Source organism: Mesorhizobium tamadayense (assembly GCF_003863365.1).
Classification (GTDB): domain Bacteria; phylum Pseudomonadota; class Alphaproteobacteria; order Rhizobiales; family Rhizobiaceae; genus Mesorhizobium; species Mesorhizobium tamadayense.
On record NZ_RQXT01000011.1, the window covers coordinates 1 to 55901 of the forward strand.

Annotated in this window: 58 protein-coding genes and 1 pseudogene; 34 read left to right on the forward strand and 25 right to left on the reverse strand. The window is 65.3% G+C overall.

Going from position 1 to position 55901, the window contains the following annotated elements:
* Positions 1–73: 73 nt before the first annotated feature.
* The 6 genes from EH240_RS11330 to EH240_RS11355 form a co-directional block, all read right to left on the reverse strand.
* Positions 74–1021, reverse strand: coding sequence for an ABC transporter permease (locus EH240_RS11330; RefSeq protein ID WP_124998171.1), 948 nt, complete (start codon positions 1019–1021; stop codon positions 74–76).
* 3 nt (positions 1022–1024) lie between these two features.
* Positions 1025–2002: an ABC transporter permease gene (locus EH240_RS11335; RefSeq protein WP_167483995.1), complete on the reverse strand. Its 978-nt coding sequence runs from the start codon at positions 2000–2002 to the stop codon at positions 1025–1027.
* Between the two features lies 1 nt (position 2003).
* A complete protein-coding gene (locus EH240_RS11340) occupies positions 2004–3467 on the reverse strand; it encodes a sugar ABC transporter ATP-binding protein (RefSeq protein WP_124998186.1) in 1464 nt (487 codons plus the stop codon).
* Positions 3468–3513: 46 nt separating this feature from the next.
* Positions 3514–4530: an ABC transporter substrate-binding protein gene (locus EH240_RS11345; protein ID WP_124998188.1), complete on the reverse strand. Its 1017-nt coding sequence runs from the start codon at positions 4528–4530 to the stop codon at positions 3514–3516.
* An 84-nt stretch (positions 4531–4614) separates the two neighbouring features.
* The gene (locus tag EH240_RS11350) at positions 4615–5508 is read right to left on the reverse strand and encodes an SMP-30/gluconolactonase/LRE family protein (protein ID WP_245435943.1); all 894 of its coding nucleotides are present in this window, start codon (positions 5506–5508) and stop codon (positions 4615–4617) included.
* Positions 5505–5699 (reverse strand): tautomerase family protein, encoded by a 195-nt coding sequence (locus EH240_RS11355; protein ID WP_124998190.1) that lies wholly within the window; start codon positions 5697–5699, stop codon positions 5505–5507. Before EH240_RS11355 ends, EH240_RS11350 begins: the two co-directional genes overlap by 4 nt.
* Before the next feature lie 162 nt (positions 5700–5861).
* On the opposite strand from EH240_RS11355, the gene EH240_RS11360 reads away from it, so the two are divergent.
* A complete protein-coding gene (locus EH240_RS11360) occupies positions 5862–6200 on the forward strand; it encodes a putative quinol monooxygenase (RefSeq protein WP_124998192.1) in 339 nt (112 codons plus the stop codon).
* Between the two features lie 31 nt (positions 6201–6231).
* Here the strand turns inward: EH240_RS11360 and EH240_RS11365 are convergent, their stop codons facing one another.
* Both EH240_RS11365 and EH240_RS11370 read right to left on the reverse strand, forming a co-directional pair.
* Positions 6232–6972, reverse strand: a complete 741-nt coding sequence (locus EH240_RS11365; protein WP_124998194.1) for a response regulator transcription factor — start codon at positions 6970–6972, stop codon at positions 6232–6234.
* The gene (locus tag EH240_RS11370) at positions 6972–8249 is read right to left on the reverse strand and encodes a GAF domain-containing sensor histidine kinase (RefSeq protein WP_124998196.1); all 1278 of its coding nucleotides are present in this window, start codon (positions 8247–8249) and stop codon (positions 6972–6974) included. The genes EH240_RS11365 and EH240_RS11370 overlap by 1 nt, the downstream gene beginning before the upstream one ends.
* A 227-nt stretch (positions 8250–8476) precedes the next feature.
* Between EH240_RS11370 and EH240_RS11375 the strand changes: the two genes are divergently transcribed.
* The 7 genes from EH240_RS11375 (at position 8477) to EH240_RS11405 (ending at position 17312) form a co-directional block, all read left to right on the forward strand.
* Positions 8477–10894 (forward strand): glucan 1,4-alpha-glucosidase, encoded by a 2418-nt coding sequence (locus EH240_RS11375; RefSeq protein ID WP_124998198.1) that lies wholly within the window; start codon positions 8477–8479, stop codon positions 10892–10894.
* Between the two features lie 33 nt (positions 10895–10927).
* Positions 10928–11941, forward strand: coding sequence for a phosphogluconate dehydrogenase (NAD(+)-dependent, decarboxylating) (gene gnd, locus EH240_RS11380; RefSeq protein WP_124998200.1), 1014 nt, complete (start codon positions 10928–10930; stop codon positions 11939–11941).
* Positions 11942–11954: 13 nt separating this feature from the next.
* Entirely contained in the window at positions 11955–13331 is a 1377-nt protein-coding gene (zwf, locus tag EH240_RS11385; RefSeq protein ID WP_124998202.1) for a glucose-6-phosphate dehydrogenase, read from the forward strand.
* 16 nt (positions 13332–13347) lie between these two features.
* The gene (locus EH240_RS11390) at positions 13348–14052 is read left to right on the forward strand and encodes an ROK family protein (protein ID WP_124998204.1); all 705 of its coding nucleotides are present in this window, start codon (positions 13348–13350) and stop codon (positions 14050–14052) included.
* Between the two features lie 189 nt (positions 14053–14241).
* Positions 14242–14706 carry a Ros/MucR family transcriptional regulator gene (locus EH240_RS11395; protein ID WP_124998206.1) on the forward strand — a complete coding sequence of 155 codons (465 nt, stop codon included), beginning with the start codon at positions 14242–14244 and terminating at the stop codon, positions 14704–14706.
* Between the two features lie 109 nt (positions 14707–14815).
* Entirely contained in the window at positions 14816–15916 is a 1101-nt protein-coding gene (locus EH240_RS11400) for an aminotransferase class I/II-fold pyridoxal phosphate-dependent enzyme (protein WP_124998208.1), read from the forward strand.
* 157 nt (positions 15917–16073) lie between these two features.
* Positions 16074–17312: an MFS transporter gene (locus EH240_RS11405; protein WP_124998210.1), complete on the forward strand. Its 1239-nt coding sequence runs from the start codon at positions 16074–16076 to the stop codon at positions 17310–17312.
* On the opposite strand, the gene EH240_RS11410 is transcribed toward EH240_RS11405, so the two are convergent.
* The 6 genes from EH240_RS11410 to hemC form a co-directional block, all read right to left on the reverse strand.
* On the reverse strand, positions 17313–18029 hold the full coding sequence (locus EH240_RS11410) for a glutamine amidotransferase (RefSeq protein ID WP_124998212.1): 717 nt from the start codon (positions 18027–18029) through the stop codon (positions 17313–17315).
* Between the two features lie 19 nt (positions 18030–18048).
* Complete coding sequence (locus tag EH240_RS11415; protein WP_124998214.1) at positions 18049–18528, reverse strand: tellurite resistance TerB family protein; 480 nt, start codon at positions 18526–18528, stop codon at positions 18049–18051.
* A gap of 32 nt (positions 18529–18560) precedes the next feature.
* Positions 18561–20138: a heme biosynthesis protein HemY gene (locus EH240_RS11420; RefSeq protein WP_124998216.1), complete on the reverse strand. Its 1578-nt coding sequence runs from the start codon at positions 20136–20138 to the stop codon at positions 18561–18563.
* A 10-nt stretch (positions 20139–20148) separates the two neighbouring features.
* Positions 20149–21615 (reverse strand): COG4223 family protein, encoded by a 1467-nt coding sequence (locus EH240_RS11425; protein ID WP_124998218.1) that lies wholly within the window; start codon positions 21613–21615, stop codon positions 20149–20151.
* Positions 21616–21720: 105 nt separating this feature from the next.
* Complete coding sequence (locus EH240_RS11430; RefSeq protein ID WP_124998220.1) at positions 21721–22434, reverse strand: uroporphyrinogen-III synthase; 714 nt, start codon at positions 22432–22434, stop codon at positions 21721–21723.
* A 1-nt stretch (position 22435) separates the two neighbouring features.
* Positions 22436–23362 carry a hydroxymethylbilane synthase gene (hemC, locus tag EH240_RS11435; protein WP_124998222.1) on the reverse strand — a complete coding sequence of 309 codons (927 nt, stop codon included), beginning with the start codon at positions 23360–23362 and terminating at the stop codon, positions 22436–22438.
* 101 nt (positions 23363–23463) lie between these two features.
* Between hemC and tsaD the strand changes: the two genes are divergently transcribed.
* The 6 genes from tsaD (at position 23464) to EH240_RS11465 (ending at position 27604) form a co-directional block, all read left to right on the forward strand.
* On the forward strand, positions 23464–24549 hold the full coding sequence (gene tsaD, locus EH240_RS11440; protein ID WP_206075253.1) for a tRNA (adenosine(37)-N6)-threonylcarbamoyltransferase complex transferase subunit TsaD: 1086 nt from the start codon (positions 23464–23466) through the stop codon (positions 24547–24549).
* Positions 24546–25571 carry an NAD(P)H-dependent glycerol-3-phosphate dehydrogenase gene (locus EH240_RS11445; RefSeq protein ID WP_124998226.1) on the forward strand — a complete coding sequence of 342 codons (1026 nt, stop codon included), beginning with the start codon at positions 24546–24548 and terminating at the stop codon, positions 25569–25571. The genes tsaD and EH240_RS11445 overlap by 4 nt, the downstream gene beginning before the upstream one ends.
* A gap of 19 nt (positions 25572–25590) precedes the next feature.
* The gene (locus tag EH240_RS11450; protein WP_124998228.1) at positions 25591–25887 is read left to right on the forward strand and encodes a YciI-like protein; all 297 of its coding nucleotides are present in this window, start codon (positions 25591–25593) and stop codon (positions 25885–25887) included.
* A gap of 108 nt (positions 25888–25995) precedes the next feature.
* The gene (locus EH240_RS11455) at positions 25996–26421 is read left to right on the forward strand and encodes an EVE domain-containing protein (RefSeq protein ID WP_124998230.1); all 426 of its coding nucleotides are present in this window, start codon (positions 25996–25998) and stop codon (positions 26419–26421) included.
* A complete protein-coding gene (locus EH240_RS11460) occupies positions 26418–27080 on the forward strand; it encodes a class I SAM-dependent methyltransferase (protein ID WP_124998232.1) in 663 nt (220 codons plus the stop codon). The genes EH240_RS11455 and EH240_RS11460 overlap by 4 nt, the downstream gene beginning before the upstream one ends.
* A gap of 98 nt (positions 27081–27178) precedes the next feature.
* Positions 27179–27604 (forward strand): DUF1761 domain-containing protein, encoded by a 426-nt coding sequence (locus EH240_RS11465; RefSeq protein ID WP_124998234.1) that lies wholly within the window; start codon positions 27179–27181, stop codon positions 27602–27604.
* A 126-nt stretch (positions 27605–27730) separates the two neighbouring features.
* On the opposite strand, the gene gcvA is transcribed toward EH240_RS11465, so the two are convergent.
* A complete protein-coding gene (gene gcvA / locus EH240_RS11470; protein ID WP_124998236.1) occupies positions 27731–28657 on the reverse strand; it encodes a transcriptional regulator GcvA in 927 nt (308 codons plus the stop codon).
* 130 nt (positions 28658–28787) lie between these two features.
* Here gcvA and EH240_RS11475 point away from each other — a divergent pair, with 130 nt between their 5' ends.
* A complete protein-coding gene (locus EH240_RS11475; protein WP_124998238.1) occupies positions 28788–29042 on the forward strand; it encodes a hypothetical protein in 255 nt (84 codons plus the stop codon).
* 153 nt (positions 29043–29195) lie between these two features.
* Here EH240_RS11475 and EH240_RS11480 read toward each other — a convergent pair whose 3' ends face one another.
* On the reverse strand, positions 29196–29729 hold the full coding sequence (locus EH240_RS11480; RefSeq protein WP_425374787.1) for a L,D-transpeptidase family protein: 534 nt from the start codon (positions 29727–29729) through the stop codon (positions 29196–29198).
* Between the two features lie 146 nt (positions 29730–29875).
* On the opposite strand from EH240_RS11480, the gene EH240_RS11485 reads away from it, so the two are divergent.
* Both EH240_RS11485 and EH240_RS11490 read left to right on the forward strand, forming a co-directional pair.
* A complete protein-coding gene (locus tag EH240_RS11485) occupies positions 29876–30559 on the forward strand; it encodes a response regulator transcription factor (protein ID WP_124998242.1) in 684 nt (227 codons plus the stop codon).
* A gap of 221 nt (positions 30560–30780) precedes the next feature.
* Positions 30781–31236 carry a cyclic nucleotide-binding domain-containing protein gene (locus EH240_RS11490; protein WP_124998244.1) on the forward strand — a complete coding sequence of 152 codons (456 nt, stop codon included), beginning with the start codon at positions 30781–30783 and terminating at the stop codon, positions 31234–31236.
* Positions 31237–31401: 165 nt separating this feature from the next.
* Here the strand turns inward: EH240_RS11490 and EH240_RS11495 are convergent, their stop codons facing one another.
* Positions 31402–31569: a hypothetical protein gene (locus EH240_RS11495; RefSeq protein WP_124998246.1), complete on the reverse strand. Its 168-nt coding sequence runs from the start codon at positions 31567–31569 to the stop codon at positions 31402–31404.
* Positions 31570–31921: 352 nt separating this feature from the next.
* On the opposite strand from EH240_RS11495, the gene EH240_RS11500 reads away from it, so the two are divergent.
* The gene (locus EH240_RS11500) at positions 31922–32839 is read left to right on the forward strand and encodes an SMP-30/gluconolactonase/LRE family protein (protein WP_124998248.1); all 918 of its coding nucleotides are present in this window, start codon (positions 31922–31924) and stop codon (positions 32837–32839) included.
* 276 nt (positions 32840–33115) lie between these two features.
* On the opposite strand, the gene EH240_RS11505 is transcribed toward EH240_RS11500, so the two are convergent.
* The 8 genes and pseudogenes from EH240_RS11505 to EH240_RS11540 all read right to left on the reverse strand — a co-directional run bounded on the left by EH240_RS11505 (position 33116) and on the right by EH240_RS11540 (position 40438).
* Positions 33116–33643, reverse strand: a complete 528-nt coding sequence (locus tag EH240_RS11505) for an NADPH-dependent FMN reductase (RefSeq protein ID WP_124998521.1) — start codon at positions 33641–33643, stop codon at positions 33116–33118.
* Between the two features lie 35 nt (positions 33644–33678).
* On the reverse strand, positions 33679–34299 hold the full coding sequence (locus EH240_RS11510; protein WP_124998250.1) for a pyridoxamine 5'-phosphate oxidase family protein: 621 nt from the start codon (positions 34297–34299) through the stop codon (positions 33679–33681).
* Between the two features lie 67 nt (positions 34300–34366).
* Entirely contained in the window at positions 34367–35032 is a 666-nt protein-coding gene (locus EH240_RS11515; protein WP_124998252.1) for a septation protein A, read from the reverse strand.
* A gap of 42 nt (positions 35033–35074) precedes the next feature.
* A complete protein-coding gene (gene ftsY / locus EH240_RS11520; RefSeq protein ID WP_124998254.1) occupies positions 35075–36925 on the reverse strand; it encodes a signal recognition particle-docking protein FtsY in 1851 nt (616 codons plus the stop codon).
* Positions 36926–36938: 13 nt separating this feature from the next.
* Entirely contained in the window at positions 36939–38237 is a 1299-nt protein-coding gene (mtaB, locus tag EH240_RS11525; protein WP_124998256.1) for a tRNA (N(6)-L-threonylcarbamoyladenosine(37)-C(2))-methylthiotransferase MtaB, read from the reverse strand.
* Positions 38237–39121, reverse strand: a complete 885-nt coding sequence (gene dapF, locus EH240_RS11530) for a diaminopimelate epimerase (protein ID WP_124998258.1) — start codon at positions 39119–39121, stop codon at positions 38237–38239. The genes mtaB and dapF overlap by 1 nt, the downstream gene beginning before the upstream one ends.
* A 73-nt stretch (positions 39122–39194) precedes the next feature.
* Positions 39195–39356: a DUF1328 domain-containing protein gene (locus EH240_RS11535; protein ID WP_124998260.1), complete on the reverse strand. Its 162-nt coding sequence runs from the start codon at positions 39354–39356 to the stop codon at positions 39195–39197.
* Positions 39357–39428: 72 nt separating this feature from the next.
* A pseudogene (locus tag EH240_RS11540) lies at positions 39429–40438 on the reverse strand (MBL fold metallo-hydrolase).
* Between the two features lie 132 nt (positions 40439–40570).
* Here EH240_RS11540 and EH240_RS11545 point away from each other — a divergent pair.
* The 16 genes from EH240_RS11545 (at position 40571) to lpdA (ending at position 55799) form a co-directional block, all read left to right on the forward strand.
* Positions 40571–41038, forward strand: coding sequence for a hypothetical protein (locus EH240_RS11545; RefSeq protein ID WP_245435945.1), 468 nt, complete (start codon positions 40571–40573; stop codon positions 41036–41038).
* A gap of 188 nt (positions 41039–41226) precedes the next feature.
* Positions 41227–41766 carry a protease inhibitor Inh/omp19 family protein gene (locus tag EH240_RS11550; RefSeq protein WP_124998262.1) on the forward strand — a complete coding sequence of 180 codons (540 nt, stop codon included), beginning with the start codon at positions 41227–41229 and terminating at the stop codon, positions 41764–41766.
* A 59-nt stretch (positions 41767–41825) separates the two neighbouring features.
* The gene (zapE, locus tag EH240_RS11555; RefSeq protein WP_124998264.1) at positions 41826–43028 is read left to right on the forward strand and encodes a cell division protein ZapE; all 1203 of its coding nucleotides are present in this window, start codon (positions 41826–41828) and stop codon (positions 43026–43028) included.
* A gap of 476 nt (positions 43029–43504) precedes the next feature.
* Positions 43505–44473 carry a malate dehydrogenase gene (mdh, locus tag EH240_RS11565; protein WP_124998266.1) on the forward strand — a complete coding sequence of 323 codons (969 nt, stop codon included), beginning with the start codon at positions 43505–43507 and terminating at the stop codon, positions 44471–44473.
* 25 nt (positions 44474–44498) lie between these two features.
* On the forward strand, positions 44499–45692 hold the full coding sequence (gene sucC / locus EH240_RS11570; RefSeq protein WP_124998268.1) for an ADP-forming succinate--CoA ligase subunit beta: 1194 nt from the start codon (positions 44499–44501) through the stop codon (positions 45690–45692).
* Positions 45693–45697: 5 nt separating this feature from the next.
* Positions 45698–46069, forward strand: a complete 372-nt coding sequence (locus EH240_RS11575) for a cupin domain-containing protein (RefSeq protein ID WP_124998270.1) — start codon at positions 45698–45700, stop codon at positions 46067–46069.
* A gap of 2 nt (positions 46070–46071) precedes the next feature.
* Complete coding sequence (locus tag EH240_RS11580; RefSeq protein WP_124998272.1) at positions 46072–46569, forward strand: DUF1579 family protein; 498 nt, start codon at positions 46072–46074, stop codon at positions 46567–46569.
* Positions 46570–46588: 19 nt separating this feature from the next.
* Positions 46589–46819 carry a hypothetical protein gene (locus tag EH240_RS11585; protein ID WP_124998274.1) on the forward strand — a complete coding sequence of 77 codons (231 nt, stop codon included), beginning with the start codon at positions 46589–46591 and terminating at the stop codon, positions 46817–46819.
* Between the two features lie 7 nt (positions 46820–46826).
* Positions 46827–46985, forward strand: a complete 159-nt coding sequence (locus tag EH240_RS11590) for a PIN domain-containing protein (protein ID WP_245435947.1) — start codon at positions 46827–46829, stop codon at positions 46983–46985.
* Between the two features lie 13 nt (positions 46986–46998).
* On the forward strand, positions 46999–47901 hold the full coding sequence (gene sucD / locus EH240_RS11595; RefSeq protein WP_124998276.1) for a succinate--CoA ligase subunit alpha: 903 nt from the start codon (positions 46999–47001) through the stop codon (positions 47899–47901).
* A gap of 126 nt (positions 47902–48027) precedes the next feature.
* Positions 48028–51015: a 2-oxoglutarate dehydrogenase E1 component gene (locus EH240_RS11600; protein ID WP_124998278.1), complete on the forward strand. Its 2988-nt coding sequence runs from the start codon at positions 48028–48030 to the stop codon at positions 51013–51015.
* A 49-nt stretch (positions 51016–51064) separates the two neighbouring features.
* The gene (gene odhB, locus EH240_RS11605) at positions 51065–52354 is read left to right on the forward strand and encodes a 2-oxoglutarate dehydrogenase complex dihydrolipoyllysine-residue succinyltransferase (protein ID WP_124998280.1); all 1290 of its coding nucleotides are present in this window, start codon (positions 51065–51067) and stop codon (positions 52352–52354) included.
* 142 nt (positions 52355–52496) lie between these two features.
* On the forward strand, positions 52497–53105 hold the full coding sequence (locus tag EH240_RS11610; RefSeq protein WP_245435949.1) for a DUF4241 domain-containing protein: 609 nt from the start codon (positions 52497–52499) through the stop codon (positions 53103–53105).
* On the forward strand, positions 53105–53617 hold the full coding sequence (locus EH240_RS11615) for a hypothetical protein (protein WP_124998284.1): 513 nt from the start codon (positions 53105–53107) through the stop codon (positions 53615–53617). Before EH240_RS11610 ends, EH240_RS11615 begins: the two co-directional genes overlap by 1 nt.
* Positions 53614–54369, forward strand: coding sequence for an SDR family oxidoreductase (locus tag EH240_RS11620; protein ID WP_124998286.1), 756 nt, complete (start codon positions 53614–53616; stop codon positions 54367–54369). The genes EH240_RS11615 and EH240_RS11620 overlap by 4 nt, the downstream gene beginning before the upstream one ends.
* A 23-nt stretch (positions 54370–54392) precedes the next feature.
* Positions 54393–55799 carry a dihydrolipoyl dehydrogenase gene (gene lpdA / locus EH240_RS11625; RefSeq protein WP_124998288.1) on the forward strand — a complete coding sequence of 469 codons (1407 nt, stop codon included), beginning with the start codon at positions 54393–54395 and terminating at the stop codon, positions 55797–55799.
* Positions 55800–55901: the final 102 nt, after the last annotated feature.

The window sequence follows — 55901 nt, forward strand, 5'->3', positions numbered from 1 at the left end:
TTGCGGGGGAGATGTCCGGCAGGACAGAGGGGGTGCTGTCCCGCCGGCCTCACATCGCCTTGCGCCGTACTAACTACCGCAGCGCCTTCTCGCCACCCGCCGCCGTAATCACCCCGACGATGATCAGCCCGGTCAGCACCAGCCGCACGCCGGCGCTGACGCCGAAGGTGTTGAGCATGGTGAGCAGCAGCACCAGGAACAGGCCCGCGCCCCAGACGCCGGGCACATTGGCCTTGCCGCCGGCGACCGAGGTGCCGCCGATGACGACGACCGCGATCGAGGCGAGCAGATATTCGTTGCCGATGTCGACATTGGCGCCGCGGAAATAGCCGGCAAGCAGCGCGCCGTCGATGCCGCCCAGCGCGCCGCACAGCGTGTAAGTGAGGAAACGGATGCGGCCGACATTGACGCCCGCGAGCCACGCGGCGCGGATGTTCTGCCCGATCGCCAGCACCGAGCGGCCATAGATCATGCGCTGCAGCGCCAGTGCGGCGCCGACGGTGAAGACCACCGTCAGCAGCGCCAGCACCGGGACGCCGAGGATCTGCCAGTTGGTGAAATCGGCAAAGCCCGGCGGCGGCTTGATCTGCAGACCGCGGCCGTAGCTGATGTCTACCGACTGGATGATGAAGCTCGCCGACAGCGTCGCGATGATCGGCGGGATCCTCAGCGCCCAGATCAGCAGGTAGTTGATGACGCCGATCGCCGCGCCGCAGGCAAGCGCGGCAAGCAGCCCGACGACGATCATGGAATCGCTGCCGCCCATCACCTTCATCGCCACCGCACTTGCCAGCCCGATATTGGCCGGCAGCGACAGGTCGACATTGCCGGGTCCCAGCGTGATGACGAACATCTGGCCGACGCCGACGACGACGGTGAAGACGGCAAGCGAGAGCGCCGCCGTGACCATGCCGCCGCCGCCGTAGCCGCCGGTGAAGGCAACCGTCGCCACCCACACCACAAAGGCGCCGACGAAGGACCAGAGCCAGGGTTTTTCGAGCAGCGTCCGCATGGAGGCCATCGCTCACCTCTCCCTGCGGCTGATCAGCACGCGCGCCGCCAGCACGATGATCAGGATCGCGCCATTGGCGGCGACCTGCCAGTCGGGCGGGATGTGCATGAAGGTGAGCAGCGGCGAGGCGGCGAGCGCCAGCGTCAGCGCGCCGATGACCGCGCCGATCGGCGACACACGGCCGCCGACAAACTCGCCGCCGCCGAGAATGACGCCGGCAATCGACAACAGCGTGTAGCCGTTGCCGATATTGGCGTCGGCCGAGGTCGTGATGCCGATCAGCGCCATGCCGGACAGCACGCCGAACAGGCCGGTCAGCGCGAACAGCACGATCTTGGTCCTGAGCAGCGACCAGCCGGCGCGCTTGAGCGCCGCGGCGTTGCCGCCGGAGCCGCGCAGGATGACGCCGTAGGAGGTGCGCATCAGGCCGAAATGCACCACGGCCGCGATCAACAGCGCGGCAAGGATCGGGAACGGGATGTAGGGCGGCTTGAACGCCAGGATCGCCAGCAGCCAGTCCGGCGCCTTGCCGCCGGGCTTCGGCAGGATGAGGATGGCAAGGCCCTGCCAGACGAAGCTCATGCCGAGCGTCACCACGATCGAAGGCAGGTTGCGCAGATGGATCAGCGCGCCGATGAGCGCGTAGACGCCGATCGAGCCGAGAAGCGCCGCGATGCCGATGAGGGGCGTATCCTTAAGCCAGGTGGCGGTGACGCAGCCGACGAAACCGACGAAGGTGCCGATCGACAGGTCGAGCTCGTTGCCGGCGATGACGAACATCTGCGCGATCGTCGCCAGCGCGATCGGGATCGCCAGGTTGAGCATCAGGCTGAAGCCGAAATAGCTGATGGCGCGCGGGTTGAGCCAGGCAATCGCCATCAGCACCAACGACAGCGACAGCGCCGGCAGCAGGCTGCGCAGCATGCGCGCCCGAGCGGCGCCGCCACGCGGCGAGGATTTCGGGAGCGTGCCCGGAGCGATCGCCGTCATCTCAGGCCGCATCGCCGAACGAGGACTGGATGATCTTTTCTTCCGTCAGCTCGTCGCGCCGCAGATTGGCGACGATCCGGCCGTTCTTGAAGACATAGACATGGTCGCAATTGTCGAGCTCTTCGGTCTCGGTGGTGTACCAGAGGAAGGTGCGGCCCTTGGCGGCCTCCTCGCGCAAGAGGTCGTAGACTTCGAGCTTGGTGCCGATATCGACGCCGCGCATCGGATCGTCCATCAGCACGATCTGGGCGTCGGATCCGAGCGCGCGTGCGAACAGCGCCTTCTGCTGGTTGCCACCCGACAGCGAGAAAATGTTGTTGTTCATGTCCGGCGTGCGGATGCCGATCTTCTTCTTCCAGAATTCGGCGAGCTCGGCCTCGCGCTGCGGTGAGATCAACAGGCCGTTGCGCAGGCGATGAAGCGAGCGGATGCCGATGTTTTGCGCGATCGACCACTGGGCGAAGATGCCGTCCGCCTGGCGGTCGCCGGCGACCAGCGCAACCGGGGCGGTCACCTCGATGCCGGCCTTGGCGCGCGACGCCGCGGCGAAGATCGCCAGCAGCAGATCCGTCTGGCCATGCCCGGCAAGGCCGGCAAGGCCGATGATGTCGCCCGCGCGGGCGACAAGCTCCTTGCCATCCTGCTGCCGTGCCGGGCGCGCCCGCACCTTGAGCGGGCCGGCCTGCGTCTTCCGGGTTTCGGCGACGGCCCGCTGATGTCCCTCGGCGCCGCCCATGGCGGCGACAAGCTTGTCGCGGTCGAATGCGGTTGCGGCGTCCGCCGCGACGACCTTGCCGTCGCGCATCACCACGATGCGGTCGGCGTTCTGCAGCACTTCGCCGAGCACATGCGAAATCAGGATGCAGCTGCCGCCCGCGGCGACGAAGCGTCGCACGAAGGCGAGCAACTGGCCGGCCGTATGCGCGTCGAGCGAGGAGGTCGGCTCGTCGAGGATGACCAGATGCAGCGGCTCACGGGTCAGCGTGAAGGCGCGCGCCACCTCGACCATCTGCCGCTTGCCGATCGACAGATCCCCGGCAATGTCGGTCGCCGAGATACCGTGGTCGGGAAAGATCTCGTCGAGCTTGGCCTGGATGAGGTCGGCGGCCTTGCGCCGCCAGCCGAAACCGGTGAGCGAGGGATGGTTGATGCGCGTGTTCTCGGCCACGCTGAGGTTGGGGCAGAGCGACAATTCCTGGAAGACGCAGCGTATGCCGAGCTCGAGCGCGCGCGCCACGGAATAGCTCGCTTCCTGATTGCCGCGCACGGCGATATGCCCGCCGTCCGGCCGCAGCGTGCCCGCCACCATATGCATGAGTGTCGACTTGCCGGCGCCGTTGTGCCCGACCAGCCCGACGCATTCGCCGGCGCCGACATGGAAGTCGACGCCGCTGAGGGCGCGGACGGCGCCGAAATGCTTTTCGGCGCCGTCGAGCCTGACAATGTCTGCAATAGCCTGGAGCATCCTCAACGATATCCGGTTGGCGATGCGGCTGGCAACGTTCGCGCCGCTATTGCTTGATATTGGCCTTGATGGCCGCGATGGCTTCTTCCTGCGTGTATTCGTGCGTGGCGACGCCGCCCTCCTTGATCTTCGGCAGCGCGGCCTCGAAATCGTCCTGGGTGAAGGCGAGATAGGGCACCAGGAGATCGTGCGGAATATCCTTGCGCCCGTCGAGCACCTGCTGCGCCACCCAGAAGGCCAGCGTCGACACACCTGGCGCGATCGAAGCCGACCAGGTCTTGTAGCCGTCCTTCTCCTTCTGCTCCTTCCACCACTTCAGCTCGTCCTGCCGATTGCCCATGATGATGGTCGGGCGCGGCTTGCCGGCTGCGGCGAAGGCCTGGGCAGCGCCATAGCCGTCGCCGCCCTGGTCGACGATGCCGACCACGTCCGGCAACGACGGCAGGATGGTCGCCACCGCCTTCTGCGCTGTGGTCTGGTCCCAGTCGCCGGTCACCGAGCCGACAATCTTGAACTCGGGATGGGCGGCCACGCCTTCGAGGATGCCGGCATGGATGGCATCGTCGATCGAGGTGCCGGCCAGCCCGCGGATCTCCAGCAAATTGCCGCCCTTCGGCTGGAACTTGGCCATCTGCTCGACTTCCTGCTTGCCCATGTCCTTGAAGTCGACGACGACGCGGTAGGCGCAAGGTTCGGTGACGATGCCGTCGAAGGAAACGACGACTATGCCGGCATCGCAGGCCTGCTTGATGGCGCCGTTCAACGCATCCGGCGAGGCGGCATTGATGACGATGGCGTCATAGCCCTGCAGGATCAGGTTCTGCACCTGCGCCGCCTGGGTCGGCACTTCCTTGTCGGCGGTGGTGAAGACATCCGCCGCCGCCACCACCTTATCGTCGACCGCCTTCTTGGTGACGATGCCGTAGCTGTCGAGCATCGCCTGGCGCCACGAATTGCCGGCGTAATTGTTGGAAAAGGCGATCTTCTTGCCGCTCGTGTCGGCAAGTGCCGTGCCCGAGGCGAGCATGGCTGCGAATGCGCTCAAGACCAGTAGTTTCTTCATGTCATAATCCTCCCAGATATGTTGACTGCTGCACTTCCATCGGCCTGTGGGCCGTCTTCACTCCAATTCTATCCGAGCGCGTACTCAAAACAGCCTCAGTCCCGGCACACGCACCCTCTGCCGGTAAAGCGACGTCGAGGCGGCGATGTAGAGGCTCCTCAGGTCCTCGTCGCCGAAGGTAAAATTGGCGCAATATTCCGGCGTCGCTATGACGCCGAGAAGATCGCCGGAAGCATCGAAGACATGAATGCCGCCGGGGCCGGTGCAATAGAGGTTGCCACGGCTGTCGATCTTCATCCCGTCGGGCGATCCCGGCGCGTCGCCTTCCGTCACCGCCCACACGGCGCCGCCGTTGAGATCGCCGTTCGCTTCCATGCCGAACACCCTGATGTGGCCGCGTTCGGTATCGTTGACGAACAGCCGCGATTCATCGAGCGAGAAGCAGAGCCCGTTGGGTTGCGCGAAATCGTCGGCGACGAGCGTCAGCCGCGCGCCGTCGCCGTCGATCCGGTAGACGCCCTGGAAGGGTAGCTCCTGCGGCCTCGGCACGCCATAGAATTCAGCCCGGCCGAAAGTCGGATCGGTGAAATAGATCGAGCCGCCGGTGGCGACGACGATATCGTTCGGGCTGTTGAGCTGCTTATCCCGGTAATGGGTGGCAAGCACAGTCGTCGCGCCGTTCGGCTCGGCGCGGGTGACCCGGCTGGTGGCGTGCTCACAGGTCACCAGCCGTCCCTGCCGGTCGAGCGTGTTGCCGTTGGCCATCCGGCTCGGCTCGCGGAACAGCTCGATCTCGCCGGAGGCGCTGCGCCGGTACATGCGGCTTTGTGGAATGTCGGAAAAGACCAGCCATTTCTCGTAAGGATGCCACACCGGCCCCTCGATGAAGCCGTAGCCGGTGGCGAGCCGCTCCATCGCCGCAGTGCCGACGACGTCGCCGAAGCCGGAATGACGGGCGCGTGCCGGGATGGAGATCACGAGCCCTTCGGCTCCCGCACCGGCTTGCCGGCGACGAACCAGTCGCTGCCCGGCACATCCTCGATCACCACCCAGATGGCGTCCATGGGCAGCTCGGCGACCTCGCTGATCGCCTCGGTGACGCGGCGCGAGATCTCGTTCTTGCGCTTTTGCGAATGACCCTCGAGTATCCGTATGCTGACGAACGGCATGGCGCTTCCCCGGGATTCTTGTTCTTGCCCGAAATTCTTGTTCTTGTCGGACAAAAACGTAGTCGGGATGCGAGCCGGGCGATACGGGTCTAAGCGCAGCGCCGACTGTGGTTTCGCACAGTCGGCGCCGGCAAGCGCTGCTGCAAAGCAGGAGAACCGGTGATGGCAAAGCCTCCCATCGAGCGGATCGTGCGAATTGCGGAACTGGAGATCGACCCCGACCGGATCGATAGCTTCAGGGCCTTGCTTGCCGAAGAGATCGAGGCCTCGGTGCAGAATGAGCCTGGCGTATTGTTCCTTCACGCGGTCGCGCTAAAGGGTGCGCCTGAAATGGTGCGCGTGATCGAATGCTATGCCGATCAGTCCGCCTACCGAGCTCACCTGACCGCACGGCACTTTCTCAAGTACAAGGCGCAGACGGCTCATATGGTCAGGTCGCTTCAGCTGATCGAAACCGAGCCGATCGCCCTGAGAGCCAAGAGCAGCCCGAATTCAGACTGAAGAATTCAAACTGAGCTATCCATGGTGGGGCTTACTGTTCCTGCAAAGGCGTCGCCTGTGCGAGCCAGGCGTCGAGCTGCTCCTGCTCGCGCCGCAGCGCGTCGATGTTGATGAGCCCGCGCACCATGGCGAGATAGATCGCGCGAGTGCGCGAGTTGAACACCGACGCTTCGCCGGCGCCCTCCTCCGGCGGCACGATGCCAAGCTTGTCGTAGACATGCTTGATGCGGCTCTGCGCGCCGCGGATCGACAGGCCGCGCCGCGCCGCGATCGCCCGGTCGGTCAGGCCGAGCGCGATATCGATCAGGCTCTCGTACTCGCCGTCGGTGATGCCCTCGAACCGGTCCTGGACGCGATGCTGGATGCCGCGGATCTCGCGGTCGATGATGCAATGCCCCTCGCGGAACACGCCGCGCAGCGCCGAGCGCATGCCTTCTTCCGTCGCCGATTTCAGCACATAGCCATAGACCGACCCCGGCGGCACGATGCGCGCCACGCCGCGCACATAGGCCTCGTCGGCGAAGTTCGACCAGAACAGGATATGAGTGCCGGCGCGCCGGCTCCAGATGGCGCGGGCCACCTCGATGCCGGTCGCCTTGGGCAATTGCAGGTCGAGCACGACATGCGGCGGCTGCCGCTCGGCCGCAAGGTTGATGGCGTCCTCGCCGTCGCCGGCTTCGATCACCTCGACGTCGCCGGGCCACAATTGCTCGACGGTGCGCCGCGCGAAGGTGCGATGCAGACCGTCATTTTCCGCGATCATGACCAGCATCAAACCGCCTCCACCACCGGCCGACCTTCCACCGCCACGGGGTTGCGCGTCGACGCCTTGTCTCCCACGGGCTCGCGGTCGATCTCGATGACGACCCGCGTGCCGCCCTTGCGGCTGGCCGACTCGAAACGCAGCCGCGCCCCGACAAGCGCCGCCCGCGTGTGCATGTGGCCGATGCCGCCCTGAGCGGCGGGGTCGATCGCGCCGCAGCCCTGGCCGTCATCGGTGACGGTGACGCTGAACGTGCCTGGCGTCGACGCCAGCTGCACCTCGATGCGGCTTGGCCCGGCATGGCGCACGGCGTTGTTGATCGCTTCCTGGACGATCCGGTAGAGCGCCGTGCGCAGCGTCTCCGACAGGCTGTCGGCGCTGCCGGCGCTGCTATCGGCAATGCGCACCGCGATCGGCGGCTTGGCCCTGGCGACGCTGCGGTTGAGATGGGCCTCGACGGCATCGCGCAGGCCGAACAATTCCAGGACGCTCGGCCGCATGTCGTCGACGATGTGGCGCAGCTCCGCCAGGCAGCCGGCCACCTCCTGCTCGAGATCGGCAAGCTGGGCCGTCCGCGCCACGCCCCGGCTGCGGAAGGCCGAGACCTGGCGCGCGATGCGGGCGAGGTCGGCGAGCGTCTGGTCGTGCAGGTCCATCGCCATGCGGCGGCGCTCACGTTCCATGCCGGCGGTCAATTGCGAGGCGCCGACCCTCAGCAGCTCCGCCCGGTTGCGTGCCTCGCTTTCGGCCAGCATGGCGCGGCGCGCTTCCTCGGTCTGGATCAGCGCGAAGATGTAGGGCGCGATAAGGTCCGCGCATTGCTGGGCTATCTCGACATCCGCCTGCGTGTAGCAGCCGGCCTCGTGACGGCTGATGTTGAGCGCGCCGATGACGCTGCCGCGCGCCCGCAGCGGCACAATGATGCGGCTGCGCAGCTTGGCGGCGAAGATGGGCCCGTCGAACGCTCCCTCGAAGTGGAAGCGGTCGTCGATGAGCGCGTTGTCCGAGAGCAGATAAGGCGTCTGGCCCCGCAGCACGCGGCGGATCGGGCTGCCCTCGACCGGATGCTGCGCCAGCTCGCTCCAGCTGGTGTGGAAGCCGGCCTCGTAGCAGGCGTGCATGCGCCCATCGAGCGACAGCACCGCCAGATCGATATGGTCGTGCGGGATCAGCGTGCCGATTTCGATCGCCGTCGCCCGGAACGCGGAGCCCGGATCGATATGCCCGGCCAAGGCCCGTGAGATCGCGAGCAGCCGGTCGATCAGCTGCGGAGATACCTCCGACATGTCTCCTCCCTTGCCGCCCGACCACAGGAAACCGCACGATGCCAGGCCCGCTGGGCGCGGCTTCAAGCTTCCTGTTTCCCGCAGTTCCTCCCTGCTTGCGAAATAGTGACCGCTTGACGGTGCCGCTGTCAACGATGGCTCACGCAGCGGCAGGGCGATCAACTTCAGGTGCGGCGATTGAAAAGCCGCCGGCTCCTGGTCTAGGAACGGCGGCAGGAGACCAATCGATGGCAGTGACGCCGACTGTTGCACAGGGCGCTCCGGGGATTCCGGCGCGCTGGACGTCAAGCGCCAAGAGCGGCGTCGGCACCGCGCTTTCGGCCAAGAGCCCGCTTTGGTTCACCATCAGCCACGGCATATTGAACGAGATCTATTATCCGCGCCTCGACAGCGCCTGCACACGCGACATGGGGCTGATGATCACCGGTCCCGGCGGTTACTTCTCCGAAGAAAAGCGCGATGCCGTCCACACGATCGAGCCGTTCGAGGACGGCGTGCCCGGCTATCGCCTGGTCAATACGGCGGCGGATGGCTCATACCGGATAGCAAAGCGCATCGCTACGGATCCGAAACGGCCTGTCCTGTTGCAGGAAGTCACCTTCGCGGCCCTCAAAGGTCCAGCCGCGGACTATAGCGTCTACGCGCTGCTTGCCCCGCATCTTATCAATGCCGGCATGGGCAACACCGCCTGGATCGGCGAGCATAAGGGGCAGCGAATCCTCTTTGCGTCAGGTCGCGGCGTTTCGATCGCGCTTGCCGCCTCGCTGCCCTGGGGCGCCTGCTCGGCCGGCTATGTCGGCTTCTCCGACGGCTGGCAGCAACTCCGGGACGGCGGCACGCTCGATACTGCCTGCCGGCGCGCGGAGGATGGCAATGTCGCGCTGACCGGCGAGATCGGCTTTTCGGTAGGGAGCGGCACGGCTTTGCTGGCGCTCGGTTTCGGCGCCTGGCCGGAAGAAGCGGCGGAGATCGCGCTGGCCAGCCTGAAGGACGGTTTCGAGGCGGCCGCCGAAACCTATGCAGCCAATTGGCGGAAGTTCCAGGCCGGGCTGGAGAAGCTCGACCGGCATTCTGCCTCTGGCCTGAACACCTACCGTGTCAGCACCGCGGTGCTTGCCTCGCATCTGTCGATCGCCAGGCCGGGAGCCGCAGTCGCCAGTCTCTCGATCCCCTGGGGCTTCAGCAAGGGCGACGACGATCTCGGCGGCTACCATCTGGTCTGGCCGCGCGACCTGGTCGAGACGGCGGGCGGCTTCCTCGCCGCCGGCGACGCCGGGCAGGCGCTGCAGATACTCACCTACCTGCGTTCGATCCAGCAGCCTGACGGTCATTGGCCACAAAATTGCTGGTCGAGCGGAACGCCCTATTGGCCCGGCATCCAGATGGATGAATGCGCCTTTCCGCTGCTGCTTGCCGATGCGCTCCGCCGCGCCGGCCATCTGCCGCGCGCGAAGCTCGACGATTTCCTGACGATGATCGAAAGCGCAGCCTCCTATGTCGTGCGCAACGGCCCGGTCACCGGCGAGGACCGCTGGGAGGAGGACGCCGGCTACAGCCCGTTCACGCTGGCCGTCGAGATCGCGGCGCTGCTTGCGGCCGCCGACATGCTCGACGCCTGCGATAAAAATGAGCCGGCAAATTATCTGCGCGAGACCGCCGATTGCTGGAACGACCGGATCGAACGCTGGACCTATGTCACCGGCGCGGAGCTGTGCGCCAGGGAAGGTGTCGCGGGCTACTATGTCCGCATCGCGCCGCCCGACGAAGCCGGCGCCGCTTCGCCGAAAGACGGCTTCGTGCCGATCAAGAACCGGCTGCCCGGCGATGGCGATAAGCCCGCCGAAGCCATTGTCAGCCCGGACGCTCTAGCGCTGGTGCGTTTCGGCCTCAGGGCGGCGGACGACCCCCGCATCCTGAACACGATCAAGGTCATCGACGCCGAGCTGCGCTGCGCGTTGCCGCAAGGCCCGGTCTGGTACCGCTACAGCGGTGACGGCTATGGCGAGCATGATGACGGTTCGCCTTTCGACGGCACCGGCCACGGCCGGCCCTGGCCGCTCCTCGCCGGCGAACGCGCCCATTACGAGCTGGCGGCCGGACGACCCGACAAAGCGGCGGAACTGCTCGAGACCTTCGAGCGCTCGGCCGGCGTGGGCGGCCTCCTGCCGGAGCAGGTCTGGGACAAACCCGACATGACGGAGCGCGAGTTGCGGCTCGGAGCGCCTTCGGGCAGCGCGATGCCGCTGGTCTGGGCGCATGCCGAGCATATCAAGCTCTTGCGCTCGCTGCGCGACGGAACGGTCTTCGACATGCCACCGCAGGGTGTCGAGCGCTACATCAAGCGAAAGACCGTCTCGCCCTTCCGGACATGGCGCTTCAACAACAAGATCCGCTCCATTCCAGCCGGCAAGGTCCTGCGCGTCGAGCTTTCGGCCCGCGGCGTGGTTCACTGGAGCAGCGACAAATGGCTGACGGTGCACGACGACAAGACGGCCGAGAACGCCTTCGGCGTCCATCTGGTCGACCTGTCTGTTGCCGGCCTGCCGCCCGGAAGCACGATCGTCTTCACTTTTTTCTGGCCCGAAGCCAGCCGTTGGGAGAATGTCGACTTCACTGTCGGCATCGATGCTTCGGACAATCATTAGATTTTTCTCTCCTCGAACGACTGGGATGACACCATGCAGATCGGAATGATGGGACTGGGCAGGATGGGCGCCAACATGGTGCGCCGCCTGATGCGTGACGGCCACGAATGCGTCGTCTACGACATCAACTCGGCAAGCGTCGCCGGCATGGTCAAGGACGGCGCCATCGGCGCCGCCTCGCTGGAAGAGTTCGTGGCCAAGCTTGCCAAGCCGCGCTGTGCCTGGTTGATGCTGCCGGCCGCGATCACCGGCAGGATCGTCGACCAGGTGGCGGCGCTGATGGAGCCGGGCGACATCGTCATCGACGGCGGCAATTCCTATTATCATGACGCCGTCGACCAAGCGGCGAAGCTGGCGGTCAAGGGCATCAGCTTTGTCGATGTCGGCACCAGCGGCGGCGTCTGGGGGCTGGAGCGCGGCTATTGCCTGATGATCGGCGGCCCCGACGAAGCGGTAAAACACCTCGACACGGTCTTCGCCACGCTGGCGCCGGGTGCCGACCCGGGCTCCAATCCGCCGAAGGACGCCGGAACCGCGCCCTATGGCTATCTGCATTGCGGCCCGAGCGGCGCCGGCCATTTCGTCAAGATGGTGCACAACGGCATCGAATACGGCGTCATGGCCGCCTATGCCGAAGGCATCAACATCCTGAAATCGGCCAATGCCGGCAAACGGGACCGGACGGCGGACGCCGAAACCAGCCCGCTCGAAAATCCGCAATACTACCAGTTCGACATCGACCTGCCGGCCGTGACCGAGGTCTGGCGCCACGGCAGCGTCATCGGCTCGTGGCTGCTCGATCTCACCGCCGGCGCGCTGAAGGGCGACCCGACGCTCGCCCAGTATGGCGGCCGCGTCTCCGATTCCGGCGAAGGCCGCTGGACCTTGAAGGCGGCGATCGACACCGGCGTTCCGGCGCCGGTGCTCTCCTCGGCGCTGTTCGACCGCTTCTCCTCGCAGGGCGAATCCCAGTTCGCCGACAAGCTTTTGTCCGCCATGCGCTATGCGTTCGGCGGCCATGTCGAGAAGCCGAAGACCGGCGCGTGAGGGGAGAGGCGGCATGAGCCAGGAGAGGTCCGACACGCTGGTGCTTTTCGGGGCGACCGGCGACCTTGCGCACAAGAAGATTTTTCCGGCGCTGTACCAGATGGTCGCCAAGGGCACGTTGACCGAGCCGGTGATCGGCGTCGCCTTCGACCCCTGGGACATTGGCAAGCTGGTGGACCGTGCCCGCGACGGTATCGTCGACGTGCTGGGCGCCGTCGATGACAAGGTGTTCGCCAAGCTCGCCTCGCTGCTGCGCTATGTCAGCGGCGACTACCGCGACCCGGCCACCTTCGAGAAGCTGAAGGCGACGCTCGGCCCGGCGCAGCGGCCATTGCACTATATGGCCGTGCCCCCGACCATGTTCGAAACCGTCGTCCAGGGCCTCGAGCAGTCCGGCACCGCGCGCGGCGCGCGGCTGATGGTCGAAAAGCCCTTCGGCCACGACCTGCAGTCGGCGCGCTGGCTGAACCGCGTGCTGCATCTGGTATTCGAGGAGCAGTCGATCTTCCGCATCGACCATTATCTTGGCAAGGAGGCGATCCAGAACCTGCTCTATTTCCGCTTCGCCAACGCCTTCCTCGAGCCGATCTGGAACCGCAACTTCGTCGAGAGCGTGCAGATCACCATGGCCGAGGATTTCGGCGTCGAGGGACGCGGCCGCTTCTATGACGAGGTCGGCTGCATCCGTGACGTCATCGAGAACCATCTGCTCAACATCCTTCTGCTGCTCGCCATGGAGCCTCCTGTCGGCCGCTCGGCTGACGATCTGATCGACGAGAAGGTGCAGGTGCTCCGCGCCATTCGCACCCTGACCAGGGACGATGTCGTGCGCGGCCAGTTCGACGGCTATCTGGCGGAGCCGGGCGTGCAGCCGAACTCGCCGGTCGAGACCTTCGCCGCGGTGCGCTTCTTCGTTGACACCTGGCGCTGGCGGGACGTGCCCTTCTTCATCCGCGCCGGCAAGAACATGCCGGTGCATGCGACCGAAGTGATCGTGCGGCTGAAGCGGCCGCCGCTCGACGTTTTCGATCCGATCAAGCCGGACGACGCCAACTATGTCCGTTTCCGCATCGATCCGCAGGTGGCGATCTCGATCGGCGCCCAGCGCAAGGTGCCAGGCGACGACATGATCGGCGAGCAGGTGGAGCTGACCGCGCTCGACGACACCAAAGGCGACATGCCGCCCTATGAGCGGCTGATCGGCGACGCCATGAACGGCAACGGCCAGCTCTTCACGCGCCAGGACGCGGCAGAGCTCGCCTGGCGCATTGTCGGCCCGGTCCTTGGCGACACCACGCCGCCGCATATCTATGCGCCGAAGACCTGGGGACCGGCCGACGCCATGAACGGCTTCGGCCCGCCCAACGGCTGGATCAATCCGGCGAAATAGTTTCGGGAGGAACGCTATGGCGAAGGCGGCAAAACCGGCTGCGGCGAATAGCGGGCAGATCGTGCTCACGATCGACGTCGGCGGCTCGCATGTGAAGATCCTCACCAGCGCCGGCGGCGAGATGCGCCGCGCCGACTCCGGGCCGGGCCTGACGCCGCAGCAGGTGGTCGCCTCGGTGAAGAAACTGGCCGAAGGGCTGAGCTATGACGTCATTTCGATGGGCTATCCGGGCGCGGTGCGGCAGAACAGGCCGTCCCTCGACCCCGCCAATCTCGGCAAAGGCTGGGTTGGCTATGACTTCGATGCCGCATTCGGCAAGCCGGTGAAGGTCGTCAACGATGCGCTGATGCAGGCGATCGGCAGCTACGACGGCGGCCGCATGCTGTTCCTCGGCCTCGGCACCGGCCTGGGCGCCGCGATGATCCTCGACAATGTCGGGCAGCCGATGGAGCTCGCCCACCTTCCCTACAAGAAAGGCTGCAGCTTCGAGGATTATGTCGGCGAGCGCGGCCTGGTAAAGCACGGCAAGAAAAAATGGCGCAAATACGTTTTTGATGTCGTAAACAGGCTTCGCGCCGCCTTGCAGCCGGACTATGTGGTTATCGGCGGCGGCAATGTCGACAAGCTCGATGAATTGCCCGAGAAATCCAGGCGTGGCGACAACACACGCGCCTTCGAAGGCGGATTTCGACTGTGGCGCGACAAGGCGCTGATCGTCTGATATTTTTACTTTTCAGTATAATTGTTCAAAATTGCGTGTAATCGCGCGGCTTATCGTTGCGCCGCGCAGATTTGCCGACTAGGAGTTCGCCGGCCTGCCGCACCATGCGCCTCCCCGGCGCGCGAACGACGCGGCAGCGCTCTGATTTGCATCCCGATTTGCGGCCATGCGGCATAGAGGAGGAATGACGTGGACGAGGATACCAATGCAACCAAGGAAGAAGTCGACCTGCTCGAGCTAACCGCTCACATCGTGTCGGCCTATGTCGCCAAGAACCGGCTGCCGGCTTCGGGCCTGGGCGAGCTCATCGCCAGCGTCGCCTCCTCGATCGGCGGGCTGAACCAGCCGCCGGCGCCGCCGGCGGCTCCGCCCGTCCCCGCAGTCAATCCCCGGCGCTCGGTGACTCCGGATTACATCATCTGCCTCGAGGACGGGAAGAAGTTCAAATCGCTGAAGCGCCATATCGGCGTTCATTTCGGACTGTCCCCGGAGGCCTACCGAACCAAATGGGGCCTGCCGGCCGACTATCCGATGGTCGCCCCCAACTATGCGGCGTCGCGCTCCGAGCTTGCCAAGTCGATCGGCCTCGGCCGCAAGGCGGAAGCCGTGCCGGTCAAGCCCGCCAGGGGACGGAAGGCCAAAGCCCCCACCTGAGCGATATACCGACCCTGTGCCAACGGTTTGAAGAAGCCTGCCGTGGAATCAACCTTGGCAGGCTTCCTGCTTTTGTGGCTTGGATACGCCAGACATTCGGGGGCTGGCCATGAACTACGCGCGTATGGTGATCGAGAAAGAAGCGCCGGAGGAATACGGTTACGAGCGCATCCGCTTCAATCTCTCCGAAAGCTCGATCGCCGACCAAAAACTCTCCGACATCGTCCTTTCGTTGCCCGACCTCACCCTCTTCTACGGCGAGCATCGCGGCGACAAGGAATTGCGCGCGCTGATCGCCGGGCAGGACAAAGGGCTTTCCGCCGACGACGTGCTGGTGACCGCGGGCGCTGCCGGCGCGCTGTTCATCATCGCCACCTCGCTGCTGTCGGCCAGCGACCATCTCGTCGTCGTGCGGCCAAACTATGCCACCAACATCGAGACACCCAAGGCGATCGGCTGCGCGATCAGCTATGTCGATCTCGATTTCGACAACGGCTTCGCGATCGGCGTCGAACGCGTCGCGGCGGCCGTGCGGCCGAATACCAGGCTGATCAGCGTCACCTGCCCGCACAACCCGACCGGCACGATGATGACCCGCGCCGACCTCGACGCGCTGATTGAACTCGCCGAGAGCCGAGCGTGCCGGCTGCTGGTCGACGAGACTTATCGCGACCTATCTTACGACACCCGACTGCCTTCGGCAGCCTCGTTGAGCCCAAGCGCCATCAGCGTCTGTTCCCTGTCGAAGGCATTTGGCATTCCGGGCATCCGCATCGGCTGGCTGGCGACCCGCGATCCAGAATTGCAAGAAACGTTCCTCGCCGCCAAGGAGCAGATCGGCATCTGCGGCAGCGTCATCGACGAGGCGATCGCGCGCGCCATGCTCGAGCGCCGCGATGCCTTCCTTGCATCGCTGCTGCCGGAGATGGCGAAGCGCCGCGACATCGTCCAGGCCTGGATCGACGGCGAGCCGCTGGTCAACTGGGTGCGTCCGCAAGGCGGCGTCGTCGGCTTCCCGCGGCTGAATGTCGACGCCGGCTTCGACCTCGACCGGTTCTACACCAGGCTTCTCGATGAGCACGGCACCTATGTCGGCCCCGGCCACTGGTTCGAGATGCCGAAGCGTTTCTTCCGCATCGGCTTCGGCTGGCCGAAAGAGCGGGAATTGCGCGGCGGGCTGGAAGCCATCTCGGCCGCTCTGAGAGCCTGACCCCCTTTCGATCCTGGACGAAAATTCCGGATTTCTTCCATCCAGCGCGGAATTTTTGCGCGCGCGACGAAACGAACTGGGCTAAGGGTCTCCGGCCGGACCAGCGCCTACCGTGGAAGTGCCCCGCCGGCCGATGTCACAACGGGGCCCTTGAACAATGATCGCCGAAGCAACTTCACCTGACCAGCGCTACGCCGCCTTCCGGCATAGACCGTTCCTCAGCTATTGGACGGCGCGCTTCCTGACCACTTTCGCGACGATGATCGTGTCCGTCGCCGTCGGCTGGCAGGTCTACGACCTGACGCGCAATCCTTTCGATCTCGGCATCGTCGGCATCGTCCAGTTCCTGCCGTCGCTGCTGCTGGTGCTGGTCACCGGCGTCGTCGCCGACCGCTTCGGCCGCCGTCTGATCATGACCTTGTCGTCGCTGGTCGAGGGCGGCTGCGCGCTCATTTTGCTGTTTTTGACGCTGCGCGGCCTTGCCAGCCCGATGCCGATCTTCATGGTGCTGGCCCTGTTCGGCATTGCCCGCGCCTTCTATGGGCCGGCCTCGTCCTCGCTGTTCGCCAATCTTGTGCCGCCGGAGGATTTCGCCAACGCCATTGCCTGGAACTCGTCCGCCTGGCAGACCGCGACCATCGTCGGCCCGGTCGCCGGCGGCCTGCTCTACGGGCTCTCGGCGGAGGCGGCATACGTCACCGCCGCCGTGCTGATGCTTGTCGCCGCGCTGCTGATCTTCACGATCCCTAAGCCCGCGCAGCAGACCGCCACCGACAAGCCTACCATGCAGACGCTGTTTGCCGGCTTCCGCTACATCTGGGGCGAGAAGATCGTGCTCGGCGCCATCTCACTCGACCTGTTCGCCGTGCTCCTCTCAGGCGCCTCCGCGCTGCTGCCCGTCTATGCGCGCGACATACTGGAACTCGGGCCCTGGGGCCTCGGCCTGCTGCGCTCGGCGCCCGGCATCGGCGCCATCTGCGTCGCGGTCTGGCTCGCCGGTCACCCGATCCGCGACCATGCCGGCAAGATCATGCTCGGTTTCGTCGGCCTGTTCGGCGCCTTCACCGTTCTGTTCGGCGTCTCGACCATCACCTGGCTGTCGATCGCGGCGCTCGCCATGCTCGGCGCCACCGACATGTTCAGCGTCTATATCCGCGAGACGCTGATCCAACTCTGGACGCCGGACGAGGTGCGCGGCCGCGTCAACGCCGTCAACCAGGTCTTCGTCGGCGCCTCCAACGAGGTCGGCGAGTTCCGCGCCGGCACCATGGCGGCGCTGATCGGCACGGTTCCCGCGGTGGTAATCGGGGGTATCGGCGCCGTTGCCGTCGCCGGACTGTGGGCCTGGCTGTTCCCGCAATTGCGGCGGGTGCGGCACCTCAACAGCCGCAACTGACTACTCCACGGCCGGCTTGCCGAAGATCAGCTGCAAAAATTCGCCCAGCCAGCGCTTGAGGTGCATGTCCCAGATCAGCCGGCCGCCGAGATGATCGCGGCCGGGCTGCGCGCCGGGCAGCTCGAAGCGATGCGCGCCGCGCACCACCCAGCGCTGCATCATCATCCTGGTCAGCTCGCCATGGAACTGGATGCCCCAGGCGTTCTCGCCATAGCGGAAAGCCTGGTTGGGATAGGTTTCGGCGGTCGCGAGCAGCGTCGCCTCCTTCGGCAGCGAAAAGCCCTCGCGATGGAACTGGTAGACCATCTCCGGCCAGTGCAGCAGCTTCTTGCCCGCCTCGGTCGCCTTCAGCGGATACCAGCCGATCTCGACCAGCCCGCCGCCATGGCCCTCGACCCTGCCGCCGAGATGGTTGGCGAGCATCTGCGCGCCGAGGCAGATGCCGAGGAAGGGCCGGTTTTCCTTGAGCGGGATTTCGAGCCAGTCGGTCTCACGCCGGACGAACTCGTCCTGGTCATTGGCGCTCATCGGCCCGCCGAAGATAACCGCCCCGGCATGGCCGTCCAGCGTGCAGGGCAGCTCTTCGCCAAGCGGCGGCCGGCGGATGTCGAGATCGAAGCCTTCTTCCAGAAGCATGTGGCCGACTCGGCCGGGGCTCGAAGTCTCCTGATGCAGCACGATCAGGATTTTTGGTCTCGGCCTCGGTCTGGGTGGCATGGAAGGAGAAAGGTCCCGGTTATTCGTCGCTTGATGTGCCCCGCGCGCCGGGCGCCTCGGCCGCGGCCTTGCGGCGCGCCTCGATGCGGTCGTGGCGCTCGACGCCGATCAGTTCGGCGACGCGCCAGACGGTGTTGTCTTCCAGCTCGTGCAGCTCGCCATCGGCATAGACGATCTCCCACATCAGCCCGATGAAGGCCTTGCGCCCCTCGGCATCGAGATGGCGCTTGAGGACGCTGGTAAAGGCATAGAGGTCGATCGCCTCGTTGTCGGCACGCTCGCCGGCAGCGGCCAGCGCATCGAGCTCGGCGCCGCTGATCGAATAGGTTTCGGCGAGAACCTCCTTGAGGCGCTCCCACTCGATATCCTGGCGCACGCCGTCGGCGTTCATCACGTGGTAGAGCAGGGCCGAGGCCGCGACGCGCGGATCGTCGGCGCTCGGCTTGGCCCTGCTGCCGGCCGGCAAATCCCTCAGGAAGGACAATACGCGTTCGAACATCGACACCTTTTCCCTGTCCGCCAAAACCGATCTCAAAACAAACGAAACCGGCGCGGCGATTTTTCTGCCTCGTCTTCCGGCGTTACGCCGGGGTCGTCCGGCAATCGTGGCAGCTCCGATGCCTGCCCGTTGGTTTCGACGTCGGTCGCGGATTGAGCAGCGGCTGAATCCTGCTCGCCGCCGTTCGAAGTCGAGGACGTCTGTTTCTCGGCCAGAACATCGGCGACGACGTCGATCGCTTTCTCCTCGGACGGCTTGGCGGTCGACGAGGAGGGAAGCGCCGGCGCCGCGACGTCAATCTCGCTGTCGATCAACTGGCCAAGCCGCTCCATCGGCGCGCGCCAAGTGAAGGCGTCCAACTTGCCGGTGATCGGCGACACGGGCGCCCAGCGCTCCGAGACGACGCCGTCGGCGACCCAGGCCGGATCGCGCGGCGCGCGCACGGCTTTCGACAAGAGCTGCCGCACCTTGCCCTGGTCGCCGGTTTCAGCCTCCTCGATGTCGGCCAGAAGCAGATAGGCGCCCTCGCGGCGATCCATGCGGATCGCGGCCTCCGCCTCGCGCCTTGCGGTGGCGAAATCCTGCGCGTCGAGCGCGGCGCGCGCCACGGCCACCGACGATTCGGCGTGGTTCTTCTTCATTTCCTGCAGCTTCTTCGCCCGGTTGAGGCGATCGAGCACCGCGTCGCCCGGCCTTGCATGGGTGTAGAGCTCGGCGATGTCCGGATGCGGCTCGGCCCTCCAGGCCGTCTCCAGGATCTTGGAACCCTTGCGCACATCGTTTTGCCGGAACAGCAGATCGGCCGCCACGACCGCCGCCGGCGCGAAATCGGGCGCCAGCTTGTTGGCTTCAACGGCGGCAGTCCGGGCCGCGTTCGGATCGCTGTCGATCAGCGCCTGCGCCTTGGCGGTGAGTAGCACGGCACGACGGCGGTTGGCGGCATCGCGCTCGATCTGCCGGGTGGATTTCTGCGCCTCGACCAGCTTCAGCGCGCCGTCCCAGTCGCCGCGCTCGGTAAGTTCTTCCAGCGTCGATTCCGCCGCCCAGGCGAGCTGCGGCGCCACAGCCGCGGCACGGCCGGCATAATGGCGCGCGGCGTTGCGGTCGCCCAGCCGCTCGGCTTCGAGATAGAGTCCGCGCAGGCCGAGAAGCCGCATTTCCGGATCGTCGATCATGCGCTCGAACTTTTCCCGGGCGCCTTCATGGTCGCCTTCGAGCAGCGATGCCTGCGCGTCGAGCAGGTTGATCAGCGGCTCCTGGTCGGAGCTGATCAGCTTGGCCGCCTCCTTGGTCTTCTTGCGCGCCAGCGCGCCGTCACCGGCGCCGGCCGCGATCATGCCCGTCGACAGCGCCTGGTAACCGCGGTCGCGGCGCCGCACCCGGAAATAGCGCGAGATGGTGTAGGGGCTGTTCCAAAGCGCCTTGATCAGCCACCAGGCGATCATCACCGCGGCGACCACGGCAACGATCGCAACTGCCGCCACCATCAGCGTGACCTGGTACTGGTAGCCGTTGAAGGTGACGAGCATCTCGCCGGGGCGGTCGGCCAGCCAGGCAAAGCCCAGCCCCAGCCCGAAGACGACGGCGAGGAAGATGAGGATGCGGATCATCTAACGGCCCTCATGCCTTCGTCGCGCCGGCAATCAGCGCATCGATCTGCTTTTCGACCTCCAGCCGCGCCTTCAATTTGCCGGCAAAATCGGCGCCGGCCGACTTCGCCGCATCAGGCAGCGTGTCGTATTCGCCAAGCGCCTTGGCATAGTCGCCCTGGCTAACCGCCACCTCCATACGCGCCACGGTTTCCGGCGCGCCCTTGCCTTCGACGGCGCCGACGGGCCGCACCTTGACCAGCGATTCGGCGCTAGAAACCAGGCTCTGGAAGAAGCCAGCATTCTGGTCGACCGGCGTCGCCGCCTCGACCATGGCGTTGGCGGCGGCATCGGCCTCTGCGGTGATGGCGGCCCGCGTGGGCACGCCTTTTTCCGCATAGCCCCGCAGAACTCCAAGCTCGGGCGCGTCCGGCGCGATCGCCGCGAACGTGTCGAGCTCGGTCGCGAACGGCGCGCCGCGATCGAGCGCAGCCTTCAGCGCAGAGGCGGCAATGGCGAGCGCGATCTTCGGCTGCGAGGCCTGCGCCTCGACCTTGCCGGAAAGCTGCTGCACCGACTGTTCCAGCGCCGCGATCCGGTCGTCCTCGGCTTTAGTCGCGTCGCCGGCCGATTTGACCAGCGCATCGAGCCCCGCGAGCTTCTCGTTGAGCGGGCCGAGATCGACGGGCGCAACACCGCCGGCCTTTTGCAGGTCGGCGACGGCCGTCTCGATCTGGCCGACCTTGTCGTTGAGCGCCTTGAGCACGGTGGCGTCGCCACTCTGGCCGGCCGACGATTTCAGCGCCGCGATATCCGACTTCACCTGCTCCAGCGCCGACGACAGGCCGTCGACCTTGGCCGATGCGCCGGTATCGCCGGTTTGCTTGAGCGTCGCGATTTCGCTCTTCAGCGAACCGATCTCGCCATTGACGCCGTCAAGCGAAGCTCCGCCCGAGGCCGGCGAACCGAGCAAGCCAACCGCCTGCAGGAGACCGGCGCCGGCGAGAGCGACCACACCGCCGATGAGGCCGGCGGCGATGGCGTTGACGCCGGAGCGCCTGGAAGCCGGCGAGCGGGAAGCGTCGCTCTGGGTCTCGCTCGGCTTCTGCGCCGAGGCGGCGGAACCGGCCTTGGCCGCCGACGCATCCTCGAAATCATAGCCGAAGCCCTTTGGCTCGCTTTTTGGAGCATCCGACCCGCCGGGATATGGCGCTTCCGCCCCGTCCTTGCCCTTGGCCTCAGATCCGTCTGTCGCGCCCTGCGCCGCATCGGCGTGTTCCCACGGCTCGATGTCGGCCTGCTCGGCATGGATCGGCTCTTCCGGAGCCTCCGGCTGCGAAGCAGCGGCGGCTTCCTCCGCCTTCGCCTCGTCGGTCTGTTCCGCCTCGGCCTTGGCGGCATCCTCGTCGGTGATTCGCGAGACGGCGCCGGGGTCGAGCTCGATGGTCACCGGCTCGCGGCGGCTCTTCGAATGTCGCACCTTCGGCGTCTTGACCATGCTTGGGCTCCGCACATTGGCTTGGGGATGGTTCAAAGGGTCTAGAGCTCAAGCATGCTCTAGCACATCACCAAGCGGTGAAAAGGGGCGGTGTGATGACGCGGCTCAACCCGGCAGCGACAAAAGCGCCAGCAGCGCATCTTCATCGGGTTGCGACGCGACGCGGATCTTTTCCCCGCCGATCCCATCCAATGCGTTGCCGACACGCGCCGACAGCGCCAGAAACGCCGCCTTCTCGAACAGACCGCGCAAGGCGGGCCGCCGGGTCAGCGGACTCAGCGCCTCGGCCGCCTTGGCCGAATAGAGCAGCACCGCGTCGACCGGCCTGTTCGAAAGATGCGCCGCTATCTCTGCATCGGCATAGGTCAGCCGAACGGTGTCGTAGGTCTCGATCGCATGGACCCGCACGCCGGCTGTCGCAAGCCGCTGCTCGAAAGCGGGGAAGCGCACGCGGCCGCAAAGATAGGCGAGGTCCTTGCCTGCGAGTTCGCCGCTGATCGCATCAGCCAATGCCCCTGCGTCGCCCGGACCTTCGGCGACGGAGAGAAACCCCGTCGTGCGGCAGGCTTCAGCCGTTCTCTTGCCGACGGCATGGCAAGGCAAGGCGGCAAGCGCCGCGATCAATTCCTTCGGCGCATGGCGCACGGCATTGGCGCTGGTGACGGCGACCGCGACGGCAGGCGGGACGGCGCCTCTTTCGAACGGCAGCGCCGCCGTTTCGGTCAGCGGCAGCAAAACGGGTTGAAATCCCTGGGCTTCGAGCCGCCGGGCCGTGCGGGAGGCGCCTGGCTCCGGCCTCGTCACCAGGACGCGGACCATGTCAGGCCCAGCCGTCGAAGAATTTGGCGCCGGCCTTGGCGCGCACGGCCCGCGCGGCTTCAGCGCCTATTGCCGCCGCTTCGTCGGCGCGACCATCCAGCTTGATCTCATGCGACTCGGTGCCGTCAGGCGAGATGATCAGCCCGGCGAAAGACAGTTTTTCGCCCGATATGGTCGCATGGCCGGCGATCGGCGTGCGGCAGGAGCCGTCGAGCGCGGCGAGGAAGGCGCGCTCGCAGGCGAGCGCCTGGCCGGTCGGCGCGTCATGGATGGCTGCCAGCATTTTTTCGACCTCCCGGTCGCCGATGCGGCTTTCGATGCCGATCGCGCCCTGACCCGGCGCCGGCGGAAAGACATCCAACGGCATCAGGTCGGTGATGACGCTTTCGAGCCCGAGCCGTCTCAACCCGGCACAAGCGAGGATGGTGCCTTCGGCGACGCCCTCATCCAGCTTGCGCAGCCTCGTCTGCACATTGCCGCGGAACATCACCACCTCGACGTCCGGCCGCCACCGGCGGATCAGCGCCTGGCGCCTCAGCGAAGACGAGCCGACCCTGGCGCCATGCGGCAGGTCGGCAATCCGCTTCGCAGTCTTGCCGATGAAGGCGTCGCGCGCGTCCTCGCGCGGCAGGAAGGTGGCGAGCTCCAGTCCGTCGGGAAGCACCGTCGGCATGTCCTTCGAGGAATGCACGGCGATGTCGATGCGGCCGTCGAGCAGCGCTTCCTCGATCTCCTTGGTGAACAGACCCTTGCCGCCGGCTTCCGACAGCGGCCGGTCCTGGATGCGGTCGCCGCTGGTCGAGATGGGCACCACTTCGAAAGACTGCTCCGAAAGACCGTGCGCCTTCATCAGCCGCGCCCGCGTCTCATGCGCCTGGGCCAGCGCCAGCGGGCTGCCGCGTGTTCCGATTTTCAAGGTTGTTTGCATGGCGCGCGGTCCGTGATAACCCCCGGCAAGCGAGACCTTGCCGGGCTCTGTCCTATCTAGGAAAGGCCGGCGATACAATCTTCGAGGACAGCGACGAATTGATCCGCGTTCTGGGCATTGAGACAAGCTGCGACGAGACGGCGGCCAGCGTGGTGGCGCTGGACAGCGCCGCCGCGCCCGAAATCCTGTCCAACATTGTGCTCAGCCAAATCGAGGAGCATGCCGCCTTTGGCGGCGTCGTGCCGGAGATCGCCGCACGCGCCCATGTCGAGGCGCTCGACGGCATCGTCGAGGCAGCACTGACCGATTCGGCAGTATCGCTCGATGAGATTGACGCCATCGCCGCGACGGCTGGGCCGGGTCTGGTCGGCGGGTTGATCGTCGGCCTGATGACCGCCAAGGCGATCGCGGCCGCCGCCAACAAGCCGCTGATCGCCATCAACCACCTCGAAGGCCACGCCTTGACCGCAAGGCTGACCGACGGTCTCGATTTCCCCTATCTGCTTTTGCTCGTGTCCGGCGGCCACACCCAGATCGTCGCGGTGCGCGGCGTCGGCGACTACCAACGCTGGGCGACGACGATCGACGACGCATTGGGCGAGGCCTTCGACAAGACGGCCAAGATGCTCGGCCTGCCCTATCCGGGCGGACCGAATGTCGAGAAGGCGGCAGCGACAGGCGACGCGAGCCGCTTTGCCTTCCCGCGGCCGATGAAAGGCTCGGCGCAGCCGGATTTCTCCTTCTCCGGGCTGAAGACGGCCGTGCGCCAGGCAGCGACGGCCATCGCGCCGCTCAGCGACCAGGACGTGGCTGACATCTGCGCCTCCTTCCAGGCGGCGGTGGCGGATGCGCTGGGCGACCGTGCCGCCCGCGCCCTCGCCCGTTTCCGCAAGGAATTTCCCGACAAGACGGGCCCTGCGCTGGTCGTCGCCGGCGGCGTCGCCGCCAACCGGACGATCAAGGGCACGCTTGAGGCGCTTTGTTCCGAGGCCGGCTTCGCATTTGTGGCGCCACCGCAAAAGCTCTGCACCGACAATGCCGCGATGATCGCCTGGGCCGGCATCGAGCGGCTGCGCGCCGGGCTGGCCGGCGAGAACGCCGTCGACTTCGTGCCGCGCTCGCGCTGGCCGCTGGACAGCATTTCCACCCCCCTGGTCGGCTCGGGCCGGCGCGGTGCCAAGGCATGACTGAGGTGGTCACGAGCGGTGCGCAGGCCAAGACGCCAAGCGGCTGGCGCGTCGCGGTGCTCGGCGCCGGCGCCTGGGGCACGGCGCTGGCGCTGGCCATGCTGCGCGCCGGCCATTTTGTCCGCCTCTATGCGCGCGATGCCGAGACCGTCGCCGCGATCGACCGCGGCGAAAATCCGCGCTATCTGCCTGGCATCGCGATCGAGCCCGGCATCGTCGCAACCAACGATATCGCCGCCGCGCTCAGCGGCGCCGACTGCGTGCTGGCGGTGACGCCGGCGCAGTCGCTGCGCGCTGCGCTGGCCACAGCCGGCGGCCATGTGCCGAACGGCGTGCCGCTGGTTCTTTGCGCCAAGGGCATCGAGCGCGACACCGGCGCATTGTTGTCGGCGATCGCCGAGGAAAGCCTGCCGAACAATCCGGTCGCAGCACTTTCCGGTCCGAGCTTTGCCAGCGACGTCGCGCGAGGCCTGCCGACGGCCGTGGTGGTTGCCGCTCGCAATGGAGACCTGGCGGCCGAGCTTGCCGCCCGCTTCTCGGCCGAGAACCTGCGCTGCTATTCCAGCGACGACCTGATCGGTGTCGAGATCGGCGGTGCGCTGAAGAACGTCTTCGCCATCGCCGCCGGTGCCGTTACAGGGGCCGGGCTCGGCGCCAGCGCCCAGGCCGCCATGGTGACGCGCGGCTTCGTCGAGTTGCGCCGCATCGGCGCCGCCTTCGGCGCCAAGCCCGAGACCTTGATGGGGCTTTCCGGCCTCGGCGACCTGCTGCTTACCTGCTCGTCGGCGCAGTCGCGCAATTTCGCCTATGGCCTGGCGCTCGGCCAGGGCAAGCCGCTTGCCGGCCTGCCGCTCGCCGAAGGCGTGCCGACGGCCGGCATCGCCGCCCGCATCGCCGCCGAGCGCCAGATCGAGGCGCCGATCATTTCGGCCGTCGCCGCCATCCTCGACGGCAAGGTGACCATCGGCCAAGCCGTGACGGCGCTGATGACGCGGCCGCTCAAAACCGAAACCGACATCTGAAGCATCGGAGTTTTGAAACATGCTGTTTGCGTTGATTTGCAAGGATAAGCCGGGCAGCCTGCAGCTGCGTACCGACACGCGGCCGGCGCATGCGGCGTTCCTGGAAGGGCTGATCAGCGAAGGCAAACTTGCCTTTGCCGGGCCCTTCCTCGACGCCGAGGGCAAGCCCGACGGAAGCCTGGTCATGATCGAGGCGGCGGATATGGCAGCGGCGCAAGCTCTGGCAGCCACCGACCCCTACGCCAAGGCCGGCCTGTTCGAAAGCGTCGAAATCCGTGCATGGAACTGGGTCTTCCAGAAGCCCGCCAGCGCATGATCGTCCGCCTGCGCTCCCCTCTCCCCGCGACAACGGGGAAAGGGTAAGGGTAGGGAAAGCGCGAACACTTCATCGTGGCCAACCGACAATGGCAATGGGACAACTGAGATGAACTACTGGCTGTTCAAGTCCGAACCCTCGGTCTTTTCCTTCGAGGCGCTGAAGGCCAAGGGCAAGGCCGGCACGCAATGGGACGGCGTGCGCAACTACGCGGCGCGCAACAACATGAAGGCGATGCAGATCGGCGACCTCGGCTTCTTCTATCATTCCAACGAAGGCCTCGACATCGTCGGCATCGCCGAGGTCTGCGCGCTCGCCCACCCCGACACCACCACCGACGATCCGCGCTGGGAATGCGTCGACATCCGCGCCTGGAAGGACGTGCCGAAGCCGGTGACGCTGGAAGAGGTCAAGGCCAATCCGAAGCTGGCCGACATGGCGCTGGTCCGGCTTGGGCGGCTTTCCGTGCAGCCGGTGACGGCGGCGGAGTGGAAAGAGGTCTGCCGCATGGCCGGCCTCGACCCGGCGCCGTGACCAGGCTCACGCCGAAAAACGCGAAGGCATTCATCCTCGACAACACGGCGCTGATTGCGCCGCCGCATGTGCCGGAAGTGCTGCTGCATCTGGCCGACGAGGCGCATGATTTGTGGCTGCGCACCGAGGGGGAGCTGGCCGAGATCGGTCTGCCGCCGCCCTTCTGGGCCTTCGCTTGGGCCGGCGGCCAGGGACTTGCCCGCTATGTCCTCGACCATCCGGCCACGGTGCGCGGAAAAAGCGTGCTCGACTTCGCCTCCGGCTCCGGCATGCTCGCGATCGCCGCCTTGAAGGCCGGCGCGGCGGAAGCGGTTGCCGCCGACATCGACCCGTTTTGCGAAACGGTGATCACGCTCAACCTGGAAGCCAACGGCGTGAAGGCCGAATTCCTGGATGCCGACTGCATCGACACGGACGACGGCTGGGATGTCGTGCTTGCCGGCGACGTCTTCTACGACAAGCCGCTGGCCGACAGGCTGATGCCGTGGTTCACGGCCCTGACGGCGCGCGGCGCCGACACCCTCGTCGGCGATCCCGGCCGCGCCTACCTGCCGAGGAAAGGGCTGCAATCGCTCGCCGTCTACCAGGTGCCGGTGACGCGCGTGCTGGAGGATGCCGAGGTCAAGCGCACGACCGTCTGGCGCTGGGGTCCCGCTTGACGCCGCCGGCGAACAGGGATTCCATCGGCCGTTGACAGGCATGCCGTTTTCCCGGGATCGCTGTGCGCCTGGGCGACATGCATTCGGGAGGGAATTTCATGGATTTTTCGGTCGTGAACTGGGTGGCGGTGATCGTCGCCGCCGCCGTCGCATGGTTGTTCGGCGCCGTCTGGTACATGGGCTTGAGCAAGCCCTGGCTGAAGGCGGCGAAACTCGAGCCGGCGACGATGAAGCGCTCGGCCGTTCCGTTCATCGTCAGCTTCGTCGCTGAGCTAATCATGGCGCTGGTCATGACGCTAGTGGTCGGCGCGATGACCGGCGGCGAGCCCAACCCGCTCGCTGGCGTGATCTTCGGTTTCGTGCTCTGGTTTGGCTTCGTCGCCACCACGCTTTCGGTCAACCACCGCTATGAAGGCTTCGGTTGGGACTTGACTCTGATCGATGCCGGCCATTGGCTCGGCGTGCTGCTCATCATCGGTGCGGTGATCGGCTGGTTCGGCGCGCCGGCGGCACCGGCCGGCTAAAGCAATTCCAGGAAAAGTGTGAAACGGTTAGGCTCGGCGACTCCGCCGTAGCCTTCCGTCGGAATCGCGTCAAAACAAAGAGATAGGGCGATTTCACCAAAGGCGCGCGGCGGTTTTAAAGCGTCACTACCCTGCGTCTGCGTCTTTCGCGACCTCGTCGAGAAGCCATTCGCGGAAGGCGACTATGCGCGCGTCGTCTTTCGTCCCTTCCGGATAAACCAGGAAATAGGCGAATTCCGGCGCGACCTTGATGCCGAGCTCGAAGGGCCGGATGAGCTTCCCTTGCGAAAGGTCGTTGGCCACCATCGCGAAGTCGGCCAGCGCCACGGCATGGCCGTCGAGTGCTGCCTGCGTGGCATCGGTCGCCGATCCAAAAACGAGCGTGCGGCTGTCATCGAAATCGTCGACCCCGGCCGCCTGCATCCACATCCGCCAATTCGGCCATGTCACGCCCTGCCGCGACCATTCGATATGCGCCAGCGTATGGTTGAAGAGGTCGCGCGGCTCCCTCAGCGGCGGGCCTGAGGCGAGTAGCGCCGGGCTGCATACGGGGATGATGATGTTTTCGAACAGCCGGTGGGCACAGAGCCCGGGATATTTGCCGCTGCCGAAACGGATGCCGATATCGACATCGTCGCGTTCGAAATCCCTCACGTCGTAAGTGATATCGAAGCGCAACTCGATGCCCGGCTTCTGCTGGCGGAAACCGTCGACGCGCCGCATCAGCCACTTCGTCGCGAACTGCGCGTCAAGCGTCACCTTCAGCAGCGCCGTGCCTCTGCTCATCTTGCGCGCGCGGCTGACGGCACGGCTAAGCAAATCGAGCGCATCGATCGAAGCCTCGTGAAGCACATTGCCCGCTTCGGTCAGCCGGATGGTGCGGCTGGTGCGCGTGAACAGCACTAGGTCGAGCTGATCCTCGATTTCCTTGATCTGGTGGCTGACCGCCGCCGGCGTCAGGCCGAGTTCGTCGGCGGCGCGGGTGAAATTGAGGTGCCTGGCCGCCGCCTCGAACGTCCTCAGAGCGCGCGTTCCGGGCAGAAGGCGGGGCATCCGATCTCCAAATAAAACTTGATGATCAGACAAGAACTACTCGTTTCCCGTTTATTTTTCAATCCGGCATGATGGCTTCATCGAAACACCATCAAACCGGATTTGATGTCCGGAGAACACGGATGAAGCCATGACCGAGATCTGCTTAAAGTCCGACACCGCCCTGAAATCCCGCTCCGGCATCGCGCTTTGGCTGCGCGCCGCGATCGCTTGGTTGCGCCAGGCGCGCGTCGCCGTCCGGCTTCGCCACGAGTCCGTCGAAGAACTCTCCGACAGCCAGTTGCGCGACATCGGCGCCGAGCGCCGGGACGTCACCAAGGCGATGGACCGGGAACTCCGCGAGATCGGGCTGCTGGGATCCGGCTGGCAGCAGCCGAGGAAATAGGGGAGTAGGGGAGTAGGGCAATAAGGCAGTAGGGAAAGAGAGCATCTACCTACTCCCCTACTCCCCTACTCCCCTACTCCCCTACTCCCCTACTCCCCTACTCCCCTACTCCCCTACTCCCCTACTCCCCTACTCCCCTACTCCCCTACTCCCCTACCTCACCACCTTCACCACCGTCCGATCCGACAGCAGCGGCAACAGCCTTGCCATGGTGCGCGCCGTCACCGCGACGCAGCCTTGCGTCGGCGTGAAGCCGGGGCGCGCCAGATGGAAGAAGATCGCGCTGCCGCGCCCGCGGCGGCGCGGCGCTATGTTCCAGTCCAACACCAGGCATACATCGTAGAGGCGATCGGCGCGCCGCATCCGTTCGTGGCTGGCGCCATAAGGGATCTTAACCGGACGATTGTAGTTGCGGTCGTCCGGCACCTCGCACCAGCCGAGGTCCGGTCCGATCGGCGCCATCTCCAGCCTCGTCCGGCGCCCGCCGGGAAACTGGTCGTTGCGAAAATAGCCTGACAATATCCGCATCGCGGCCAGCGGCGTCGCGCCGTCGCCCTCGCGCTTGCTGGCGGAGATGCCGCCGTGTCCCAGCGCGCAGGGAAACACCGTTTTGCCGGCTTGCAGCAACCCCTGCGCAGGGTTGCCGGGCCTTGCGCGCACAAGCAGGACACGCACTCCTTTCGGCAAAAATGCGCCTGCCTCATTGCGCGCGCGTTTTTTCTTGTATGATTGTGTCACGGAACAAATCACTGTGATCGGCTGTTGCGCCGGTGAGCTTCCGCATAAATGGGGGGAGGTCAACTGAATATTCTTTTTAAAACAACGGATTGATCATGACATCACGCACCATTCTGATCGTTGACGACGACGACGACCTGCGAGCCACGCTCGTCGAGCAACTGGCGCTTTACGAGGAATTCGACGTCCAGCAGGAAGCCACCGCGACAAAAGGCGTCGCCGCGGCGCGCGGCGGCCTTGTCGATCTGCTCATCATGGACGTCGGCCTGCCCGACATGGACGGTCGCGAGGCGGTGAAGATCCTGCGCAAGGGCGGCTACAAGGCGCCGATCATCATGCTGACCGGCCACGACACCGATTCCGACACGATTCTGGGGCTCGAGGCCGGCGCCAACGATTATGTGATCAAGCCCTTCCGTTTCGCCGTGCTCCTGGCGCGCATCCGAGCGCAGTTGCGCCAACACGAGCAGAGCGAGGACGCCACCTTCTCGGTCGGCCCTTACACGTTCAAGCCCAGCCAGAAGCTTTTGATCGATCCGCGCGGCGCCAAGGTGCGGCTGACCGAAAAGGAAGCCTCGATCATCAAATATCTCTATCGCGCCGACCAGAAGGTGGTGACGCGCGACGTGCTTCTGGAAGAGGTGTGGGGCTACAATTCCGGCGTCACCACGCACACGCTGGAGACCCATGTCTACCGGCTACGCCAGAAGATTGAGCGTGATCCTTCCAATGCCGAAATTCTTGTGACAGAAAGCGGCGGCTACAAGCTGGTTCCTTAAACATTTCATGATCTAATGAGCGGTCGGGCGGGACCGCTTCGGGGTACGATCCTGGTGCTGGAGGGTGATGGATCGGCTCGCTGGACGCATCGGCCCAGGAATCGGAACCGATTTTTGGATCGCACGGTGCGCAGGCTGCAAGTGTTGGAGCGTATCTTTGCGCGTCTGGACGCGGCGCTTCAAAGGAGGGACTGGACTGACCGCTCGGGGACACAGCTAGCATGGCGCTGGATGACGACATCCGCATCCTGTCCGCCGTGAAGCTTTTTCAGGGCTTCACGCAGGAACAGTTGCGTCTGCTCGCCTTCGGCGCCGAGACCACTTTTCTGCAGGCCGACCACAAGCTCTACCGCGAGGACGACGCGGCTGACTCGGCCTATATCGTGGTCAGCGGGCGCATAGCGCTCTATCGCGAGCAGGGCGGCGAACGCGTCCCGATCGGCACGGCTGGCCCGGGCGCCATGCTGAGCGAACTGGCGTTGATCGCCGATACCAACCGGCTGACCAGCGCTTCCGCCGCGGTCGATTCGGAAGTGATCCGCTTGAGCCGCAAGATGTTCCGCCGCATCCTGGAGGAATATCCGGAGCTGGCCCTGCAACTGCACGAGCGCATCCTGGAAGAATTCCAGCAGATGATCGCCCGCATCGAGGAGTTGGCGCCCCGGTTCACGGGGTGAGAACCGCGCCCTCGTTATCCTGGGGCAGAGCAAGGAGCGAAGCGACGCTTAGGAGTCTACCTTATGCTCTATTCTGCAGCCACGGTTCTGCCGACATAGGTAATGGCAGGGTCCTTGGGTCTTCGCGCCGCTACGCCCAAGGATTGACGAGCGTGGTCGCCCGACTCAGCCGTAGATCTGCTTCTGGATCTGGTAGAGCATCTCGGAGCGGTCGGCGCGCAGATCGGCGAGATCGCGGCTCGACAGGTTCTCGATTTCGGCGACGAGACGGTTGTAGTGACGGCGCTTGGCGATGTTGTTGCGGGCGCGGGTGACGAGATTGTCGAAGATCATGACGAGGTTCCTTCTTAGTTATTCCTCCCTGATCGATTGTGAGCATGACATAGGAATGGTGCATTGCAAAATAAAGATGTTGCAATGCACCATTGCATCCAGCGCATAGCCGGTTAACCGGCCGTTACCCGCAAGTCGGCCCGAAGGCGCCGCGACGAGACACAGGATGCGGTGAAGAGTCATCGTCGATCTTGCCAGATTGCTTGCCTGCTGGCTTGATCGCCCCTACAGCATCGCGCGTCCTTCCGGACGCGCAAAGAACGCGGTAGCACTTTGACTTTGCGCATGATCCTTTCCGGAAATCGATTCCGATTTTCGGGGTCATGCGCACGCAAATGCCGGGAGGACAAGCATGACGGCCGCCGACTATGAAGTTCTCGATCCGCGTTTCTCGCGGCTGTTCAATGCCAATGAGCGGGTGGAGAAGCTGTTCACCGGGTGCCGGTGGGCGGAAGGTCCGGCCTGGTTCGCCGCCGGCCGCTACCTCGTCTGGTCCGACATCCCCAACAACCGCATGCTGCGCTATGACGAGACCGATGGCAGCGTCAGCGTGTTCCGCCAGCCGTCCGGCAATTCCAACGGCAATACCGTCGACCGGCAGGGCCGGCTGGTCACCTGCGAGCATTCGGGCCGCCGCGTCAGCCGCACCGAGCATGACGGATCCATAACCACCATCGCCGACAAATGGCGCGGCAAGCGGCTCAACTCGCCCAACGACGTGGTGGTCCGTTCCGACGGCTCGATCTGGTTCACCGATCCGGCCTACGGCATCGACAGCGATTATGAGGGCGACCATGCCGAGAGCGAGATCGGCGCCTGCAACGTCTACCGGGTCGACCCCGGCACGGGCGAGGTCGATGCCGTCATCACCGACATGGTCAGGCCCAACGGGCTCGCCTTCTCGCTCGATGAAAGCCTGCTCTATGTCGCCGACACGGGCCGCACGCATGGCGCCAAGAACCCGGCGCATATCCGCGTCTTCAATGTCGGCAAGGCCGGCAAGAAGATCTCCGGCGGCAAGGTCTTCGCCGACTGCACGGCCGGCCTGTTCGACGGGTTCAGGCTGGACGAGGCGGGTCGCATCTGGACAAGTGCGGCCGACGGCATCCATTGCTACGATCCGGACGGCACGCTGATCGGCAAGGTCAAGGTGCCGGAAGTCGTCGCCAATTGCGTGTTCGGCGGCGCCAAGCGTAACCGCCTCTATATCGCCGGCACCACCTCGCTCTATGTGGTCTGGCTGATGGTCAACGGCGCCGAGACGTATTGAGGGCTGTGATAGTCGCATACGCTGCCGCCACGCGGATCTCGGGGGCTGAGGCAAACTTGAAGATGCCGGATGTTGGCGGGACAGCACCCCCCTCTGCCTTGCCAGGCATCTCCCCCGCAAGGGGAGAGATCGGCAGCTTCGCCTGCGGCGCTTTTCCTGCGACGTTGGCGATTTGCGAAGGCCGGCGTGACATACGATCTCCCCCCTTGCGGGGGAGATGTCCGGTAGGACAGAGGGGGGGTGTGACGGAACGCGACGGCAGACAATGGCCGCCGCTCAGCGAGTCCGGATGAAGTCAGCGAAGGCCTGGACCGCGTTTTGCATCGCCAGCCGGTTCTCGGCCTTCGCCAAGATGGCCTCGATCTCCACCGGCTTCTTGCCAAGCAACGCGATCTCGAGCGCGGTCTCTTCGTGAAGCGCGAACGACATCGTGCGCATGATCTCGGCGAGTGCTGCGCGGGCGTAGAGCGGGGAGGCGTGCACCAGCATCGCCGGCTTGCCGACGGCGGCGTCGCGGGAGACCAGCCAGTCGAGCGCGTTCTTCATGCCGCCGGGCACGCCATGCGCATATTCGGGACAGGAGACTATGACGCCGTCGGCGCGGGTAACGGCGTCGATCAGGCCGGCTGCTTCGCGCGGCGTGCGCTCGCCCTCGTCGTCGGGATTGAAGATCGGCAGCCGGCCGAGCCCGTCATAGACGGTGACGCGGCAATCCGCGGGCGCATTGGCGGCGAGCGCCGCGACCAGGGCCGAATTGGTCGAGGCGGCGCGCAGGCTGCCGGAGATGGCGAGGAGGTTCAGCAAAGGCGGGAGCTCGGTCGAATCGTGCCCGAGGAAGCCTACCACATGGTTTGCCTGTAATCGTCGTCGAGCTCGCGGTCGATCTCGCCGGCGCTCTCGGCCAGCGCCAGCTGATCGCGGATGATCTGGCCGAGCGTCGGCAGGGTCGCGCGGTCGTACCAGGTCTCCGGCTTCCAGAGATCGGAGCGCATGAAGGCCTTGGCGCAGTGCATGTAGGCGGCCTTCACCGTCACCACGACGACGCTCAGCGGCTCCTTGCCGTCGACGGCCAGGCGCTCGCGCAAGGTCGCATCGACGGTGATGCGGGCATCGCCGTTGATGCGCAGCGTCTCGTTCATGCCTGGAATGAGGAACAGCAGCCCGACCGATGGGTTGCGGATAATGTTTTCCAGCGTGTCCAGCCGGTTGTTACCGGGACGGTCGGGAATGGCGATGGTGCTGTTGTCGAGGATCGCGGTGAAGCCGGGCTTGTCGCCCTTCGGCGTCACGTCGGCATTGCCGGCGCCGTCGGAGGAGCCGATCAGCACAAATGGGCTCTTGCCGATGAACGAGCGGCAGTGGCCGTCGAGCGCCTTGAGTTCCTTGCGGATCGAGCCGTCGGTCGGCCGGGGTGTCTTGTAGATCGTCCTCAACTCGTCGCGCGTCGTGAGGAATTCCATGCCGTCCCCTCTTTGTCTTGCCGCAATTCCGGACGGAAAACCGCTGCGCACTTTTCCTGGAATTGCTCTACTTGCCGGCCTGCTCTTCCTTGGCTTTTTCCTCCAGCGAGTGGCGCATGATCAGCGGCATCTGGCTGAAGGTGAAGAGAAGCGTGATCGGCATGATGCCCCAGACCTTGAAGGTAACCCAGGCGTCGGTGGAAAAATTCCGCCACACCACCTCGTTGACGAGGGCCAGGAACAGGAAGAACAGACCCCAGCGGAAGGTGAGCTTGCGCCAGCCTTCGGCGTCGAGGCTGAAGGCGGAATCGAAGACATAGCCGAGCAGCGACTTGCCGAAGAACAGACCGCCAAGCAAGATGCCGCCGAACAGCGTGTTGACGATGGTCGGCTTCATCTTGATGAAGATGTCGTCCTGCAGATAGAGCGTCAGCGCGCCGAAGATAAGGACGACAACACCCGACACCAGCGGCATGATCGGCAAGGTGCGGGTGAGCAGCCAGGAGGCGATGAGCGCGATCGCCGTGGCGGCCATGAACAGGCCGGTGGCGACGAAGATCGGGCCGCCGAGCTCAGCCAGCGCCGGAAACTTCTGCACCAGCCATCCGCTGCGCGCATTGGCGAAGAAGAAGACCAGCAGCGGTCCGAGCTCGAGCACCAGCTTGAGCAGTGGGTTGACGCCTTCCTTCTTCTGTTTCTGCGGGTCGGACGGGTCGCGTTCGAGGATGTTCATGAAAGTCCTTGTTGTCCCGAAAGTCGGCGCTTTTGGGATCGTTCAAGCCACGCCGGCGATCGCCCTGGCGAATTCGCTGGCCGAGAAGGGTTCGAGGTCGTCGACCTGCTCGCCGACGCCGATGAAATAGACCGGCAATCTGTGCTTGGCCGCGATCGCCACCAGAATACCGCCGCGCGCCGTGCCGTCCAGCTTGGTCATGACCAGGCCGTTGACGCCGGCGACATTGCGGAAGATCTCGACCTGGTTGAGCGCATTCTGGCCGGTGGTGGCGTCGACGGTCTGCAGCACGGTATGCGGCGCTTCCGGATCGAGCTTGCCCAGCACGCGGACGATCTTTTCCAGCTCCGCCATCAGCTCGGTCTTGTTCTGCAGGCGGCCGGCCGTGTCGATGATCAGCACGTCGGAGCCTGCCTCCTTGGCCTTCTCGAAGGCATCGTAGGCGAGGCCGGCGGCATCGGCGCCGAGCTTGGTGGCGATGACCGGCGACTTCGTGCGCTCGCCCCAGATCTTCAGCTGCTCGATCGCGGCCGCGCGGAATGTGTCGCCTGCCGCCAGCATCACCGAAAGTCCGCCTTCGGTCAGCTTGGCGGCCAGCTTGCCAATGGTCGTCGTCTTGCCGGTGCCGTTGACGCCGACGACCAGGATGACATGCGGCTTGTGGCTGAGGTCGAGTTCGAGCGGCTTGGCGACCGGCGTCAGAACCTTTTCCATTTCCGCCGCCATCACGGCGCGAACTTCGGAATCGGAAACGTCCTTGCCGTAACGGCTGGAGGCGAGCGAATCGGTGACGCGCAGCGCCGTCTCGACGCCGAGATCGGCGCGGATCAGCACGTCCTCCAGGTCTTGCAGCGTGTCCTCGTCCAGCTTGCGCTTGGTGAAGACGCCGGCGATGTTGCCGGTGAGCTCGCGCGAGGAGCGGGCAAGCCCGTCCCGCATGCGCTGGAACCAGGAGCGCCTCTGCGCCGGCTCCGGCGCCTTTTGCGGCTCGGCCTTCTGCTCGACCTTTTTGGCGACAGTCACCTTGCCGGCGGAGGGCGCGGGCTTTGCTTGAGGGGTCGGCTTCGGTGCTGGGACCGCCTGGGGCTCGGGCGCGATCTCGGCGTGGATCGGCTGCGTTTCGATCGGCGGAGGTTGGCGGAGAGGCTGTGGAATTTCCGCGGAGACTTCGGCTGGCGGCACCAGATCCCGCGCAGGTTGGCGCTGCCCCTCACCCTTGCCCTCTCCCCGTGAAGGACGGGGCGTGGAGGGCGCTAGCGCTGGAGCTTCTTCTTCGACGGTTGCAGGCGGGGCAGCGCCGGCCTCGGAGGTCGGTTGCGCCGGAGACGGAGTCGACGGTGGTATCTCGATCGGCGCCGGCGTTTCGGCCGGGACCTCGCTGGGCGGGGTCGGCACTTCGACCGGCGCAGGCTCCGGCTGACGTTCCGGGCGCGACGGCTCGATCTCCGGCTCAGCCGGCGCGGGCGGCGGCACCTCCTGCGGCTTCGGCTCGGGCTCGGGAACGGCTGGAGGCACCGGCACTTCCTCCGGCCTTGCCGGCTCCGGCGTCTCGGGAGCCGGTTGCGGCTCTTCCTCCGGCCCAGGCTCCGGAAGCGGTTCCGGCTTGGTCGGAACGCTCGGCTCCGGCTGCGGTGGAACGGTTGGTTCCGGCGTCGGCGGAATCGCAGGCGCAGGCTCGGGCTTCGGCTCGTCGGGGGTCGGCTCGGGCTCAGGCTGAGGCGCTGGCGGTTCCTCCTCGCGCGGCGAAACCTCAGGAGCAGCCTGCTCGGCTTCCGGCTTCAGCGCCTCCAGCGCGTCCCATTTGATCGGCGGCAGGGGTGCGGTCTCGTCGACGCGTTCCTCGACGACCTCTTTCCTGCCGAACGAAAATATCTTCTTGAAGAAACCGGCCATAAGTCTCGCAGTCTCAGGCGGCTTGGGCGGCAAGCGGCGCCGCGGTCAAGCGGGCGCCGTCATGGCCAGTGACAACCGCATCGACGATCTCGCCCGGTTTGCCCGCGGCGATGGCGGCAAGGGTGAAGCCTTCGGTGCGGCCGAGCCCGTCGCGCTCGACCAGGATCGACTGGCGCGTGCCGGCAAGGGACGCCAGATGACGGCGATAGGCGACCTCGCCGGCGGCGCGCAGCCGGGCGGCGCGGTGCTTGACCACCTCGCGGCGCACCTGCGGCATGCGCGCGGCGGGCGTGCCCTCGCGCGGTGAGAACGGGAAGACGTGCAGATGCGTCAGGCCGCATTCCTCGACTATTCTTTGCGAATTCTCGAACATCGCGTCGGTCTCGGTCGGGAAGCCGGCGATGATGTCGGCGCCGAACACGATGCCGGGGCGCAGCTTGCGCACGTCCTCGCAGAAGCGGATCGACTGGTCTCTGCTGTGGCGGCGCTTCATGCGCTTCAGGATCATGTCGTCGCCCGACTGCAGCGACAAATGCAGGTGCGGCATCAGCCTCGGCTCGGTGGCGATGGCTTCGAGCAGCTCGTCGTCCGCCTCGATCGAATCGATCGAGGACAGCCTGAGTCGCTTCACGTCGGGCACCTGGCGTAGGATCGTCTTCACCAGTCTGCCGAGTTTCGGGCTGCCGGGCAGGTCGGCGCCAAAGCTGGTCATGTCGACGCCGGTCAGCACGATCTCGGCATAGCCGTTGCCGGCAAGGCGCTTGACCTGCTCGACCACGGCGCCCATCGGCACCGAGCGCGAATTGCCGCGTCCGTAGGGGATGATGCAGAAGGTGCAGCGGTGGTCGCAGCCGTTCTGCACCTGCACGAAGGCGCGCGCCCGGCCCTCGATGGCGTCGACCATATGAGAGGCCGTCTCGCGCACCGAGAAGATGTCGTTGACGCGCGCCTTCTCGGTGTCGTTGATGCCGAAGTCCGGTAGCGCGCGGTAGGAGTTGGCCTTGAGCTTCTCCTCATTGCCGAGCACGAGATCGACCTCGTCCATGGCGACGAAATTCTGCGGCTCGGTCTGCGCCGCGCAGCCAGTGACGATGATGCGCGCCTCGGGGTTTTCGCGGCGCGCCTTGCGGATCGCCTGCTTGGCCTGACGCACGGCTTCGGCTGTGACCGCGCAGGTGTTAAAGATGACGGCGCCGCCCTTCAGCGCGGCGAGGCCGGCGCTCTCGGCCTCGCGGCGCATCACCTCGGATTCATAGGTGTTGAGGCGGCAGCCGAACGTGACGACGTCGACACCTTTTTGAAGCGCGGACATCAGGCGGCGCTTTCGGTGTCGCGGGCCCAGGCGCCGGTCGAGGGGTCGAAGCTGCCGGAAAACTCCCATTCGGCGGCGCCCGTCAGGATAACATGATCGTCGTCGCGCCATTCGACATGCAGCGAGCCGCCGCCGGGCGTCATCAGCGAGACGCTGCGGCCGGTGCGCTTGGTGCGGGCGGCGGCAACTACGGCGGCGCAAGCGGCCGAGCCGCAAGCCTTGGTCAGGCCCGCGCCGCGCTCCCAGGTGCGGATGACCATGGTTTGCGGCGAGGTGACCTGAGCGATGGTGATGTTGGCGCGCTCGGGAAAGATCGGGTGATTTTCCAGCAGCGGGCCGAAGCGGTCGAGCTCGTAGGACCAGACGTCGCGATCGACCCAGAAGATGGCGTGCGGGTTGCCCATCGAGACGACCGAGGGCGAATGCAGCACCGGCGCGTCGATCGGGCCGATCTGCAGCTCTATCATGCGGGTGTCGTGGAACTCCTCGGCGAGCGGAATCTCCGGCCAGCCGAAGCGCGGCTTGCCCATATCGACCGAGATCGAGCCGTCGGCGTGTTCCTGTGCGCTGAGGATGCCGGCGCGGGTCTCGAAGGTGAAGGTCTTGTTGCCGGTCTCGGCGGCCAAAGCCTGCACGACGCAGCGCATGCCGTTGCCGCAGGCTTGCGCGCTGGTGCCGTCGGAATTCAATATGTCGACGTAATAAGCGGTGCCTGCCGTCCGCGCGTCGTGAATCGCCATGATCTGGTCGAACTTCGTCGCCGCGTCGGCATTGAGCGCGACCGCCGCCACCGCCATCACCTTGTCGGCACGGCCGCGCATGTCGGCGACGATGATCTCGTTGCCGATGCCGTTCATCTTGGCGAAGGGGGCAGTGCCTGCCATCTAACCGGTCGTTTCCATTTCCGTTTGGCGCTATATGGCGGAAACGGGCGGGAATTACCAGTCCGGCGCCGGTTTACGTCACGGCGAAAACGCCGAGCAACATCAGCAGGAAGATGATCAGCACGATGCCGATCAGGATGCGCGCGCCCAGGGCGGCTGCTCCGGCAAGCGCCGGCATGCCGAGCAGGCTCGCGGCGGCAGCGATAATGAGAAGAATGATGATCCACCTGAGCATGGAGAGCTCCAGCGAGATTTGCGTCGTGGAACCAACGCCATTCGCCGGCTTGGGTTCCGCCCAATCGATGCTTCAGGCCTCCGGCGCATCCCACACTTCGCCCGGACGCATCGCGCGAAAACGCTCCGGCGGAATGCCTTCCGCGGCCAATGCCTCGACCAATCTTTGCGCCGGCTCTTCGATCGGCTCGTCGGTGAGCTGGAAGCTGCCCCAGTGGCAGCCGGCGGCATAGGCGGCGTTGCACAGCTTCATGCCTTGCACGGCTTCCTGCGGGTTCTGGTGCTGCGGCGCCATGAACCAGCGCGGTTCGTAGGCGCCGATCGGCAGGATGGCGAGCCGGAAGCTGCGTGTTTTTCCGCTATCAGCCGGTAGTTGACGCCGCCATGGAAGCCGGTGTCGCCGGCGAAATAGACCTTGCCGCCCGCCGTCTCGACGACGAAGCCCGCCCACAGCGCCATGCGGCGGTCGCGTGCCCCGCGCGCCGACCAGTGATGCGCCGGCTCGACATGAATGACCGCGCTGTTGCCGAATTCGATCCTGTCGCCCCAGTCACGGGCCGAAAGCCGCATGCCGGGCACGGCGGCGCCGATGATCGCATCGTTGCCGAGCGGCGTGACGACCAGCGGGTCGTGGCTTTGCTTCAGCTGCTTGAGCGTGACGAGATCGAGATGGTCGTAATGATTGTGGCTGACCAGCACCAGGTCGATCGGCGGCAGGTCGGCAAAGGCGATCCCCGGCGCGTTGACCCGCTTCGGCCCGGCGAAACCGAAAGGCGAGGCGCGCTCCGACCAGACCGGATCGGTCAGGATGTTGAAGCCCGCTGTCTGGATGAGCAGCGAGGCGTGGCCGACCATGGTGAGCCGAAGGGCTAGGCCCTCGATCCTCTCGTCGGGTTTTGCTTGGCGGTAGGGGCTTGGAAAGGCCGCCGGCCATTTCGAGCGACCGCCGCTCAATTGCCATTTCAGAAGGTCGGCAAAACGGCCGGGCAGCCGGCCGTCGGGGTTGAAGAACAGGGTGCCGTCGAAATGGTCGCTGGGCTGGCCGCTGTAGTAGCGGTTGGCGGCTCTCGGTGTCGCGGCCATTCCTTCTCCCATCCTGCTTGTACACCTTCGCCAGAGATAAGACCGCAACCGCCTGGCGCAAACATTTTACCGGCGAATGCAAGGGTCGGAAATCCGGTTCGTCTAGGATCGATAGCGCGGAGGACGATCACCATGACGATGAAGCGGACCAAGACACCGTGGATGAAGGCTGAGGATTTCGGCCGCTCGCTGGCGCATGGGCTGGGCGTCAACCTTTTGGTCACCGACATGGCGGCGATGGAGGCGTTCTGCCGCGACGTGCTCGGCGCGCGTATCATCCGCGACGTGCTCGGCGCGTATCATCTATGGCGACGAGGATTTCGCGGCGATCGAACTGTTGGGCTCGGTCTTCATGCTGCATGCCCACCACTCTTATCTCGACAATCCGATGACCGGCGTCGTCGCAGGTGCCGAAGCGCGCGGCGCGGGCATCGAGCTGCGCCTTTATGGCGCCGATCCGGATGCGGTGGAGAAAAGGGCGGGAGCACTCGGCCACATCGTGCTGGGGGCTCGATCGACAAGCCGCATGGCTTGCGGGAATACTACATCGTCGGTCCGGACGGTTATGTTTTCGTGCCAAGCGCGCGGCTGCAAGCCTGAAATTTCAAGATGTTACGGCCCAGGTTCTCGGTGCGGCATGGGTCACGAGGCCGTCGCGATAAATTTGCAACGCCAGCTCCGAAAACCCTATTTTAACCATATCGGGTTGAAATTCTGCCACCTTCGCCATCTTGGTGAAGCAGGTATTACGCGGACGGCGCCCCCCACCGGATCCGACGGAGGTTGGAATGACTTTTTCGAAGACTGGCCTTTTGGCCATATCGCTGGCCGCGCTCGTTGCGAGCGGCTGCTCGACCTCGCGGTTCTCGTCGATGGACGACCAGCAGCCGGCGCCGCTCACGCCGGCACCCTCCGGCACGGTGACGCAGAATCAGCTGCCGCCGCCGGCCGCTCCGGGCACCACCGACCCGTCGCAATTCCCGACTGCGCCGCAGAACAGCCAGGTCGCCGCGCTGCCGCCGGACGGCTCGGCGCCTGCCGGCGCCGCGGACCTGACTGCGGCCAGCGTCGCCGGCGTCTGGAACGTCAACGTCTCCGGCCAGAGCTGCAAGGTGGCGACGCCGCAGACCAAGTTCGGCGCCGGCTACCGCGCCGGGCCGCTGCATTGCCCGACCCCGATCGACGGCATCAAGTCGTGGAACGTCGCCGGCAAGCAGCTGACGCTCTACGACGAAAACGGCGGCGCGCTGGCCAGGCTCTATTCGTCCGGCGGCGAAAAGTTCGACGGTCAGACTTCCAATGGCCAGCCGATCTCGCTTACAAGGTAAGGCTAGGGTACACCCTAACTCTTCCTGGAGCATCCTGCTCAGGGCAAACGACGTGACCTATGCATCTGCGTGACGGCCTCCAGACCCATGCGACCGTCAGGCAGCGCTACGACCATCTGGTCGAGACGGGCGTGGTCGGCCGCGATCCGGCGCAGGAGCGCATCGTCGCAGCGCTCGACCGGCTGATCGACGATATCTCGGCAAAAAGGCTGGCGCAGAAATCCAGCGCGCTGGGCTGGCTGTTCGCGCGCAGCAAAAAGCCGCGCGAGGCGGTCAAGGGTCTCTACATCCATGGCGGCGTAGGGCGCGGCAAGACCATGCTGATGGACATGTTCTTCGAGCTCCTGCCTGTCAGGCGCAAGCGCCGCGTCCATTTCAACGACTTCATGGCCGACGTGCAGGACCGCATCCAGAAGCACCGGACGGCGCGCAAGAACGGCGAGGTCAAGGAAGACGATCCGATCCCGCCGGTGGCGCGGGCGCTGGCCGACGAAGCCTGGGTGCTGTGCTTCGACGAGTTCTCGGTCACCGACATCGCCGACGCGATGATCCTGTCGCGCCTGTTCTTGGCCCTGTTTTCCAACGGTGTCGTGCTGGTCGCCACCTCCAATGTCGCACCGCAAGACCTTTATCGCGACGGGCTGAACCGACAGCTCTTCCTGCCGTTCATCGGTCTGCTCCAACGCAATGCCGAGGTGATGACGCTCGATGCCGAAAAGGACTATCGGCAGGAAAAGCTCAACCGCCTACCGGTCTATGTCACGCCGGCAGACGAGGCGGCCGATCGCGCGCTCGACGAAGCCTGGAAGGCGATGACGCATGGCAGGCCGACCGAGGCAGTGACCCTGACGCTGAAGGGGCGCCAGTTCGTGGTGCCGCGCGCCGCCGGCGACGCCGCGCGCTTTTCCTTTGCCGAGCTTTGCGAAAAGCCGCTCGGCGCGCGCGACTACTTGGCCCTCGCCGGCCGCTTCTCGACCATCTTCATCGACCACGTGCCGGTGCTCGGCGAAGGCAAGCGCAACGAGGCCAAGCGCTTCATCCTGCTGATCGACACGCTCTACGATCATCGCATGCGGCTGGTGATGAGCGCCGCGGCGCAGCCATCCGAGCTCTACACTGCCAAGCGCGGCACGGAAGTGTTCGAATTCGAGCGCACCGCCTCACGGCTGGTCGAGATGCAAGGCCGCGACTGGCTGGAAGGCTGGTCGGAACGGCGGCAGGTTGAGGCGCCGGCGGTGGAGCCGCGGCAGGCGCAAGCGTAGGCGTGGGGGATATCGTTTCGCCCTGCGTCGTTGGAGATTGGCGAACGCCGGCGCGACGGCCGATCTTCGTCCTTGAGACGGAGATGGCCGGCAGGCCAGAGGGGTCGGTTCGACCGGGCTCGGCGCAAATGCCGCCAGCGCTCCACGCGCGGCGACCCCTCTGTCGCCTTCGGCGACATCTCCCCCTCAAGGAGGGAGATTTGGCGCTTGCATCACAAGGGCGTCATCGCCGGGATGAAGCCTTCTGATTTCGACTTTCATTGTGTAAATTCTCCTCAGCCGGCTCAAGAATTTTGACGTTTACGTAACTCCCAAACCATCTAACCGATTGAAAATGCTAGCCTCAAAATAATCGTTTGAATTTTTCCCGCGCCGGAGCTATTGGGTGCGGCGAAATCCCGCCGCTTTCTCGCATCCTTTCGGCCTTCCCCGGCCCCGTCACGGCACCGTCACAGACAAAGGGAAAACATCCTGACATGGCACGCAACAAGATAGCGCTCATCGGCTCGGGCATGATCGGCGGCACGCTTGCCCATATGATCGGCCTCAAGGATCTCGGCGACGTGGTGCTGTTCGATATCGCCGAGGGCATCCCGCAGGGCAAGGGTCTCGACATCGCGCAGTCCTCGCCGGTCGACGGGTTCGACGCCAGGCTGACCGGCGTCAACGATTATGCCGGCATCGAGGGCGCGGATGTGTGCATCGTGACCGCCGGCGTGCCGCGCAAGCCCGGCATGAGCCGCGACGACCTTCTCGGCATCAACCTCAAGGTCATGGAACAGGTCGGCGCCGGCCTCAAGAAATACGCACCGAAGGCCTTCGTCATCTGCATCACCAATCCGCTCGACGCCATGGTCTGGGCGCTTCAGAAGTTCTCGGGCCTGCCGAGCAGCCATGTCGTCGGCATGGCAGGTGTCCTCGACAGCTCACGTTTTCGCTACTTCCTGGCCGAAGAGTTCAAGGTCTCGGTCGAGGACGTCACCGCCTTCGTGCTCGGCGGCCATGGCGATTCCATGGTGCCGATGATCCGCTACTCGACGGTCGCCGGCATCCCGCTGCCCGACCTCGTCAAGATGGGTTGGACCTCGAAGGAGAAGCTCGACCAGATCGTGCAGCGCACCCGCGACGGCGGCGCCGAGATCGTCGGCCTGCTCAAGACCGGCTCGGCCTATTACGCGCCGGCGGCTTCGGCCATCGCGATGGCCGAATCCTATCTCAAGGACAAGAAGCGCGTGCTGCCCTGCGCGGCGCACCTCTCCGGTCAGTATGGCGTGAAGAACACCTATGTCGGCGTTCCCGTGGTGATCGGCGCCGGCGGCGTCGAGCGCGTCATCGAGATCGATCTCTCCAAGGCCGAGCAGAAGATGTTCGACAATTCTGTGGCGGCCGTGCAGGGCCTCACCGAAGCCTGCACCAAGATCGCGCCGCACCTCGCCGGCAAGTAATCGTCCCTCCCCGGAGACCAAGCGCATGAACATCCATGAATATCAGGCCAAGGCGCTGCTGAAGTCGTTCGGAGCGCCGGTCGCGGACGGCGTGCCGGTGTTCAACGCCGGCGAGGCGGAAGCCGCCGCCAAGGCGCTGCCCGGCCCGCTCTATGTGGTGAAGAGCCAGATCCATGCCGGCGGCCGCGGCAAGGGCAAGTTCAAGGAACTCGGCCCCGACGCCAAGGGCGGCGTGCGGCTGGCGAAGTCGGCGGCCGAAGTGGTCGCCAATGCCAACGAGATGCTCGGCCACACGCTGGTCACCAAGCAGACCGGGCCGGCCGGCAAGCAGGTCAACCGGCTTTATATCGAGGACGGCGCTGACATCGAGCGCGAACTCTACCTGTCGATCCTGGTCGACCGCTCCGTCGGCCGCATCGCCTTCGTCGTCTCGACCGAAGGCGGCATGGACATCGAGGCGGTCGCGCATGACTCGCCGGAAAAGATAGTCACCGTCGCCATCGATCCGGAAAAGGGCGTGACCGCGGATGACGTGACGAAGCTGAATGCCGCGCTGAGGCTCGACGGCGACGCGGCTAAGGATGGCGGCACGCTGTTCCCAATCCTCTACAAGGCCTTCCTGGAGAAGGACATGAGCCTGCTCGAGGTCAATCCGCTGATCGTCATGAAGAACGGCCGCCTGCGCGTCCTCGACGCAAAAGTGTCATTCGACAACAACGCGCTGTTCCGCCACCCGGACGTGATGGAGCTGCGCGACACCACCGAGGAAGACGAGAAGGAGATCGAGGCGTCGAAATACGACCTCGCCTATGTCGCCCTCGACGGCAATATCGGCTGCATGGTCAACGGCGCCGGCCTCGCCATGGCGACGATGGACATCATCAAGCTCTATGGCGCCGAGCCGGCCAACTTCCTCGACGTCGGCGGCGGCGCTTCGAAGGAGAAGGTGACGGCGGCGTTCAAGATCATCACCAAGGATCCGGCGGTCGAAGGCATCCTGATCAACATCTTCGGCGGCATCATGAAATGCGACGTCATCGCCGAGGGCGTGATCGCCGCGGTCAAGGAAGTCGGGCTGAAGGTGCCGCTGGTCGTGCGGCTCGAAGGCACCAATGCCGAGCTCGGCAAGAAGATCATCAACGACAGCGGCCTGAACGTCGTCTCGGCCGACGATCTCGACGACGCGGCCAAGAAGATCGTCAAGGCGGTGAGGGGCTAAAGCGGATGCCTCCGCGCAAGATAAATCTGGTCGAGGCCGCGGATCGAGCGATCACTAAGGTCTTCGATCCGCACATCGCCGGCGACGTCAACGACAGCCAGGCCAAGGTCGCGAAGTTCGGCGAGGTCTTCGACTGGCACGTGCATGACAGTGAGGACGAAGCCTTCCTTGTGCTGCGTGGCAGGATCGCCATCGATTTCCGCGATGGGCCGGTCGAGCTTGGCGAGGGCGACTTCATCGTCGTGCCGCGCGGCGTCGAGCACCGGCCGCGTTCGCTGACTGCCGAGCCGGTGGTGCTGATGTTCGAGCCGGCAACGACGCTCAACACCGGCAGCGCCAAGAGCGACCTCACCATCACCGATTTGAAGCGGCTCTGACCATGAACGCGGCGCCCACTTTCACGCTTTCAGCCGAACACCGGCGCCTGCAGGCGCTGGTCGGCGCCTGGCATGGCGAGGAAGCGGTGTCGGCCACGCAATGGACGGGCGCCGGCGCGGCTACGGCCGAAGTGCTGGCCGAGGCGGAATTCGGAGGCCTGTTCGTCGTCCAGCGTTACCGGCAGAGCCGCGACGGCAACGTGTCCTTCGCCGCGCACAATGTCTTCGGCTTCGACCAGCCGGGCGGTGTCTTCACCATGCACCAGTTCGACTCGATGGGATTCGTCCCGGCGGCACCCGCCACCGGCACCTGGAGCGGCAACACGCTCTCGCTGCTGCGCTCGTCGCCGCGTGGGGCGGCGCGGGTGACCTATGATTTCGACAGCAACGACAGCTACCGCATGCGGCTGCAATTCAAGCCCGCGGGCAGCGATGCCTGGCAAGACATGGTGAGCGGCCTCTACCGGCGCGTTTCGCCTTCCTCGATCAACGGTTTTTAGAAACCGAGAGGAGAGAGACATGAAAAGTATCACCCTAACAGTCGAGGACGAGCTCCTTGAGCAGGTCAAGCTAGCGGCCGCAGAACAGCGGACGACCATCAACGATATGGTGCGAGGGTTTTTGGCGACAGTGGCCGAGAAGCGGCGTGCTAAGGACGGGGCACGGCAGGCGCTCCTGCAGCTTGCGCGCGAGACTGCGGGAGACATCGGCCAGACGAAGTGGAACCGGGGATCACTCCATGACCGATGAGTGCTTCGTGAACGTGACCAAACAGCACTACGAGATTTCCTATTGGGATGGCGCGATCATCGCCGCAGCCGAGCGCCTTGGCGTCAAGACACTATACACCGAAGATCTCAACCACGGGCAGGCTTACGGTTCCGTGGTGGCCATCAATCCCTTCCGTTCTCACTGATCAGGGCCCAAAAATGTCCATTCTCGTCGACAAGAATACCAAGGTGCTGGTGCAGGGCCTGACCGGCAAGACCGGCACGTTCCATACCGAGCAGGCGCTGGCCTATCACGGCACCAAGATGATCGGCGGCATCCATCCGAAGAAAGGCGGCGAGACCTGGACCGGCGCCAAGGGCGAGACCCTGCCGATCTTCGCCAGTGTAGCCGAGGGCAAGGAAAAGACCGGCGCCAACGCGTCCGTCGTCTACGTGCCGCCAGCGGGCGCGGCCGAAGCCATCATCGAGGCGATCGAGGCCGAGATCCCGCTCATCGTCTGCATCACCGAGGGCATCCCGGTGATGGACATGATCAAGGTCAAGGCGCGGCTCGACCGCTCGAAGTCGCGGCTGATCGGCCCCAACTGCCCGGGCGTGCTGACCCCCGACGAATGCAAGATCGGCATCATGCCCGGCAACATCTTCCGCAAGGGTTCGGTCGGCGTTGTTTCCCGCTCGGGAACGCTTACCTATGAGGCAGTCTTCCAGACCACCAATGTCGGGCTCGGCCAGACCACCGCGGTCGGCATCGGCGGCGACCCGGTCAAGGGCACCGAATTCATCGACATGCTCGAAATGTTCCTCGCCGACGACGAGACCAAGTCGATCATCATGATCGGCGAGATCGGCGGCTCGGCTGAGGAAGATGCCGCGCAGTTCCTGAAGGACGAGGCCAAGCGCGGCCGCAAGAAGCCGATGGCGGGTTTCATTGCCGGGCGCACGGCGCCGGCGGGCCGCACCATGGGCCATGCGGGCGCGGTGATCTCGGGCGGCAAGGGCGGCGCGGAAGACAAGATCGCGGCGATGGAATCGGCCGGCATAAAAGTTTCGCCCTCGCCGGCGCGGCTCGGCACGACGCTGGTCGAGGCGATCAAAGGTTAAGGGAGTAGGGGAGTAAGGGAGTAGGGCAGTAGGGAAGATCAGTGGCAAAAAATGCCCTACTCCTATACTGCCTTACTCCCCTACTCCCTCCAACTAAGGAGACGGAGCCAGGCTCCGCAAACGAAAATGGCAAGGCAAGATCAGGCCAACGACCAATTCTCGCTCACCTCGTTCCTCTATGGCGGCAATGCCGACTATATCGACGCGCTCTATGCCGCCTATGAGGACAATCCGTCCGCCGTCGATCCGCAGTGGCAGGATTTCTTCGCGGCGCTGAAGGACGATGCCGGGGACGTGCGCAAGAACGCCTCCGGCGCCTCATGGGCGAAGCCCTCCTGGCCGCTGCAGACCAACGGCGAGTTGGTCTCGGCGCTCGACGGCAATTGGGGCCTGGTCGAAAAGGCGATCGAAAAGAAGGTCAAGGAAAAGGCGGTCGTCAACGGCGCCGTACTTTCGGATGCCGACGTGCACCAGGCGACGCGCGATTCCGTGCGCGCCATCATGATGATCCGCGCCTACCGCATGCGCGGCCACCTGCATGCCAATCTCGATCCGCTCGGCATCGCCAAGCCGCTCGAGGACTATAACGAGCTGTCGCCGGAGAATTACGGCTTCACCGAAGCCGATTACGACCGGCCGATCTTCCTCGACAATGTGCTGGGGCTCGAGTTCGGCACCATCCGGCAGATGCTGGATATCCTCACCCGCACCTATTGCTCGACGCTGGGCGTCGAGTTCATGCACATCTCCGATCCGGAAGAGAAGGCCTGGATCCAGGCGCGCATCGAAGGCGCCGACAAGGAGATCACCTTCACCGCCACCGGCAAGAAGGCGATCCTGTCCAAGCTGATCGAGGCGGAGGGCTTCGAGCAGTATATCGACGTCAAGTACAAGGGCACCAAGCGCTTCGGGCTTGACGGCAGCGAGTCGCTGATCCCGGCGCTGGAGCAGATCCTCAAGCGCGGCGGCCAGCTCGGCCTGAAGGAGGTCGTGCTCGGCATGGCCCATCGCGGCCGGCTCAACGTGCTCTCCCAAGTGATGGCCAAGCCGCACCGCGCCATCTTCCACGAATTCAAGGGCGGCTCGGCCGCGCCCGACGAGGTCGAAGGCTCCGGCGACGTCAAGTACCATCTCGGCGCCTCGTCGGACCGCGAGTTCGACGGCAACAGGGTGCATCTGTCGCTGACCGCCAACCCCTCGCATCTGGAGATCGTCGACCCGGTGGTGATGGGCAAGGCGCGCGCCAAGCAGGACCAGCTTGCCGGCCGCGAGCGCGGCGAGATCGTGCCACTGTCCGAGCGCGCCAAGGTGATGCCGCTGCTGCTGCACGGCGACGCCGCCTTTGCCGGCCAGGGCGTGATCGCCGAGATCCTCGGCCTGTCCGGCCTGCGCGGCCATCGCGTCGCCGGCACGCTGCATTTCATCATCAACAACCAGATCGGCTTCACCACCAACCCGCGCTTCTCGCGCTCGTCGCCCTATCCGTCGGATGTGGCCAAGATGATCGAGGCGCCGATCTTCCACGTCAACGGCGACGATCCGGAAGCGGTGGTGCACGCCGCCAAGGTGGCGACCGAATTCCGCATGAAGTTCCACAAGCCGGTGGTGGTGGACATGTTCTGCTACCGCCGCTTCGGCCACAATGAGGGCGACGAGCCGTCCTTCACCCAGCCGATCATGTACCGCAACATCCGTAGTCATAAGACGACGGTGCAGATCTATGCCGACCGGCTGATCGCCGAAGGCCACGTCACCCAGGCCGAGGTCGACAAGATGCGGGCCGACTGGCGCGCGCATCTCGAGGCCGAATTTGAAGTCGGTCAGTCCTACAAGCCGAACAAGGCCGACTGGCTGGACGGCGCCTGGTCCGGCCTGCGCACGGCCGACAACCAGGACGAACAGCGCCGCGGCAAGACCGCGGTGCCGGTCCGCACGCTCAAGGAAGTCGGCAAGAAGTTGACCGAGGTGCCGAAGGATTTCGAGGCGCACAAGACGATCCTGCGCTTCCTCGAGAACCGCCGCCAGGCGATCGAATCCGGCGAAGGCATCGACTGGTCGACCGCCGAGGCGCTGGCCTTCGGCGCGATCCTGCTCGACGGCAATCCGATCCGGCTCTCCGGCCAGGATTCCGAACGCGGCACCTTCTCGCAGCGCCATTCCGTCCTCTACGACCAGCGCGACGAGACCCGCTACATCCCGCTCAACAATCTGTCGGCGGCGCAAGCCGGCTTCGAAGTCATCAACTCGATGCTGTCGGAAGAAGCGGTGCTGGGCTTCGAATATGGCTACAGCCTGGCCGAGCCCAAGGCGCTAACGCTCTGGGAAGCGCAGTTCGGTGATTTCGCCAACGGTGCCCAGGTGGTGTTCGACCAGTTCATCTCATCCGGTGAGCGCAAGTGGCTCAGAATGTCGGGTCTCGTCTGCCTCCTGCCGCACGGCTACGAAGGCCAGGGGCCGGAGCATTCCTCGGCACGCCTCGAGCGCTTCCTGCAGCTCTGCGCCGAGGACAACATGCAGGTGGCCAACGTCACCACGCCGGCTAACTATTTCCACATCCTGCGCCGGCAGTTGAAGCGCGACTTCCGCAAGCCGCTGATCCTGATGACGCCGAAGTCGCTGCTGCGCCACAAGCGGGCGGTGTCGACGCTGTCGGAAATGGCGGGCGAGAGCTCGTTCCACCGTCTGCTGTGGGACGATGCGCAGCTGTTGTCCAACCAGCCGATCAAGCTGGTGAAGGATTCCAAGGTCCGCCGCGTCGTGCTGTGCTCGGGCAAGGTCTATTACGACCTCTACGAGGAGCGCGAGAAGCGCGGCATCAACGACATCTACCTGCTGCGTGTCGAGCAGCTCTATCCGTTCCCGGCCAAGGCGCTGATCACCGAGCTGTCTCGCTTCCGCAACGCCGAGATGGTGTGGTGTCAGGAAGAGCCCAAGAACATGGGCGCCTGGTCGTTCATCGACCCCTATCTCGAATGGGTGCTGGCGCATATCGACGCCAAGCACCAGCGGGTGCGCTACACCGGCCGGCCTGCCTCGGCCTCGCCGGCGACCGGATTGATGTCGAAGCATCTCAGCCAGCTCGCCGCGCTGCTCGACGACGCGCTGGGTGAATGACAGACCTGACGAAACAGACCTCAAGAAGAGAACAGAACGGACAGGCACAATGGCTACCGAAATCCGCGTCCCCACTCTGGGCGAATCCGTCACCGAGGCGACCGTCGGCAAGTGGTTCAAGAAGGTCGGCGAAGCGATCGCCGCCGACGAGCCCTTGGTCGAGCTCGAAACCGACAAGGTGACGGTGGAGGTGCCTGCCGCAGGCGCCGGGACGCTGGCCGAGATCGCCGTCAAGGAAGGTGAGACGGTCAATGTCGGCGCGCTGCTCGGCTCAATCTCCGCCGGTGGTGAAGCAGCAGCCACTCCGGCGACCAAGCCGCAGGCGGTGGCGCAGGCCTCGAGCCCGGACGCCGCGTCCACGGTCAAGCAGGCCCAGGCCGAGACGGCCAAGGTCGCCGGCGACGGCGGGTCGATCGAGCCGCGCACCATGCCGCCGGCGCCGGCCGCGGCCAAGCTCATCGCGGAGCACAATCTCTCGGTCGACCAGTTGTCAGGCTCCGGCAAACGCGGCCAGGTGCTGAAGGGCGACGTGCTCGACGCGATCGCCAAGGGCGCGCCTTCGCAACCGGCGGAGGCGCCTAGGGCGGCCCCCGCACCTGCGCCCGTGGCGGCCCGCGCGCCGTCGTCGGCCGACGACGCTTCGCGCGAGGAGCGCGTGCGCATGACCAAGCTGCGCCAGACCATCGCGCGCCGCCTCAAGGAGGCGCAGTTGACCGCCGCCATGCTCACCACCTTCAACGAGGTGGACATGAGCGCGGTGATGGCGCTCAGGTCCAAATACAAGGACGTATTCGAGAAGAAGCATGGCGTGAAGCTCGGCTTCATGGGCTTCTTCACCAAGGCCGTGACGCATGCGCTGAAGGAGATTCCGGCGGTCAACGCCGAGATCGACGGCACCGACATCATCTACAAGAATTTCGCCCATGTCGGCGTCGCCGTCGGCACGGACAAGGGGCTGGTGGTGCCGGTGGTGCGCAATGCCGACCAGATGTCCATCGCCGAGATCGAGAAGGAAATCGGCCGCCTGGGACTCGCCGCGCGCGACGGCAAGCTCTCCGTCGCCGACATGCAAGGCGGCACGTTCACGATTTCCAACGGCGGCGTCTACGGGTCGCTGATGTCGACGCCGATCCTCAATGCGCCGCAGTCCGGCATCCTCGGCATGCACAAGATCCAGGAGCGGCCGGTGGTGGTCGGCGGCCAGGTCGTGATTCGTCCGATGATGTACCTGGCGCTGAGCTACGACCACCGCATCGTCGACGGCAAGGAAGCGGTGACCTTCCTGGTGCGCGTCAAGGAAAGCCTGGAGGACCCCGAGCGGCTGGTGCTCGATCTGTGATCGTGGCTGATCCGCAATGAGCGGCTGGCCGCAGCGGTTCGGGCTTGGTCGGGCCGCGGCTCGCTTGCTTCGGATATTTTGGCCCTCGGCCTCGATCGCTATCCGTTCTCCAGCGAAGGCACCTGAATGGGATGCGGCGAAGATGAGCAGCAATCTCGGCGTCTTCGCTCTCAGCGATGCCGAGATGGCGGAACGGAAGACTACCGTCACCACGATCGGGGAGCTTGAGCTACCGACGGGCGAAATCATCGCCTGCGATCCGCTGATTACCGGGCTAGGACGGCCTGCGTTTAGCCGCAAGGTGAAGCCAGGGCGCTATCCGGTCATGCTGCTTCAGGCGCAGGGCCGCATTGCCGCAGCAGTCTTGCGCTTCAGTCTCGGCTTGCCGGTGCGCTGGGAATTGGCCACCTTCGCCCGCGATCGCCCACCGGCCTATGAGGCTGAATTTTTTGAATTTATCGTCGATGACGCGGTTGCGTCGTTCATAGACAAGTCGGTCCTGACGCTAATGGCCGACCCGGAAGAACTCGATGACTATCTTGCTGACGTTGCGTGTTCTCTTGACAGATTTGGCATGGATAATCCGATTGATGGGAACCCGCTCAATGTCGCTATGTTCGACACTGGCTTCGGTGACGGTGGGTATCGGTCCTTCTGGGGATTGGACGCGGCCGGCGAGCCGCTGGTCTTGATGACCGACTTCGAAGTGCTCGAAAACGCCGACGGCCGCGAGGGCGACAAGGCCAACTGATGACAAACGTCGCCTCGTCCATGATCGGATTTATGGCCGGGTCGCTGGCCTTTCTCGCGGCGGGTTCAGCGGCGAGAGCCGCCTGCCCTATCCAGCTCGCCGTCTATGGCGAGACGCAAAGCGGCGCCGAGATCGACTTCACCCCGACCGGCACCTCGGCGACGATCACCAACACGTTCCGCATGATTCTAGACAACAATACCGTGCTCGACGGCATCGCCATGTGGACCGAGGGCTCCGCTGGGCGGCCGCACGGCTCGCTGATGTACAAGTGCCCGACCGGCGACGTCACAGGCGAGGAGCTTGCCGCCTGCACGGTCTGGGAAGGCGTCATCTACAGCGCCGATGACAAGGGCGGCGTCGGACTGCTGCCGGCTGAGGGCGCCGATGCGCCGAAGAGCCTGATCTTCCCGGATCTTGGGCCGTCGCTTGAAATGTCGGCCGCTTACGGTCCCGCCGGCTTCTCCAAAGTGCCGTGGGACGTCTTTGCGTTGAAAGGCTGCCAGGAATGAGCGCAGACAAAAAGACGCTGCTGGTCACCGGCGGCAGCCGCGGCATCGGCGCCGCCATCTGCCGGCAGGCCAGTCGGGCCGGCTATCGGGTGGCTGTCAACTACGTCACTAACCGGACCGCAGCCGAGGCCCTTGTCTCCGAGCTCGAAGCCGCGGGCGGCGAGGCCTTCGCGGTCAAGGGTGATGTCGGCAGCGAGGCCGATGTGGTGGCGATGTTCGAGGCGGTGGACAAGGGCCTCGGGCGGCTGGACGCCTTCGTCAACAATGCCGGCATCGTCGACGTCAAGGCGCGAGTCGACGAGATGAGCGCCGAGCGGGTCGAGCGCATGATGAGCATCAACGTCGTCGGCTCCTTCCTCTGCGCGCGCGAGGCGGTGAAGCGCATGTCGACCCGGCACGGCGGCAAGGGCGGCGCCATCGTCAGCCTGTCCTCGGCGGCTGCCAGGCTGGGCTCGCCCGGCGAGTATGTCGACTATGCCGCCTCCAAGGGCGCGATCGACACGCTGACGATCGGCCTGGCACGCGAGGTGGTGCTGGAAGGCATTCGCGTCAATGCGGTCAGCCCCGGCATCACCGAAACCGAGATCCATGCCTCCGGCGGCCAGCCCGATCGCGTGGCGCGCATGCAGGCTATGCTGCCGATGAAACGGGCGGGCACGGCCGATGAGGTCGCAAGCGCGGTTCTTTATCTTTTGTCGGACGCGGCCTCCTATATAACGGGCGCGATCCTGAATGTGAGCGGCGGCCGGTAGGCGCCAAAGCAAAGGACAAGACCATGGCTTATGACGTCGTAATCATCGGATCGGGACCGGGCGGCTATGTCTGCGCCATCAAGGCGGCACAGCTCGGGCTGAAGACGGCGGTGATCGAGAAGAACGCCACCTTCGGCGGCACCTGCCTCAATATCGGCTGCATCCCGTCGAAGGCGCTGCTTCACGCCTCCGAGATGTTCGCGGAAGCCGGCCATGCCTTCGATACGCTCGGCGTCGAGGTCGGCGCGCCGAAGCTCAATCTGAAGAAGATGCTGGCACACAAGGATGCGACCGTGACCTCGAACGTCAACGGCGTCGCCTTCCTGTTCAAGAAGAACAAGATCGATAGCTTCCGCGGCACCGGCAAGGTGATCGGTGCCGGCAAGGTGTCGGTGACCGGCGAGGACGGCAAGGTCGAGGAGATCGAGACGAAGAACATAGTGATCGCAACCGGCTCCGACGTCGCCGGCATTCCGGGTGTCAAGGTCGACTTCGACGAGAAGGTGATCGTGTCCTCGACCGGCGCGCTGTCGCTGGCCAAGGTGCCCGGCAGCCTTGTGGTGGTCGGCGGCGGCGTGATCGGGCTGGAGCTCGGCTCGGTCTGGGCCAGGCTCGGCGCCAAGGTCACGGTCGTCGAGTTCCTCGACACCATCCTCGGCGGCATGGACGGCGAGGTGTCGAAGCAATTCCAGCGACTGCTGTCCAAGCAGAGTTTCGAGTTCAAGCTGGGCGCCAAGGTCACCGGCGTCGCCAAGGCCAGGAAGGGCGCGAGCGTGACCTTCGAGCCGGTGAAGGGCGGCGCGGCGGAAACGATCGAGGCCGATGTCGTGCTTGTCGCCACCGGCCGCCGCCCCTATGCCGACAGTCTTGGTTTGAAAGAGGCGGGCGTCGAGGTCGATGAGCGCGGCCGGGTCAAGACCGACGGACATCTCAGGACCAACGTGCCCGGCATCTATGCGATCGGCGACGTCATTGCCGGGCCGATGCTGGCGCACAAGGCCGAGGACGAGGGCGTGGCGGTGGCCGAGACGATCGCCGGCCAGGCCGGCCATGTGAACTATGATGTGATCCCCAGCGTCGTCTATACCAGCCCGGAGATAGCCTCCGTCGGCAAGACCGAAGAGGAATTGAAAACGGCCGGCATCGACTACAAGGCCGGCAAGTTCCCGTTCAGCGCCAATGGCCGCGCGCGCGCCATGCTGCGCACCGACGGCTTCGTGAAGATCCTGGCCGACAAGGCAAGCGACCGCGTGCTCGGCGTCCATATCGTCGGCTTCGGCGCCGGCGAGATGATCCACGAGGCGGCGGTGCTGATGGAGTTCGGCGGTTCCTCGGAAGACCTCGCCCGCACATGCCACGCGCACCCGACCATGTCGGAAGCGGTGAAGGAAGCGGCGCTGGCGACGTTCTTCAAGCCTATTCATATTTGACCGCGGGTTAGGCGCCTAAAGCCATCGCTTCGTCATCCTAGGGCGAAGCAAGGAGCGAAGCGACGCGCGCATACCCTAGGATCCATGCCGTGACGCTAAGGC

Bases quoted from the DNA above. Each gene is read 5' to 3' on its own strand.
- EH240_RS11330 (WP_124998171.1), bottom strand. From the start codon at position 1,021: ATGGCCTCCATGCGGACGCTGCTCGAAAAACCCTGGCTCTGGTCCTTC.
- EH240_RS11335 (WP_167483995.1), bottom strand. From the start codon at position 2,002: ATGACGGCGATCGCTCCGGGCACGCTCCCGAAATCCTCGCCGCGTGGC.
- EH240_RS11340 (WP_124998186.1), bottom strand. From the start codon at position 3,467: ATGCTCCAGGCTATTGCAGACATTGTCAGGCTCGACGGCGCCGAAAAG.
- EH240_RS11345 (WP_124998188.1), bottom strand. From the start codon at position 4,530: ATGAAGAAACTACTGGTCTTGAGCGCATTCGCAGCCATGCTCGCCTCG.
- EH240_RS11355 (WP_124998190.1), bottom strand. From the start codon at position 5,699: ATGCCGTTCGTCAGCATACGGATACTCGAGGGTCATTCGCAAAAGCGC.
- EH240_RS11360 (WP_124998192.1), top strand. From the start codon at position 5,862: ATGGCAAAGCCTCCCATCGAGCGGATCGTGCGAATTGCGGAACTGGAG.
- EH240_RS11365 (WP_124998194.1), bottom strand. From the start codon at position 6,972: ATGCTGGTCATGATCGCGGAAAATGACGGTCTGCATCGCACCTTCGCG.
- EH240_RS11370 (WP_124998196.1), bottom strand. From the start codon at position 8,249: ATGTCGGAGGTATCTCCGCAGCTGATCGACCGGCTGCTCGCGATCTCA.
- EH240_RS11375 (WP_124998198.1), top strand. From the start codon at position 8,477: ATGGCAGTGACGCCGACTGTTGCACAGGGCGCTCCGGGGATTCCGGCG.
- gnd (WP_124998200.1), top strand. From the start codon at position 10,928: ATGCAGATCGGAATGATGGGACTGGGCAGGATGGGCGCCAACATGGTG.
- zwf (WP_124998202.1), top strand. From the start codon at position 11,955: ATGAGCCAGGAGAGGTCCGACACGCTGGTGCTTTTCGGGGCGACCGGC.
- EH240_RS11390 (WP_124998204.1), top strand. From the start codon at position 13,348: ATGGCGAAGGCGGCAAAACCGGCTGCGGCGAATAGCGGGCAGATCGTG.
- EH240_RS11400 (WP_124998208.1), top strand. From the start codon at position 14,816: ATGAACTACGCGCGTATGGTGATCGAGAAAGAAGCGCCGGAGGAATAC.
- EH240_RS11405 (WP_124998210.1), top strand. From the start codon at position 16,074: ATGATCGCCGAAGCAACTTCACCTGACCAGCGCTACGCCGCCTTCCGG.
- EH240_RS11410 (WP_124998212.1), bottom strand. From the start codon at position 18,029: ATGCCACCCAGACCGAGGCCGAGACCAAAAATCCTGATCGTGCTGCAT.
- EH240_RS11415 (WP_124998214.1), bottom strand. From the start codon at position 18,528: ATGTTCGAACGCGTATTGTCCTTCCTGAGGGATTTGCCGGCCGGCAGC.
- EH240_RS11420 (WP_124998216.1), bottom strand. From the start codon at position 20,138: ATGATCCGCATCCTCATCTTCCTCGCCGTCGTCTTCGGGCTGGGGCTG.
- EH240_RS11425 (WP_124998218.1), bottom strand. From the start codon at position 21,615: ATGGTCAAGACGCCGAAGGTGCGACATTCGAAGAGCCGCCGCGAGCCG.
- EH240_RS11430 (WP_124998220.1), bottom strand. From the start codon at position 22,434: ATGGTCCGCGTCCTGGTGACGAGGCCGGAGCCAGGCGCCTCCCGCACG.
- hemC (WP_124998222.1), bottom strand. From the start codon at position 23,362: ATGCAAACAACCTTGAAAATCGGAACACGCGGCAGCCCGCTGGCGCTG.
- EH240_RS11445 (WP_124998226.1), top strand. From the start codon at position 24,546: ATGACTGAGGTGGTCACGAGCGGTGCGCAGGCCAAGACGCCAAGCGGC.
- EH240_RS11450 (WP_124998228.1), top strand. From the start codon at position 25,591: ATGCTGTTTGCGTTGATTTGCAAGGATAAGCCGGGCAGCCTGCAGCTG.
- EH240_RS11455 (WP_124998230.1), top strand. From the start codon at position 25,996: ATGAACTACTGGCTGTTCAAGTCCGAACCCTCGGTCTTTTCCTTCGAG.
- EH240_RS11465 (WP_124998234.1), top strand. From the start codon at position 27,179: ATGGATTTTTCGGTCGTGAACTGGGTGGCGGTGATCGTCGCCGCCGCC.
- gcvA (WP_124998236.1), bottom strand. From the start codon at position 28,657: ATGCCCCGCCTTCTGCCCGGAACGCGCGCTCTGAGGACGTTCGAGGCG.
- EH240_RS11475 (WP_124998238.1), top strand. From the start codon at position 28,788: ATGACCGAGATCTGCTTAAAGTCCGACACCGCCCTGAAATCCCGCTCC.
- EH240_RS11485 (WP_124998242.1), top strand. From the start codon at position 29,876: ATGACATCACGCACCATTCTGATCGTTGACGACGACGACGACCTGCGA.
- EH240_RS11490 (WP_124998244.1), top strand. From the start codon at position 30,781: ATGGCGCTGGATGACGACATCCGCATCCTGTCCGCCGTGAAGCTTTTT.
- EH240_RS11495 (WP_124998246.1), bottom strand. From the start codon at position 31,569: ATGATCTTCGACAATCTCGTCACCCGCGCCCGCAACAACATCGCCAAG.
- EH240_RS11500 (WP_124998248.1), top strand. From the start codon at position 31,922: ATGACGGCCGCCGACTATGAAGTTCTCGATCCGCGTTTCTCGCGGCTG.
- EH240_RS11510 (WP_124998250.1), bottom strand. From the start codon at position 34,299: ATGGAATTCCTCACGACGCGCGACGAGTTGAGGACGATCTACAAGACA.
- EH240_RS11515 (WP_124998252.1), bottom strand. From the start codon at position 35,032: ATGAACATCCTCGAACGCGACCCGTCCGACCCGCAGAAACAGAAGAAG.
- ftsY (WP_124998254.1), bottom strand. From the start codon at position 36,925: ATGGCCGGTTTCTTCAAGAAGATATTTTCGTTCGGCAGGAAAGAGGTC.
- mtaB (WP_124998256.1), bottom strand. From the start codon at position 38,237: ATGTCCGCGCTTCAAAAAGGTGTCGACGTCGTCACGTTCGGCTGCCGC.
- dapF (WP_124998258.1), bottom strand. From the start codon at position 39,121: ATGGCAGGCACTGCCCCCTTCGCCAAGATGAACGGCATCGGCAACGAG.
- EH240_RS11535 (WP_124998260.1), bottom strand. From the start codon at position 39,356: ATGCTCAGGTGGATCATCATTCTTCTCATTATCGCTGCCGCCGCGAGC.
- EH240_RS11545 (WP_245435945.1), top strand. From the start codon at position 40,571: ATGACGATGAAGCGGACCAAGACACCGTGGATGAAGGCTGAGGATTTC.
- EH240_RS11550 (WP_124998262.1), top strand. From the start codon at position 41,227: ATGACTTTTTCGAAGACTGGCCTTTTGGCCATATCGCTGGCCGCGCTC.
- zapE (WP_124998264.1), top strand. From the start codon at position 41,826: ATGCATCTGCGTGACGGCCTCCAGACCCATGCGACCGTCAGGCAGCGC.
- mdh (WP_124998266.1), top strand. From the start codon at position 43,505: ATGGCACGCAACAAGATAGCGCTCATCGGCTCGGGCATGATCGGCGGC.
- sucC (WP_124998268.1), top strand. From the start codon at position 44,499: ATGAACATCCATGAATATCAGGCCAAGGCGCTGCTGAAGTCGTTCGGA.
- EH240_RS11575 (WP_124998270.1), top strand. From the start codon at position 45,698: ATGCCTCCGCGCAAGATAAATCTGGTCGAGGCCGCGGATCGAGCGATC.
- EH240_RS11580 (WP_124998272.1), top strand. From the start codon at position 46,072: ATGAACGCGGCGCCCACTTTCACGCTTTCAGCCGAACACCGGCGCCTG.
- EH240_RS11585 (WP_124998274.1), top strand. From the start codon at position 46,589: ATGAAAAGTATCACCCTAACAGTCGAGGACGAGCTCCTTGAGCAGGTC.
- sucD (WP_124998276.1), top strand. From the start codon at position 46,999: ATGTCCATTCTCGTCGACAAGAATACCAAGGTGCTGGTGCAGGGCCTG.
- EH240_RS11600 (WP_124998278.1), top strand. From the start codon at position 48,028: ATGGCAAGGCAAGATCAGGCCAACGACCAATTCTCGCTCACCTCGTTC.
- odhB (WP_124998280.1), top strand. From the start codon at position 51,065: ATGGCTACCGAAATCCGCGTCCCCACTCTGGGCGAATCCGTCACCGAG.
- EH240_RS11610 (WP_245435949.1), top strand. From the start codon at position 52,497: ATGAGCAGCAATCTCGGCGTCTTCGCTCTCAGCGATGCCGAGATGGCG.
- EH240_RS11615 (WP_124998284.1), top strand. From the start codon at position 53,105: ATGACAAACGTCGCCTCGTCCATGATCGGATTTATGGCCGGGTCGCTG.
- EH240_RS11620 (WP_124998286.1), top strand. From the start codon at position 53,614: ATGAGCGCAGACAAAAAGACGCTGCTGGTCACCGGCGGCAGCCGCGGC.
- lpdA (WP_124998288.1), top strand. From the start codon at position 54,393: ATGGCTTATGACGTCGTAATCATCGGATCGGGACCGGGCGGCTATGTC.